This window comes from Methylophilus sp. DMC14 (assembly GCF_056314085.1).
This window is the reverse complement of the sequence record NZ_JBQUZA010000003.1, coordinates 229,222-286,339: the sequence shown is the minus strand read 5'-3', so window position 1 is coordinate 286,339 and position 57,118 is coordinate 229,222. Positions and strand designations below refer to the sequence as shown.

Annotated in this window: 56 protein-coding genes and 2 tRNA genes (2 of these 58 running past the window's edge); 20 read left to right on the top strand and 38 right to left on the bottom strand. The window is 51.6% G+C overall.

Going from position 1 to position 57,118, the window contains the following annotated elements:
• The 8 genes from ACT53C_RS08335 to ACT53C_RS08300 all read right to left on the bottom strand — a co-directional run.
• Positions 1-517, bottom strand: partial view of a Bax inhibitor-1/YccA family protein gene (locus ACT53C_RS08335; protein ID WP_476145534.1) — the 5' portion only. 170 nt of this gene lie to the left of the window's left edge; only the first 517 of its 687 coding nucleotides appear in the window; the start codon lies at positions 515-517; the stop codon falls past the left edge of the window.
• Between the two features lie 112 nt (positions 518-629).
• Positions 630-1,529, bottom strand: a complete 900-nt coding sequence (gene lpxO, locus ACT53C_RS08330; protein WP_476145533.1) for a lipid A hydroxylase LpxO — start codon at positions 1,527-1,529, stop codon at positions 630-632.
• A 72-nt stretch (positions 1,530-1,601) separates the two neighbouring features.
• The gene (nagZ, locus tag ACT53C_RS08325; RefSeq protein ID WP_476145532.1) at positions 1,602-2,648 is read right to left on the bottom strand and encodes a beta-N-acetylhexosaminidase; all 1,047 of its coding nucleotides are present in this window, start codon (positions 2,646-2,648) and stop codon (positions 1,602-1,604) included.
• A gap of 23 nt (positions 2,649-2,671) precedes the next feature.
• Positions 2,672-3,799 (bottom strand): methyltransferase, encoded by a 1,128-nt coding sequence (locus ACT53C_RS08320; RefSeq protein WP_476145531.1) that lies wholly within the window; start codon positions 3,797-3,799, stop codon positions 2,672-2,674.
• Between the two features lie 39 nt (positions 3,800-3,838).
• Positions 3,839-4,531, bottom strand: coding sequence for a queuosine precursor transporter (locus tag ACT53C_RS08315; RefSeq protein ID WP_194748192.1), 693 nt, complete (start codon positions 4,529-4,531; stop codon positions 3,839-3,841).
• Complete coding sequence (locus ACT53C_RS08310; protein WP_476145530.1) at positions 4,528-5,325, bottom strand: ABC transporter permease; 798 nt, start codon at positions 5,323-5,325, stop codon at positions 4,528-4,530. The genes ACT53C_RS08315 and ACT53C_RS08310 overlap by 4 nt, the downstream gene beginning before the upstream one ends.
• Complete coding sequence (nikB, locus tag ACT53C_RS08305; RefSeq protein ID WP_476145529.1) at positions 5,322-6,233, bottom strand: nickel ABC transporter permease; 912 nt, start codon at positions 6,231-6,233, stop codon at positions 5,322-5,324. The genes ACT53C_RS08310 and nikB overlap by 4 nt, the downstream gene beginning before the upstream one ends.
• Positions 6,226-6,714 (bottom strand): L,D-transpeptidase family protein, encoded by a 489-nt coding sequence (locus ACT53C_RS08300; protein WP_379075515.1) that lies wholly within the window; start codon positions 6,712-6,714, stop codon positions 6,226-6,228. Before ACT53C_RS08300 ends, nikB begins: the two co-directional genes overlap by 8 nt.
• Before the next feature lie 156 nt (positions 6,715-6,870).
• Between ACT53C_RS08300 and ACT53C_RS08295 the strand changes: the two genes are divergently transcribed.
• On the top strand, positions 6,871-7,566 hold the full coding sequence (locus tag ACT53C_RS08295) for a VIT1/CCC1 transporter family protein (RefSeq protein ID WP_476145528.1): 696 nt from the start codon (positions 6,871-6,873) through the stop codon (positions 7,564-7,566).
• Positions 7,567-7,572: 6 nt separating this feature from the next.
• On the opposite strand, the gene ACT53C_RS08290 is transcribed toward ACT53C_RS08295, so the two are convergent.
• Both ACT53C_RS08290 and rlmD read right to left on the bottom strand, forming a co-directional pair.
• Complete coding sequence (locus ACT53C_RS08290) at positions 7,573-8,973, bottom strand: ABC transporter substrate-binding protein (protein ID WP_476145626.1); 1,401 nt, start codon at positions 8,971-8,973, stop codon at positions 7,573-7,575.
• 70 nt (positions 8,974-9,043) lie between these two features.
• On the bottom strand, positions 9,044-10,417 hold the full coding sequence (rlmD, locus tag ACT53C_RS08285) for a 23S rRNA (uracil(1939)-C(5))-methyltransferase RlmD (protein ID WP_476145527.1): 1,374 nt from the start codon (positions 10,415-10,417) through the stop codon (positions 9,044-9,046).
• A 67-nt stretch (positions 10,418-10,484) separates the two neighbouring features.
• Here rlmD and ACT53C_RS08280 point away from each other — a divergent pair, with 67 nt between their 5' ends.
• Entirely contained in the window at positions 10,485-10,973 is a 489-nt protein-coding gene (locus tag ACT53C_RS08280) for a hypothetical protein (protein WP_476145526.1), read from the top strand.
• On the opposite strand, the gene ACT53C_RS08275 is transcribed toward ACT53C_RS08280, so the two are convergent.
• Entirely contained in the window at positions 10,970-11,758 is a 789-nt protein-coding gene (locus tag ACT53C_RS08275; RefSeq protein ID WP_476145525.1) for a 3'-5' exonuclease, read from the bottom strand. The genes ACT53C_RS08280 and ACT53C_RS08275 overlap by 4 nt on opposite strands.
• A 289-nt stretch (positions 11,759-12,047) precedes the next feature.
• Between ACT53C_RS08275 and ACT53C_RS08270 the strand changes: the two genes are divergently transcribed.
• On the top strand, positions 12,048-12,743 hold the full coding sequence (locus ACT53C_RS08270) for a hypothetical protein (protein ID WP_476145524.1): 696 nt from the start codon (positions 12,048-12,050) through the stop codon (positions 12,741-12,743).
• A 121-nt stretch (positions 12,744-12,864) separates the two neighbouring features.
• Here the strand turns inward: ACT53C_RS08270 and ACT53C_RS08265 are convergent, their stop codons facing one another.
• The gene (locus tag ACT53C_RS08265) at positions 12,865-13,344 is read right to left on the bottom strand and encodes a hypothetical protein (RefSeq protein ID WP_379075501.1); all 480 of its coding nucleotides are present in this window, start codon (positions 13,342-13,344) and stop codon (positions 12,865-12,867) included.
• Positions 13,345-13,836: 492 nt separating this feature from the next.
• On the opposite strand from ACT53C_RS08265, the gene ACT53C_RS08260 reads away from it, so the two are divergent.
• A complete protein-coding gene (locus ACT53C_RS08260) occupies positions 13,837-14,487 on the top strand; it encodes an outer membrane beta-barrel protein (protein ID WP_476145523.1) in 651 nt (216 codons plus the stop codon).
• 90 nt (positions 14,488-14,577) lie between these two features.
• Here ACT53C_RS08260 and ACT53C_RS08255 read toward each other — a convergent pair whose 3' ends face one another.
• The 4 genes from ACT53C_RS08255 to cysM are packed head-to-tail and all read right to left on the bottom strand — an operon-like array spanning position 14,578 to position 18,196.
• Positions 14,578-14,976, bottom strand: coding sequence for a YdbL family probable chaperone protein (locus tag ACT53C_RS08255; RefSeq protein WP_476145625.1), 399 nt, complete (start codon positions 14,974-14,976; stop codon positions 14,578-14,580).
• Positions 14,977-15,026: 50 nt separating this feature from the next.
• Positions 15,027-15,275, bottom strand: a complete 249-nt coding sequence (locus ACT53C_RS08250; RefSeq protein ID WP_476145630.1) for a hypothetical protein — start codon at positions 15,273-15,275, stop codon at positions 15,027-15,029.
• A 42-nt stretch (positions 15,276-15,317) separates the two neighbouring features.
• Entirely contained in the window at positions 15,318-17,252 is a 1,935-nt protein-coding gene (locus tag ACT53C_RS08245) for a hypothetical protein (RefSeq protein WP_476145522.1), read from the bottom strand.
• Between the two features lie 50 nt (positions 17,253-17,302).
• Entirely contained in the window at positions 17,303-18,196 is an 894-nt protein-coding gene (gene cysM / locus ACT53C_RS08240) for a cysteine synthase CysM (protein WP_476145521.1), read from the bottom strand.
• Between the two features lie 225 nt (positions 18,197-18,421).
• Here cysM and ACT53C_RS08235 point away from each other — a divergent pair, with 225 nt between their 5' ends.
• Both ACT53C_RS08235 and ACT53C_RS08230 read left to right on the top strand, forming a co-directional pair.
• Positions 18,422-19,549 carry a GGDEF domain-containing protein gene (locus ACT53C_RS08235; protein ID WP_476145520.1) on the top strand — a complete coding sequence of 376 codons (1,128 nt, stop codon included), beginning with the start codon at positions 18,422-18,424 and terminating at the stop codon, positions 19,547-19,549.
• 38 nt (positions 19,550-19,587) lie between these two features.
• Positions 19,588-20,682: a hypothetical protein gene (locus ACT53C_RS08230; protein WP_476145519.1), complete on the top strand. Its 1,095-nt coding sequence runs from the start codon at positions 19,588-19,590 to the stop codon at positions 20,680-20,682.
• Here ACT53C_RS08230 and ACT53C_RS08225 read toward each other — a convergent pair.
• Both ACT53C_RS08225 and ACT53C_RS08220 read right to left on the bottom strand, forming a co-directional pair.
• Positions 20,627-21,127, bottom strand: a complete 501-nt coding sequence (locus ACT53C_RS08225; protein WP_476145518.1) for a disulfide bond formation protein B — start codon at positions 21,125-21,127, stop codon at positions 20,627-20,629. The genes ACT53C_RS08230 and ACT53C_RS08225 overlap by 56 nt on opposite strands.
• Positions 21,128-21,266: 139 nt before the next feature.
• Positions 21,267-22,253, bottom strand: a complete 987-nt coding sequence (locus ACT53C_RS08220; RefSeq protein WP_476145517.1) for a lytic transglycosylase domain-containing protein — start codon at positions 22,251-22,253, stop codon at positions 21,267-21,269.
• 216 nt (positions 22,254-22,469) lie between these two features.
• Here ACT53C_RS08220 and xseA point away from each other — a divergent pair, with 216 nt between their 5' ends.
• The 9 genes from xseA (at position 22,470) to prmB (ending at position 32,879) form a co-directional block, all read left to right on the top strand.
• Positions 22,470-23,684 carry an exodeoxyribonuclease VII large subunit gene (xseA, locus tag ACT53C_RS08215; protein ID WP_476145516.1) on the top strand — a complete coding sequence of 405 codons (1,215 nt, stop codon included), beginning with the start codon at positions 22,470-22,472 and terminating at the stop codon, positions 23,682-23,684.
• Positions 23,685-23,806: 122 nt separating this feature from the next.
• Positions 23,807-25,690: a potassium transporter Kup gene (locus ACT53C_RS08210; protein ID WP_194748211.1), complete on the top strand. Its 1,884-nt coding sequence runs from the start codon at positions 23,807-23,809 to the stop codon at positions 25,688-25,690.
• 155 nt (positions 25,691-25,845) lie between these two features.
• Positions 25,846-26,658 carry a M48 family metallopeptidase gene (locus ACT53C_RS08205; protein ID WP_313988443.1) on the top strand — a complete coding sequence of 271 codons (813 nt, stop codon included), beginning with the start codon at positions 25,846-25,848 and terminating at the stop codon, positions 26,656-26,658.
• 100 nt (positions 26,659-26,758) lie between these two features.
• On the top strand, positions 26,759-27,586 hold the full coding sequence (gene dapD, locus ACT53C_RS08200; protein WP_194748213.1) for a 2,3,4,5-tetrahydropyridine-2,6-dicarboxylate N-succinyltransferase: 828 nt from the start codon (positions 26,759-26,761) through the stop codon (positions 27,584-27,586).
• 269 nt (positions 27,587-27,855) lie between these two features.
• Positions 27,856-29,928, top strand: a complete 2,073-nt coding sequence (locus ACT53C_RS08195; protein WP_476145515.1) for a bifunctional diguanylate cyclase/phosphodiesterase — start codon at positions 27,856-27,858, stop codon at positions 29,926-29,928.
• A 79-nt stretch (positions 29,929-30,007) separates the two neighbouring features.
• Positions 30,008-30,361, top strand: a complete 354-nt coding sequence (locus ACT53C_RS08190) for an ArsC family reductase (protein ID WP_476145514.1) — start codon at positions 30,008-30,010, stop codon at positions 30,359-30,361.
• A 5-nt stretch (positions 30,362-30,366) separates the two neighbouring features.
• Positions 30,367-31,509 carry a succinyl-diaminopimelate desuccinylase gene (gene dapE, locus ACT53C_RS08185; protein WP_476145513.1) on the top strand — a complete coding sequence of 381 codons (1,143 nt, stop codon included), beginning with the start codon at positions 30,367-30,369 and terminating at the stop codon, positions 31,507-31,509.
• 21 nt (positions 31,510-31,530) lie between these two features.
• Positions 31,531-31,920 carry a GxxExxY protein gene (locus ACT53C_RS08180; protein ID WP_275355863.1) on the top strand — a complete coding sequence of 130 codons (390 nt, stop codon included), beginning with the start codon at positions 31,531-31,533 and terminating at the stop codon, positions 31,918-31,920.
• Positions 31,921-31,976: 56 nt separating this feature from the next.
• A complete protein-coding gene (gene prmB, locus ACT53C_RS08175; RefSeq protein WP_476145512.1) occupies positions 31,977-32,879 on the top strand; it encodes a 50S ribosomal protein L3 N(5)-glutamine methyltransferase in 903 nt (300 codons plus the stop codon).
• 72 nt (positions 32,880-32,951) lie between these two features.
• On the opposite strand, the gene thiD is transcribed toward prmB, so the two are convergent.
• Both thiD and rluB read right to left on the bottom strand, forming a co-directional pair.
• Positions 32,952-33,824, bottom strand: coding sequence for a bifunctional hydroxymethylpyrimidine kinase/phosphomethylpyrimidine kinase (gene thiD / locus ACT53C_RS08170; protein ID WP_476145511.1), 873 nt, complete (start codon positions 33,822-33,824; stop codon positions 32,952-32,954).
• A gap of 35 nt (positions 33,825-33,859) precedes the next feature.
• Positions 33,860-34,966 (bottom strand): 23S rRNA pseudouridine(2605) synthase RluB, encoded by a 1,107-nt coding sequence (rluB, locus tag ACT53C_RS08165; protein ID WP_313988459.1) that lies wholly within the window; start codon positions 34,964-34,966, stop codon positions 33,860-33,862.
• 496 nt (positions 34,967-35,462) lie between these two features.
• Here rluB and ACT53C_RS08160 point away from each other — a divergent pair, with 496 nt between their 5' ends.
• Positions 35,463-35,780 carry an AraC family transcriptional regulator gene (locus tag ACT53C_RS08160; protein WP_476145510.1) on the top strand — a complete coding sequence of 106 codons (318 nt, stop codon included), beginning with the start codon at positions 35,463-35,465 and terminating at the stop codon, positions 35,778-35,780.
• Here ACT53C_RS08160 and ACT53C_RS08155 read toward each other — a convergent pair.
• The 4 genes from ACT53C_RS08155 to ACT53C_RS08140 form a co-directional block, all read right to left on the bottom strand.
• Entirely contained in the window at positions 35,754-36,479 is a 726-nt protein-coding gene (locus tag ACT53C_RS08155) for a transposase (RefSeq protein ID WP_194748219.1), read from the bottom strand. The genes ACT53C_RS08160 and ACT53C_RS08155 overlap by 27 nt on opposite strands.
• Positions 36,480-36,700: 221 nt before the next feature.
• Complete coding sequence (locus ACT53C_RS08150) at positions 36,701-37,387, bottom strand: hypothetical protein (RefSeq protein ID WP_194748220.1); 687 nt, start codon at positions 37,385-37,387, stop codon at positions 36,701-36,703.
• Positions 37,388-37,663: 276 nt separating this feature from the next.
• Positions 37,664-39,346 carry a single-stranded-DNA-specific exonuclease RecJ gene (recJ, locus tag ACT53C_RS08145; protein ID WP_476145509.1) on the bottom strand — a complete coding sequence of 561 codons (1,683 nt, stop codon included), beginning with the start codon at positions 39,344-39,346 and terminating at the stop codon, positions 37,664-37,666.
• Positions 39,343-40,338: a hypothetical protein gene (locus ACT53C_RS08140; protein ID WP_476145508.1), complete on the bottom strand. Its 996-nt coding sequence runs from the start codon at positions 40,336-40,338 to the stop codon at positions 39,343-39,345. The genes recJ and ACT53C_RS08140 overlap by 4 nt, the downstream gene beginning before the upstream one ends.
• Before the next feature lie 219 nt (positions 40,339-40,557).
• Between ACT53C_RS08140 and ACT53C_RS08135 the strand changes: the two genes are divergently transcribed.
• Positions 40,558-42,660, top strand: coding sequence for a bifunctional diguanylate cyclase/phosphodiesterase (locus tag ACT53C_RS08135; RefSeq protein ID WP_379075455.1), 2,103 nt, complete (start codon positions 40,558-40,560; stop codon positions 42,658-42,660).
• A 612-nt stretch (positions 42,661-43,272) separates the two neighbouring features.
• On the opposite strand, the gene ACT53C_RS08130 is transcribed toward ACT53C_RS08135, so the two are convergent.
• The 10 genes from ACT53C_RS08130 to ACT53C_RS08085 all read right to left on the bottom strand — a co-directional run bounded on the left by ACT53C_RS08130 (position 43,273) and on the right by ACT53C_RS08085 (position 51,188).
• Positions 43,273-43,349 (bottom strand) — tRNA-Pro (locus tag ACT53C_RS08130).
• Between the two features lie 109 nt (positions 43,350-43,458).
• A complete protein-coding gene (locus tag ACT53C_RS08125; RefSeq protein WP_194748228.1) occupies positions 43,459-43,887 on the bottom strand; it encodes a MerR family transcriptional regulator in 429 nt (142 codons plus the stop codon).
• Positions 43,888-43,901: 14 nt separating this feature from the next.
• Positions 43,902-44,216, bottom strand: coding sequence for an integration host factor subunit alpha (locus tag ACT53C_RS08120; RefSeq protein WP_194748229.1), 315 nt, complete (start codon positions 44,214-44,216; stop codon positions 43,902-43,904).
• 137 nt (positions 44,217-44,353) lie between these two features.
• Positions 44,354-46,720: a phenylalanine--tRNA ligase subunit beta gene (gene pheT, locus ACT53C_RS08115; RefSeq protein WP_476145507.1), complete on the bottom strand. Its 2,367-nt coding sequence runs from the start codon at positions 46,718-46,720 to the stop codon at positions 44,354-44,356.
• A 52-nt stretch (positions 46,721-46,772) separates the two neighbouring features.
• On the bottom strand, positions 46,773-47,774 hold the full coding sequence (gene pheS / locus ACT53C_RS08110; protein WP_476145506.1) for a phenylalanine--tRNA ligase subunit alpha: 1,002 nt from the start codon (positions 47,772-47,774) through the stop codon (positions 46,773-46,775).
• Positions 47,775-47,850: 76 nt separating this feature from the next.
• Entirely contained in the window at positions 47,851-48,210 is a 360-nt protein-coding gene (gene rplT, locus ACT53C_RS08105) for a 50S ribosomal protein L20 (RefSeq protein WP_194748232.1), read from the bottom strand.
• Positions 48,211-48,220: 10 nt separating this feature from the next.
• Positions 48,221-48,418, bottom strand: coding sequence for a 50S ribosomal protein L35 (gene rpmI, locus ACT53C_RS08100; protein ID WP_018985786.1), 198 nt, complete (start codon positions 48,416-48,418; stop codon positions 48,221-48,223).
• A gap of 68 nt (positions 48,419-48,486) precedes the next feature.
• Positions 48,487-49,041, bottom strand: coding sequence for a translation initiation factor IF-3 (infC, locus tag ACT53C_RS08095; RefSeq protein ID WP_476145624.1), 555 nt, complete (start codon positions 49,039-49,041; stop codon positions 48,487-48,489).
• A 44-nt stretch (positions 49,042-49,085) separates the two neighbouring features.
• Positions 49,086-51,008 (bottom strand): threonine--tRNA ligase, encoded by a 1,923-nt coding sequence (gene thrS, locus ACT53C_RS08090; protein ID WP_476145505.1) that lies wholly within the window; start codon positions 51,006-51,008, stop codon positions 49,086-49,088.
• A gap of 103 nt (positions 51,009-51,111) precedes the next feature.
• Positions 51,112-51,188: transfer RNA gene (locus ACT53C_RS08085), tRNA-Val, on the bottom strand.
• Positions 51,189-51,285: 97 nt separating this feature from the next.
• Between ACT53C_RS08085 and ACT53C_RS08080 the strand changes: the two genes are divergently transcribed.
• A complete protein-coding gene (locus ACT53C_RS08080; RefSeq protein ID WP_476145504.1) occupies positions 51,286-51,954 on the top strand; it encodes a 2OG-Fe(II) oxygenase in 669 nt (222 codons plus the stop codon).
• A gap of 1 nt (position 51,955) precedes the next feature.
• Here the strand turns inward: ACT53C_RS08080 and ACT53C_RS08075 are convergent, their stop codons facing one another.
• From ACT53C_RS08075 to ypfJ, 4 genes are read right to left on the bottom strand one after another with little or no spacing between them, the layout of a single operon-like run.
• Complete coding sequence (locus tag ACT53C_RS08075) at positions 51,956-53,179, bottom strand: lytic murein transglycosylase (RefSeq protein ID WP_476145503.1); 1,224 nt, start codon at positions 53,177-53,179, stop codon at positions 51,956-51,958.
• Positions 53,172-54,008: an NAD-dependent epimerase/dehydratase family protein gene (locus ACT53C_RS08070; RefSeq protein ID WP_476145502.1), complete on the bottom strand. Its 837-nt coding sequence runs from the start codon at positions 54,006-54,008 to the stop codon at positions 53,172-53,174. The genes ACT53C_RS08075 and ACT53C_RS08070 overlap by 8 nt, the downstream gene beginning before the upstream one ends.
• A gap of 9 nt (positions 54,009-54,017) precedes the next feature.
• Positions 54,018-54,608: an NUDIX domain-containing protein gene (locus ACT53C_RS08065; RefSeq protein WP_476145501.1), complete on the bottom strand. Its 591-nt coding sequence runs from the start codon at positions 54,606-54,608 to the stop codon at positions 54,018-54,020.
• A 51-nt stretch (positions 54,609-54,659) separates the two neighbouring features.
• Positions 54,660-55,496: a KPN_02809 family neutral zinc metallopeptidase gene (gene ypfJ, locus ACT53C_RS08060; protein WP_275355893.1), complete on the bottom strand. Its 837-nt coding sequence runs from the start codon at positions 55,494-55,496 to the stop codon at positions 54,660-54,662.
• A 79-nt stretch (positions 55,497-55,575) separates the two neighbouring features.
• Here ypfJ and ACT53C_RS08055 point away from each other — a divergent pair, with 79 nt between their 5' ends.
• Positions 55,576-56,169: a riboflavin synthase gene (locus ACT53C_RS08055; RefSeq protein WP_476145500.1), complete on the top strand. Its 594-nt coding sequence runs from the start codon at positions 55,576-55,578 to the stop codon at positions 56,167-56,169.
• Positions 56,169-57,118: the 5' portion of a bifunctional 3,4-dihydroxy-2-butanone-4-phosphate synthase/GTP cyclohydrolase II gene (gene ribBA, locus ACT53C_RS08050; RefSeq protein ID WP_476145499.1), read on the top strand. Its footprint extends 157 nt past the window's final position; the window shows 950 of its 1,107 coding nt (coding positions 1-950); it begins with the start codon at positions 56,169-56,171; the stop codon falls past the right edge of the window. Before ACT53C_RS08055 ends, ribBA begins: the two co-directional genes overlap by 1 nt.

The following is a 57,118-nucleotide window of genomic DNA, read 5'->3' as shown; positions in this document are numbered from 1 at the left end:
CAGAGATTGCTAATGACAAGGCTGGAAGCTGGAAGTACATATTCGCCAAACCAGCGACAATGGCCAGAATCAGACCTATCATCAGGAACTTGCCGATACCGCTGAAGTCACGGGCTGGGGAAGAACCAATGCCAGCCAAGCTTAAGAAAGTGATCCCAGTCCCGGCAGCAGCCAAGCCTACAATTTCAGCGCCGTTGCGCAGATGCAGGGCAAATTGCAGGATAGGGCCAAGCATCACACCAAAGACAAACGTCAGTGCCAACAACAACCACACGCCTACACCGCTGTTCTGGTTAACCGCAATCAGTTTAAACATACCAAACATGACAGCCATAAAACCGATAAAGAACATGAACGGGTGTGCCGCCATCCAGCCAAAATTCATCTGCAGGCCAACATAGGCACCGATCACGGTTGGCACCATGCTCAAACCCAGCAAGGCGTATGTATTGCGCAGTACGCGATTTTGCGTTTCGGATAATTGACCGTCACGACCTAAAACTTGCATATCTGACATAGTGTATTTCCTCTTTTCAATTAAAACTAAAAACAGCTTCTGTAGTTAAGATAATGGCAAACACCTAAAGTTTCAAGGCTTTGCGTGACATTTGTATGAACAATCGTTCAGTTTACAGCTTCCACAGCCCGTAAATGACTGACGCAATCAGCACGATGCGCGTGATTTGATAAACGGTTTTATTCCACTTTTTAAAACGGCGGCGGTACTGACCGATCACCCAGGCATAATGGAACAGACGGTTAATGACGCCGGTCTGGTCCCCGGCTTCATTTGGCGAGCTGGCCGCAGTAACGATGGTATTGGCCAGAAAGCGGTTGACTGTCTGCGCCCAGCGGTAGCGCATGGGGCGCTCGATATCGCAAAACAGAATCACACGCGTTTCATCGGTCTTGTTATAGGCTTCATGGATATAGGTTTCATCAAACATGACGGCCTGCCCATCGCGCCAGCTGTAGTCCTCGCCATCGACGCGGATAAAACACTGATCGTCATTAGGGGTGGCAAGCCCTAGATGAAAGCGCAAAGAGCCAGCATAGGGATCACGGTGCGGACGAAGATGCGCGCCAGGCGGCAGCTCGGCAAACATGGCGGCTTTGACGCTAGGGATGCTTTGCAGTAAGGCGACTGTTTTTGGGCAGTAAATGCTGGCAGAAGGATGATGTGCGTCATACCACTTGAGGTAAAAACGCTTCCAGCCAGTTTTAAAGAATGAGTTAAACCCGGCATCGTTATTGGTTTTGGCCGCAGCAATGCGCTCCTGTTCGCGTACATACAACGCTTCTTCACGGATCTCTTGCCAGTGGTCGGTGATCGCTTTCAGTTCCGGGAAGTCATGCACCGGCAAATACGGCGTGGTCGGCGCTTTGGAGAAAAGGTATAAAAATACATTGAATGGCGAAACAATGCCGGAATGGTCAAATATCTGGCGATAAAAGCGGTGCCTGACCTTGCCCCTGAAGTGCACATAACTGACCGAAGCCAAGAAAATGCCAAGAATGATCCATTTCATAATTGATACCGATGTTTACGCCTTGATTAGATTGTCATCAATAATTGTCTAGCTTACCGCAACCGTTCGGCTTCAAGCAAACAAATCCGCCTCTTTTTGACCGACCATGGCCACACGCTTGACCGCTTCTACATAGGCCGCAGACTCACGTAATGCCACCATATCCTGCGGATGATGACCGCCATGCATACGTGCCAGGCGTGCAATACTTTGTGCAGAAATCTTCCACGTTAACTTGTTCAACAACTCATCGGCCAAGTCCGGGCGGTTGCATAACAACACCATATCGCACCCGGCGTTCAAGGCAGCCATGGTCCGTGCAGTGACGTCACCTGCCACGGTGGCGCCCTCCATACTTAAGTCATCACTGAAAATCACACCATTAAAGCCCAAGCGCTCACGCAGCACCTTTTGCAGCCAGCGGGACGAGAAACCGGCCGGTTTATCATCGACCTTGGGATAAATCACATGTGCGGGCATCACCGCATGCAAGCCCTCGTCTATCATGCGTACAAACGGCTGCATGTCGTTTTGTGCAATCTGGTCAAACTCGCGGTCATCCACCGGAATGCTCACATGCGAATCAGCCACCACAAAACCATGCCCGGGGAAATGTTTGCCCACCGCAGCCATGCCGGCTTTTTTCAGGCCTTGCATCAGGCTAAACGCCAGCTCATTAATCGCCTGCGGATCACGGTGAAACGCGCGATCCCCAATCACCAGGCTGTCGCCATAGTCCATATCCAGCACTGGCGTAAAGCTGAAATCCACGCCATGCGCCCGTAACTCTGCGCCCAGCACATACCCTGCCTCTACCGCCAGCTCTTTCGCTTTGCGTGGGTGTTTGTCCCAAATATGGCCAAACTCGCGCATGGGCGGGATTTTGGTAAAGCCTTCTCGGAAGCGCTGCACCCGGCCGCCTTCATGATCCACGGCAATCAGCAGCGGCGGCTGACGCACCGCATGTATACTGGCTGTGAGCGCCTTGAGCTGCGCGCAACTCTCAAAGTTACGCGCAAACAGAATCACCCCGCCGACTAGCGGATGTTGCAAGCGGCGGATATCGTCGGCGGTGAGTTCCTTGCCGACCACATCCAGCATGACGGGACCTAAAGACATAACAAATTCCTATTATTCAAAATTCAAACGCATTTTAACCGATAAAGACTGGTTACTTCTTTGGCACGGGCAGCATATAACGGATCCGATTGATCGCTGGCCTTGGCATGTGTTGGCGCAATATCCAGCTTGTCGACCACCTGCAACCCTGCTTCATGGATCCATGTATTTAAGGCCTCAGGCTGGCGCAAGCCAATCTGCTCAGCCAAATTAGACATTATCAGCCACCCCTCGCCCTCAGGATTTAAATGCGCTTTCAAGCCACTTAAAAAGCCTTTCAGCATCTTGCTTTCGGGGTCATACACGGCATGCTCAATCGGCGCATTCGCTTTGGCAGGTAGCCAGGGAGGATTACAGACAATCAGGTCCGCACTACCCGCTGGAAACAAGTCTGCCTGCATGACTTGAATATGGCTTTGCATATTCAACCGCTGGATGTTTTCGGTGGCACACGTCAATGCTCGCGGCTGGTTGTCCGTTGCGACGACTTGCTTGACGCCCCGCGCTACTAAAATGGCGGCAATCACCCCCGTGCCGGTACCAATATCCCAGGCCACCTGCGGACTACTAAGCGGCGCCTGGTCAATGAGGTCGAGATACTCACCACGTACGGGCGAATACACCCCGTAATGCGCATGTATATTGGCATTCAGCGCATGAATCGGCACGCCTTTTTTACGCCATTCATGCGCGCCCACCATGCCTAGCAACTCACGCAATGAGAGCACAAGTCTTGCAGGCAGTTTGCCTGTGTTGTCATCCACAATCAAAGCCGCCTGCACAGCCGCTTTAACGTCTGGCGCACGCGGTAAATCGCAGGCACCATATTTAAGCTCGATTAATACTTTATTCGTAATATTGGCACGACCGATCTGGCGCGCGCGATGCTGGTGAAACGCTTCCAGCAGGCTAGCCGCCGGTTTGACTGGTTTTCGGTCTACACGCCGCGTAATCGCTTGCAGCAATTGCTTGGCATTTTGAAAGTCACCGCGATATAGCAAGGCGGTGCCCTCACACGCCAGACGGTAGGCTTCATCCGCTTTGGTGGTGTCGTCTGCAATCACCACGGCTTTGGGCGCAGGGTTACCCGCTTCTGACTGCCAGTCAGCGGCTTGTGTTTTGTTTTTTTCGTACCAGTTAATCAGGGTCAATGGGGTTCCGATAATCAGAAGTTGTCAAAGGTAGCCAGTTTAAAGCTTAAACGGGCTAAAGTCGGTATGGGTATCGTAATAGTCTTCTTTTTCTGCCCGTTTGAGAAAAGCGACGATTTTATAGGTGACTGGCGTAAAAGCGACTTCTACCAGCACTTTGGCCGTAAATTGCGCCAGCACAATTTGCGGCATCATGGCATCTGGGAATTCGCCTGAGCCATAAAAGGCCAGCGGAAAAAATAACATGGTATCAACCGCCTCGCCAAAAATGGTCGAGCCTATGGTGCGGCTCCATAACCAGCGGCCACTGGTCAACACTTTCATTTTGGCCAGGACAAAGGAATTCACAAACTCACCGGCCACAAAAGACACCAGCGAAGCCAGCGCTATGCGGGCGGTCGAGCCAAACACAGATTGATAGGCCGCCTGATCATGCCAGTCCGGTGCGGGCGGCAAGGCCACAATCACCCAGGCCATCAGGCTGGCAAAAGCCAGGCAGATAAAGCCGGTCCAAATGACGCGACGCGAGGCGGCATAGCCATACACCTCAGTGAGGATATCGCCAAAAATAAAACTGATGGGGAAAAACATGATGCCCGCGCCAAACGTGAGTGCACCCAGCACAGGGGCGTGGATTTCAGTGATTTTACCGGGGCCGATCAGGTTGGAACAAACCAGCACGACCGCAAATGCGGCCATGATCAGATCGTAATAACGGTATTGTTTTTTCATGCTTGCACTCCCTGACGCACATCCAGCTTGTCCCGCAAGACGTCCCCCCCCAAGTTAATTGCCAGGATCAGGCTCATCATGCACACGCCTACGGTCAACACATAATGGGGGGCGACCAGCATAAAGCGCACCGCATCACGCAACATGGCACCCCAGGAGGCTTCCGGGGCCTGAATCCCCAGGCCAAGAAAGGACAGCGAAGCTTCGGCAATCATGACACTGGCCATGCTGTAGGCAGCCTCAACCATTAAAATGGACAGCAATAGCGGCAAGATGTGGCGCAACATGATACGCCATGCGCCAGCGCCTAATGACTCGGCCGCCAGCACATGCAGGCGCTGGCGTAGTGCCAGAGCTTGCCCGCGCGATAGTCTGGCGTAGGTCACCCAGCCGGTCAGACACAAGGCCAGGATCAGGTTATTGAGACCCGCACCCAGCACGGCGGCAAACGCAATCGCCAGCAAGATCCCGGGAAACGCCAGAAAAATACTGGTGATTTGCATGAGTACATCATCCAGTCTGCCGCCATGATACCCGGCCAGCAAACCTATCGTCAGCCCTATCGCCATGGTCATGGTCGTCACGATCACCGTCACCATGAATGACACTTCTACGCCATGTAACACGCGCGCCAGAATGTCACGGCCCAGGTCATCAGTTCCCAGCCAGTGCTGTGCACTTGGCCATTGTAAAATCGCATCCAGATCAATCTGGTTGGGGCTCATCTCGACCAGGCGACCAAGTAGTACCGCCAGCAGCCAAAACGCCAGGGTCAACAGCGAAAAGGTTTTCATACCTGACCTCGCGTGCGTGGATCCAGCCAGCGATAGGCCAAATCTGTGCCCTGGTTAATCACCACATAGCTCAATGCAATCACCAGCACACAGGCTTGCGTCACCGGGTAGTCGCGTTTTTCTATGCTATCCACCAGCAGGCGGCCGACGCCATTCCAGCCAAAAATGGTTTCTGTGATCACCGCCCCGGCCAGCAAACTGCCCATTTGCAGACCGACAATAGTCACCAGCGGCAGCAAGGCCGCCCGCAGGGCATGTTTAAGGACCACTTGTTGCTCGCTTAAGCCTTTGGCGCGCGCCGTGCGGATATAGTCCTCATGCAGGACCTCGAGCAAGCTGGTGCGTGTCATGCGCGTGAGAATGGCACTTAAGCCCAAACCCAGGGTCAGCGCGGGCAACACCACACTTGCCGCGCTTTCCATCCCGCTCACGGGCAACCAGCCCAGCCAGACGGCAAATACCAGCATGAGTAACGGCCCTAGCCAAAATGCCGGCATTGCCGCCACACGGATACTGAACAAGGTGATCATCACGTCTTGCCAGTGTCCTGCCTTCAGTGCAGACCAGACGCCCATCGGAACACCAATGCTGATGCCTATGCACAAGGCCGACACCGCCAATAGCATGGTCGCTGGATAGGTTTGCAGCAACAAGGTTGAAATATCGGTATGCGTGTGTATGGAGACACCAAAGTCACCGTGCAAGAGATGGGCGGTATATTGCAAAAACTGCTGCCACATTGGCTGATTCAGGCCGAGTTCTGCTTTGAGCGCGTCGCGGTCGGCCACACTGGCAGACTCGCCCAGCATGACATCCACCGGATCGCCCGGCACCAGATGTAGTAGCAGGAATGTCAGGCAGAGCACCCCGAGCACCACAGGCAGCAATGTCAATAAACGCTTAATCATCCGCCTCGTGCAGATGGACTGGGGTACCCACAGGCACCAGATCAAATAACTCAATCAGGTCAGTATTGCGCATGCGTACACAACCGTGCGAACCGGGCTTGCCGAGCTCGGTGCTATCAGGCGTGCCATGAATGTAAATATACCGCTGCATGGTGTCTACTTCTCCGAGGCGGTTTTTACCTGGCTCGGTACCACTGAGCCATAAAATGCGGGTTAGAATCCAGTCACGTTCAGGAAACGCCTGTTTCAAGGCTGGTGTAAAAATCTCTCCCGTGGGCCGGCGGCCAACGAATACGGTGTTTTCCGGCGCACCCTCGCCAATTTTGGCGCGAACAATATGGGTGCCTAGCGGTGTACAACCGCTGTTTTTGACACAGCCTACCCCATTCGCCGCCGTTGACACTGCGTACTGTTTGCGCGGCTGGCCTTGGTCATCAAACAAGGTCAGTGTTTGCGCCGGAATTGAAATATCAATATACATAGTTATTATTCTAAGGCATTTAATCGCAATTGCATGGCCGTTGACCGCAGATTTGCAAGTCGAGCGTCTGCGGCAATATAAATTGCATTACAATCATTGCACCAATGCTTTTAAACTCGACCCTCTATCGCAACCCCTCAATCGTACAGGTGCGCCATGCAACATCATGAAAAACATTTTTTACAGCGCAGTGGCTGGTTGCGTGCAGCCGTATTAGGCGCCAATGATGGCATTATCTCTACCGCCAGTTTGCTGATGGGCGTGGCAGCGGCAGGGACTGCGCAACAGGCATTAATGATGACGGGCATCGCCGGGCTGGTCGCGGGGGCGCTATCCATGGCTGCCGGCGAATATGTCTCGGTGAGCTCGCAAACCGATATTGAACAGGCCGACCTGGCGCGTGAGGCGCAAGAGCTCACACAAAACCCTGAAAGCGAGTTGCGCGAACTCACTGGCATTTATATCCAGCGCGGTTTGTCGCCTGCGCTGGCAAAACAGGTCGCGCAGGAACTGTCACAACATAATTCTTTAGAGGCACATGCGCGTGACGAATTAGGCTTGCATGACATCAACCAAGCTAAACCACTGCAAGCCGCATTTGCCTCGGCATTAGCCTTTTCTAGCGGCGCGCTATTGCCATTGCTGACCACGCTACTCGCCCCGCATGCACAAGTGCAGTCGTGGCTGATGTTCAGCACCTTGCCATTTTTGGCCTTGCTAGGCATGGTGGCAGCACGTACTGGCGGTGCCAGTGTCAGCAAAAGCGTCATCCGCGTGGTGATCTGGGGCGCGCTGGCCATGGTCGCCACGGCGCTGATTGGCCACTGGTTTGGTGTTCAAGCCCCGGTTTAAGCAAGCTTAATGTGGCGCAGCGTGAAAAGCCACTTTGGTCAACCCATCCCAATTGCCATCCGGCGCCGGGGTATAGCGTTTAATTGATCCTCGATAGGCGGCAAACTGACCTTCATACCAGAGTGGAATCACGGGCAACTGCTGGTGGACACGTTGCGTGACGGCAGCCCAGTCTTCTTTCTCCAGCAAGGCATCCAGTTGGGCATCCTGATACCGCCCTCGGTTAAAACCTGTGGGCGGGATACTCTTGGAGCCAAAGACTTTGCCGTAGATTTCCGGGGTTTTAATGCCCACCCAGGTTAAGCCGTAAAGTTGAAAATTGCCTTTTTGCACATCGGCAAAAAAAGTGCCCCAATCCAGGCTCTTGATTTGCAAGTCTATGCCTGCGGCTTGCATCTGTGCCTGCAAAATCGTCGCCAGCCGCACCCGTTGCGGGTCTGTGCTGGTTTTATAGATCAGCGTCAATGGCAGCTTGACCCCGGCAGCTGCTAATAACTCCCTGGCGCGAGCAGGATCGTAATGATATGGCTGCAATTGCGCATTGCCCGCATAATGCTCGGGCGGCAGGATGGCACTGGCTTGCCGACTTTGACTGACCATGACTTTATCGATGATGGCCTGAGGATCAATCGCATACGCAATCGCTTGCCGCACGCGCGCATCCTTTAAAAAATCTGCCTGGGCATTAATGCCCAGATAAGAATAATTGGCGCCCACCCCGGTATTCACCGTGATATTCGCCTGTGTTTGCAGATACTTGACCAGCTCAGGCGGTAAATCGCCCTGAATCAAATCGGCCTCACCACGCTTGAGCTTGAGCACGCGCACATTCGGGTCTTTGACTTCTTCAAAGCGCACCTTGAGTCCATCTCCCAATCGCTCCAGCACCAGCGCAGATGACCAGCCATCGAACTTGAACGGCCCACTGCCCACTGGCGCATGGCTAAAGTCATGCGCAGCCGCAATTAATCGTGCGGGGAGGATGCCGACAATCATACGCGCCGCAAAATGGGGATCGGCATGCGCCAACGTAAAGTCTATGGTCTTTGCATCCGGGGTGCTAATGTGACGAATATGCCTGAATTCGGCAGTATGGGGCGAGTCTTTGAGTGTGAGCAGGCTATCGTACGTCGCCTTCACATCGTTAGCAGTCAAGGGCTGGCCATCATGAAATACTGGGGCCCGCAACAATTGAAAACGGTAATGCAGGGCATCCAGTTGCTGCCACGAAGCCAATCCGGCGACCTCGTGTGAAGCGGCATCAAACTCGACCAGACGCTGATAAACCAGGCGATTGACCCGCTCTGAAGCCGCATCGGTGGCATAGCGCGGATCCAGATTGAGTGGCGCCTGCGCCACTGCAAACACCAGTGTATTCGGTGCATTGGAGGAATGACAGCTGGCCACCCCTCCCCCTAAACAGATCAACGCCAAAAGGTGCGCCAGCTTGAGCCAGCGCAGAGGAACAGCTAGCACATCAATCCTTCTCAAACACAGCAATCGATTCAACGTGCGCCGTATGCGGAAACATATTCATCACCCCGGCCGCCTCTAAGCGGTAACCCTTGACCTGAGTCAGAATGGCAGCATCGCGTGCCAGCGTGGAAGGGTTACAAGAGACATAAACAATGCGCGAGGGCGCGTGACTGTCATTCGGATCTTCAGCCTCGGGCAATGCCTTGATCAGTTCAATCGCACCATCACGCGGGGGATCAATCAGCCATTTGTCAAACGCGCCCAAGGCCAATAATAACTCAGGCGTCATATCAAACAGATCAGACTCGGCAAACTCGACATTGGTCACGCCATTGAGGCCTGCGTTTTCAATCGCCCGCTTCACCAGCGCCTGCGCACCTTCCACCCCATATACCGTGGCGCCACTACGCGCAATCGGCAAGGTAAAATTACCGAGCCCACAGAAAAAATCGGCGATACGCTCACCCGCCTGCGGCTGCAACAACTGCATGGCACGACGGATCATGACACGGTTGATGGCAGGGTTGACCTGCGTAAACTCCGTCGGATTAAAGGGATACTCCAAACCAAACTCAGGCAGGCTGTAGTGCAATTTATCGCCATGATCAAACAAAGGCTTGACCGTGTCGGGACCTTTGGTTTGCGTCCACATTTGCACACCATGCGCCTCTTCAAAGGTTTTCAATAAGGCCACATCGTCCTCGGTCAGCGCTTCCAGAATGCGTAGCACCAGTACCGTAGCATCTTCACCTACCGCCAGTTCAATCTGTGGCAGCGACTGTTTAACTGAGAGCTGTCCAATCAACGCTTTCAACGGCAAGATCAAATCCGACACCGGTTGGGTCAGGACTTCACAGCTGTCCATAAAAGTGACATAGCTGCTGCCCTTTTCGTTAAAGCCCACCAGCACCCCACCCTTTTTCTCGACATAGCGCACGCGTAAACGGGCTTTGTGCCGGTAGTGCCAAGGCGTGCCCTGAATAGGCGGTAAAATCTTGGCTGGTTTGACGCGGCCAATATGCCACAAATCATTTTCCAGCATGCGTTGCTTGGCTGCGACCTGTGCCGAAAACTCCAGATGTTGCATGGCACAGCCACCGCAAATGCCAAAATAAGCACAGCCTGGGGTTACGCGCTGACTCGAAGCTTTCAGCACCTCAGTCGCGATCGCCAGCTCATAAGTCGATTTGACATGGTGCGAAACAAACAGGACTTCTTCAAATGGCAGGGCCCCTTCGATAAAAATCACCTTACCATCGACATGGGCAACGCCCCGTCCTTCCTGGTCGAGTGATTCAATGCTGGCATGGCGCGGGGTTTGCGCTGCCTTGGCAGCGGGGGATAAATTGGATGATCGTTGACGGCTATTTCTCATAACCTGTTATTTTACCTGATTTGGGCATACAATCGTTTCAAGGTCTAATCAAAATGAGGAGGTCACCATGTTAAAAAAATATTGCCTTTCACTCGCCATCTGCCTCTCGCTATTGGCGGCTGGGGTGTGCCATGCCGATGACATTTCCATCCAGCAGGATGTGCATGGGGTTCAATACGTCACTGGCGGCATAGGCTCAGAAGAAGTGGAGGCCATGGAAGCCTTTAAAAAACAATTCAATTTGTATTTCCTGTTTTCCGAGGGCAAGGCGGGTCGCGTCATTGATGATATCCAGCTGGCAATTCTGGACAGTAAAAATCAGGAAGTATTTGCGCTAGACCATGCCGCACCGAGACTGTTACTCAACTTGCCGAGTGGCAAATACCAGGCGGTTGCCAGTTATCTGGGTAGCGAGCAGCGCTACCGTTTTGTGCACGACGCAAAAAAATCTAAACGCATCATTCTTAATTGGAAAAACAAGATTGATGAGGATACTGTCGAACCGGTGACTGACGATCAAAGCGCTGAGGAACCCGCACCGACAGCGACGCCTTAAACAGTGGAATCCATTGCGCCCCAGGCTGCCATAAACTGCTGCCAGTGTTCGCCAGGATAGGCTGCCAGCGTATCCCGCACCAGCTGGATTTCTGACTGGTAACCGGCCTCATTCAAATGCCCACGCATTTTTAAAAAGCGCAGGTACACCAAATGCGTATTGGCAACATCCGTTTCGCAATAATCGCGGATCGCCTTGACTTCACCGTTAAGATAGGCCTGCCAGACCTTGCTGCCATCCATGCCAAGCTTGCCTGGAAAACCACACAGCTGGGCCATGTCATCCAGTGGGGCATTGGCACGTCCGCTATACATGGCCAGTACATCCATTAAATCCAGATGGCGCATGTGATAACGGCTGATGTAGTTATTCCATTTAAAATCCTTGTCGTCTTCGCCCAGATCCCAATAGCGTGGCGCAGCAATCCCATGCACCATGGCGCGGTAATGCAGCACCGGCAAATCAAAACCACTCCCATTCCAGCTCACCAGGTTAGGGGTATATTTTTCAATCCCGTCAAAAAAGCGCTGGATAATTTCTGCTTCACTGGCTTGCTCATCGCCCAGCGTCCAGACGCGAAATTGGTTCCCTTCACGTAAGGCGCAAGAAATCGCACACACGCGCTGCAAATGATGCGGCAGAAACTCCGTGCCATTTTGCTGGCGCCGCTGATGAAAAGCGATATTCGCGACCTCGTCGTCACTCAAACTGGCTGGCAGATCATGTAACTGGCGGATCCCGGCAACATCGGGAATCGTTTCAATATCAAACACCAAACTAAGCATCGGATTTCCTGTTAAAGAGTCGCTTTTAAAATAGCACAGCGCCAGTGCTGACAGCAATCTATGCAGTCAGCTTGTAGAAAAAAGACTGCGTTTGTATCAAAAGATACAATCAGTGCACTTTTGTATCAATTGATACATTTAAATGTATGATTTATAAAGGTTTTTTATGTTTTTTTAGTCTATCAAAACAAGAGGTGCCGTATTACTCTGTATCCGTTCAGTCAACAAGAGCATTGCCAGGGAGCAATGCTTGAGCCCTGAACCTTTAAAAACTTACGGAGTACTCATCATGGCATCTATCAGTTCAATCGGCAGTAACAATTACATTCAATCGCTTTCGCAAGTGGGGCAGCGCAATGGCATGCAACCGCCGCCTCCGCCCCCAGATGGCGACAAACAAGGCAAGGATGGCGGCGGATTTTTGGGGGCGATAGACGCAGCGCTGAAAAGTGCCGGCATTTCAGGCGGTCTGGAATCTCTCTTCGGCAGTCAGGGGACTAACAGTGCAAGTAGCAGCACAGAGAGCACAGATACAAGTAGCACAACAAGCACGAGTACAGATGCCAGTGATGCATTAAGCAGTTTTTTACAAAACCTGATGGGCGCCCTGCAATCACAGGGGACGGCTGGCACCAATACAGAAAATACGAGTGACAGTACAGACAAGACGAGTGTTGATGCCACCACAACAGCAGGCGTACACCGTCATTTCGGCGGCCATGGCAAACAAGATATGGAAGCAAAACTACAAAGCTTGATTAGCGCTTTAAATACAAGTAGTGATTCCAGCAACACAACGGCCAGTAACACGACCACCAATGAATCAACAAACCAGAACAGTGCGCTGGAGAGCAGTTTTCAGTCATTGGTTAGCGCACTCGGTGGCAGTAGCAGCAATGCCAGCTTGAGTGGCTTTTTGCAGGCCTTATCCTCCAACATGCAAAATCGTGGTCCAGCAGGGAACGTCGTCAGCACTGAGGCTTAGAGATAACAGCATCTGGCCCCAGATCCACCGCAACTACCACTGTCAGCGACTCTGTAATGGTGGTAGTTGTCGCTTGATTCCGATAATTTGGAATCAGGCTTGCTCCCTGATTAAAGCGCGGTCAGGCAAATTCCAGTTGCATAATATCTGTCTCAGAATCTTCCTCCAGCCATTCCGCAGGCGCTTTATGCAATCGGATAGGCGTTTGCATTTCTTCACCGTCAAACGTCAGAATCGCGTAACTGACTTCCTGGGGCGCGGCCATCGGCGTGAATTTACCAAAGCCAAAATGCGCATTGCGCATGACTTGCCATGCACCAGAGGGTTCAGTGTATTCAGGCTTGGAAAAGTAATGTGCAATTTGCTTGTCGGTGGCGGCCTTGAGCGCGCAGTCTTGCTCACGCGACAGCACCGACCAGCGATAATCCAGTCCATCCGCAATCGGTTGCAGCTGCATCAAATACCAGTGCACGTTTTCGCGCGCCAATTGGATCAATGATCGCACCCGACCGGTGTGATGATTCAGAATGTAGTAAATCCCCAGGTCTTGCTGATGAATGCTTTCACCCAGACGGGGTAGAACGAAAAGATTAGTTGGCACAACAAACTCCTTTCATTGGGACTCGCACTTTGATTGTATGCAATGAACATGCCTGAAACTGAAATCAATGACTTTTACCTGTTTGTTCTCAATCTAAATGAGAGAAGCAACCGGCCGGAATTGTGCAATGCGGCACACTTTGGGGTCGCTATTAGCAGTGGTGATTTTCTTTAAGCAATTGATTTGATTGATGACATACCTACTGTTTACCGAGAGGCAAGCCAAAAATAAGCATCGTGGTCATTTTGAGCAGGCCTGTGCAGCCACAGCACCACTGTGACCATCTATGGCAGTAGATAAGTTGCCTTTTTAGTCATTTAGCGCGGTTTTATGCACCATCCTGACACTTTATCTCTCTTTGGTCTTAGATGACCGATTTGTGACAACCCCCACTTAAAAACATAGTCACACCAAAAGTTACGTAATTTAACCTTTTCTGCTAAAGTAACAAAAAAACAAACCATTCCTCAATCAGACCGTAAAGGCACTTCTATGAAACTATTGCGTACAACTTCTCTTTTGGGATTATTGCTGATGTCATCCGCCAGCGCTGTGAGTGCCGCTGAGCCAGAAAGCCAGCATGGCTTGCAACAAACACCGTTTTATTTTGGTTTGGATGTCGCTTACCTTCGGCAAAAAAATCAAACACGTGACTTCAAGGAGGCGTGGTTTGATGAGTTTGGTACAACCCCCTCGGTAAAACAGGATAGAAATGCAGGCGCAGGACGGATATTTGCGGGCTACAGCGTCAATGAAAATCTTTCCCTGGAACTTGCGTACTTCAAGACCACTAAAGAAAAAATCGACGCCTCTGATAACAACATCTCAGCGAGCATCAAATATGATGTTAAAGGCGTTGAGTTATCAGGCTTATTCAGCCCTAGCCAATTCCCCAATTTTTTTGTTAAAGCGGGTGCCATTTACTCAGAGTTAGATGCACGTATTAGCGCATCGGCGGGTAACAATGTAGGAAGTAGCTCAGTAAACGATAAAGGCTGGGGCTATGTCGCCGGCTTTGGCTACAAGTATCCGATCAATCAAGTGGTCGATATTAAAGCGACCTATGCCTACTATGGCAGAGTGGCTGGCGACAGTGACTCACACCTGAACCTGTTGTCTCTGGGCTTCCAATATCACTTTTAAGCTTCTGCTGGCAGGCGGCTAACATCGTCTGCGTAAAACAATCAAGCCGAAATGGAGCTTTCCATTTCGGCTTTTGCATGTTCAGCCCACTTATTTCTTAAGCCACTGTCCATCCTTCTGCACAAACCAGCCCGCTTGCGCTTTATCCATCCAGCGTTGGGCAAAGGTGCGCTGAATCTCGCCTGTCCACTCTGGATGCCCATTGGCGGCAGCAATGCCCTGGTAGAGCTGGGTGCGATCGTTGTTCTCCTGATTGACCAAGCTGGTGACCATGTTACGTTGTGATAATGGCACTCCGCTGGCCTCTTTGATGGCAATATAGCCATCCGCGGTAAAGCCGATTGCGCCTGACTGGTAGTAAGGCAGTAATTGCGGATGGCGCGCTTGCATGCTGGCTTTAACTGCGGCCAGTGCAGGCGTGTTGATATCCAAATCTGCTGCCGCCAATGCGGCAGGCGGTGCGGCAACCAGCAAGATGACAGTTAGCATAGCGATTGCAGACTGACGATAGCGGCACAACAGGTTAGACAGTGCATGGATCATGGTTTGATCTCCTCAACTGAGGGTGACACAGGGTCTTGAGTCGTCGCCGGCGGGGTCGGTGCGGTCGAGCTGGCTGGCAGTTGCCAGACCTCATCAATCACCTTGTCAGCCGCTTTTTCAGCGGCAGCGGCGGGAAAGTAAATATTAATGGTGACACATGCACTGAGCAGCATGGCCAGGCTGAGTATCAAACGCTTGAAGACGACGCTGTGCCTTTGAACCGTGTGTTGTTGTTGCCTACTCATCACGCGAATTCCTTTCTTTAAAACTATCGCCATTGAGTGCGCTTATTTGACGATCATTTTGCTATTGCTATCAGTGATCCGCCGCATGCGGGCCAGCATATCTTTCCAGCTGACATATTCGGTATAGCCATTCACGTTGACTGAGGGAACCCCCTCACCTTTGACGATGACGAATCCGCCCGGAATCTGCTCAACGCCGCCCATTTTACAAACATCCCCACGCAGCTCGCAGCTTAAGCCCATTTTTTCATAGCCAAACTGTTTGAAAAAACGCAAAAACGTCCGTTGCAGGGCCGCCGCCGTGCCCTCACCACCCAATGCAGTGATGTTTTCAACCGCGCGTTGAGACACTTTTTTCTCAAAAGGGCCATCCGCAGTCTGTATCACAGCATTCATAGAGACAGGCTTCCAGTTTTGTAAGCGCAAATGCTGGACATCACCTTCCAGTTTGCCGGTAATCGAACCAAAATTAAACGTCTGCGTGATCTCACCCATATCAATCTCTCGCATGCGCAGATTGGCATGCAGCTTGGGGACAGGCCCCAGCGGATCATCGACTTCCAGATCAGAGAGCGCGACTTGCCCTTTAAACAAGCTCAGCTGCATCTCCCCATCCATGCGCAAGGCATGGTTGGCATAAGTCACGAGTGGAATCTGGCCTTTGATCTCACCACGCATGACAGGCCAGCCGAGCGCCTGGCTAAAGGTGCGCATGCTGATAGGCTGCATGTCCATCTTCAGGTGCCAGACCATGCTCTGATGTATCCAGGCGGCAGACACGTCTTCAAAGATCAAGGCGCCATCCAGCACAGGCAAGCTCAAAGTTGGACTGGTAATCGAAAACCGATTCACGTTTGCCTGCCATTGCGTTTTTCCGAGCGGAATCTTAAGCACATGGCCAGAGGCATAGCCCATGCTGATCTGCTGCGGCTGATCGTAATCCCAGGGAATATGCGCATTCAGATGGGCAAAGCCAAACTTGCCACGTTGATCTTCAACCGTGGCATCCGCAACATCCAGCTGAAACCTCACCGGCTGCAGGCCTTTGGCCTCAAAAGACCAGTCGGCTTTGCCATTCACCTTGAGCTGTCCGAACACGGAATCAGACAGCAAAGGCTGGATAAACGACTGGTAAAGGCCGTTAAAATCGACGTCTTTGGCATCCAGCTTTAAAAACTCAAATCGCTGGCTATCCAGATTAAACCGGCTCTGACTGTGTAAAGTGCCTACGCCTTGCAATGACAAGGTTGCTGCTTCAATCTCCAGGATGGGCGATGCATACAGGCCACGGATTTCAAAGCGTTTGTTGCCCTCGGCAAAATAAAATGGTTGCCAGAACAACTCGCCTTGTTGCCATTCAAATACGCCTTGCCAGCGCCAGCCATTCGCCACCTCATGCGCAGCAATATGCATCACCCCGGTCAGTCTCTCCGCCGCATGCAAGCCTGCGGCATCACTGAATTTGGCGTCTTTCACCGCCAGTTGCAGCTCAAGCCCTCTGCTGGACTTGGTGTTCGATGCAGTGTGCCAGGTCGGCATCACCGTCAGATTAAACGGGATATGTGAACGGACATCATGATACAAGCCATCATTACACTGCCAAGTCTCCTGACTGGCTTGTGTCGGCAACTGGCAATACACGTGGAATTTGCCCCAGACCTCATCTTGCATCGCTTTGACTTCAGCATCAACCGTCACCACTGGTTGCCGAGTTTGCGGACGGTAATCCAGATAGATGCGCGGTCGGCGTACCTGGTAATCAGGCATTTTTAACTGCTCAGAGGTAATCAGCAGGCTGGGGCGCGTACTGATCTCCAGTGTCATATCCGGGTGATCAATGCTGGCATTGCCCAACTGCAAGCGCTCGGCATGAATTTGTACATGCTGTTTGCGCTGCAAGTTGACCACCGCATGCGGGTGGTCGAGTTGAAAGAAATCGCCTTGGATGCTCTCGGCACTGAGGCTAAGCTCGGTCATGGCCCAAAGCGGCATAGACCAACAGCACAGCAGCAGTGCCCACAGGCGCATCAATCGGGAAACACACCTGTAGACAAGTAGCGGTCGCCACGATCGCACACAATGGTGACAATCACCGCATTGTTCACTTCTTTGGAGAGTTGCATTGCCGTATACAAGGCACCGCCGCTGGAAATCCCGGCAAAAACGCCTTCTTTGGTTGCCAGTTTGCGCGTGGTCTCTTCCGCATGCTTCTGGCTCACATACCGCAACCCGTCTATGCGTTTGGGGTCATAAATTTTAGGCAGATAGGCTTCTGGCCATTTGCGGATCCCCGGGATTTGCGCCCCCTCCTCCGGCTGCACGCCGATGATCTGAATGGCAGAATTTTGCTCCTTGAGAAAGCGCGAAGTGCCCATAATCGTGCCAGTGGTGCCCATGCTGGATACAAAGTGTGTCACCGCTCCGGCGGTATCACGCCAGATTTCCGGCCCGGTCCCTTCATAATGCGCTTGCGGATTATCCAGATTGCCAAACTGATCCAGCACAATGCCCTCGCCCTCTGCTTGCAACTTCAGTGCCACATCGCGTGCCAACTCCATACTGCCGTCTTTGGGTGTCAAGATCAGTTCAGCGCCATATGCCTTCATGCTTTGACGGCGTTCGACGGACTGGTTTTCCGGCATCACCAACACCATTTTGTAACCGCGCATGGCCGCCACCATGGCCAGTGCAATGCCGGTATTGCCACTGGTCGCTTCAATCAGCGTATCGCCTGGCTTGATTTGCCCGCGTTGCTCTGCCCGCACAATCATGCTGTAGGCAGGCCGGTCTTTAACTGACCCGGCCGGATTATTGCCTTCCAGCTTGAGCAAGATCGTATTGCTCGGATTCGGGTTCATACGCTGCAAAGCCACCAGCGGAGTGTTTCCAACAAAATTGTCCAGGGTCAGGTAAGGTTTCATAGGGACCGATAATCTGTTTTCGGGGTTGAAGTAGGACCACTCCGAAACATAAAGATTTGTGAATGCGCGCGTACGATGACACGCAACAGCTTAATATATGTAAAATTCAGCGCTAGTGTACAGCTACCGACAAAGTCTCAATTTTACATAATCTGATCGCATCACAAAAACAAATCTTATTTAGGATACCGGATGTTGAAGAAGTGGTTTAGCCAAGCGCTTGTCATGATGTTGCATCCCATCAAGCTTTTTCCAGAGTCTGGCGATGCGGACAACATGCGTTACAAGGTGGTTTTCCTGAACAACGTGTTCACCTTCTTTGGCATCGTGTCTTTTAGCATGGGCATCATCCGCTGGCGTGTGCATCCGTTCATCGGCATCGTGGATATTGTGTTTGGTCTGCTTGCGTTTGCCTTGCTATGGGCCTTGCGCCGCAACAAACAGCGCGTCGAGCTGATCTCCAGCATTGCCCTCTGGTTATGCTTGCTCCAGTTTTTGACGGTCTATTTTCTGGCGACGGGCAACAGTACCCGGAGTGGATTACTCCTCCTTATTCTTGCTGCAGCGTTTTACCTCAAAGGCAGGCAGATGGGCTACCAGATGCTGGCGATTTTACTGTTGCTGGTGGTGGGCAATCACTTAACGCATCTCTTCCCCTCAGAATATGGTCATCTGGATATTCTGAGCTTGTGCCTCTACCTGCTTGGACAGTTTTTCATCATCCGCAACTATGAATGCCTGCGTGAAAGCCAGACCAATCATTTAAAAGCCCTGAATACTGATCTCGAAGCACTGGTCAAACAGCGGACCGAACAACTGGCTGCGGCCAATACCGCCCTGCAAGTTGAAAAAGAAAACTTAAAAACGCTATCCAGCACCGACTTTTTAACTGGTTTGAGCAATCGTCAGCACTTTGAAACAGTGTTTGCTGAGCATACCCACATGGTCGGCAGGAAAATCTCTGATGCGCTGATTCTGATAGACATAGACCGTTTTAAATCCATCAATGACACGCACGGCCATGTCATCGGTGACCAGGTCATTAAAACCGTCGCCGAATGCATCAAGAAAAATACGCGCCTGTCTGACATTGCCGTGCGCTGGGGAGGCGATGAAATGATGATTTATGCGCCCCGCATCACCCTTGCTCAGGCGGCAAAGCTGGCCGAAAAAATCCGGCAGCAGGTGCATGCCAGATCTTTACCCGACATTGGCCAGATCAGCATCAGTTGCGGCGTGGCAATGTTGCGGATGGGGGACAGCTTGACACAATTGCTGCATCGAGCAGACCAGGCACTGTATGAGGCCAAGCAGGCCGGACGCAATCAGGTCGCTATCTCCGCCGCAGAATAATCATTACAATGGCGGCCACTTGCCGCTGCTTTCTATCTATGACCATTGATTTTATGCTATTTAAAAACGCACTTCCCGCCTGTCTGACGCTGTTTACAAGCTGCCTGTTTACCAGCCCACCACTGCATGCCGAACAATGGCATACGGTGCAAGGACGGGAAAAGTTTCTGACGGTGTCGGTTGATTTAGACTCCATGCAAGTCGGCCAGCACGAAGACATTATCCTTTTCAAGCTGCGTACAGACGATCATGACGATACGATTGCGACCAAATTGGTACAAGCCTCCTGCAGCGAGTTTTCGATGGAAGTTGAACGCGAAGTGGTATTTCACAAGTCCGAGCTTGCCTCAGAGACGCTGGACTGGAAAAACGATCAGACGCTCAAGCAAAGGCCAGATTATGCCTCTGCCAGACTGTCGTTCTGGGGGGTGACGCAAGCCTACGGCCAGGCCATTTCGCTGGCATGCCGCATGACGGGCAATCGCGCACCGGAACGCCTGCAAAGCATGCAGCAAGACCAGTGCAGCGTCTCTAACCCGCTGTATAAAGTCGCCTGTGCCAGCCATCCCAATTGGCGGGCCAATTACAAATTGTATCTATCCCGCTCGCACGACGTCATCCATAACTGTGGCATTTCTGACGAACGCATGACCAAGCAAGCAGCCTGGTTGTTAAAAAGCGTGATGCGCTGTCAGGATGAACGCTGTGGCAACGAAATTCTGGAATACTGGATTAACCAGCGTGGCCGCGATATTGCCAGTGTGATCCATATGCAAAAGACCTCGGGCAAGCCCTGGACCATCCCCAGCGAACCCGTTCCCTTGTGCCAATCGCTGAATCAGGCTGATCAGGCAATCGCCAGCCTGCAAACCGAAGAGGTGTATGCCAAAGCCAAATATCTGGGTTGCCTCAAGCGCGAGACTGCCAAGCTTAAGGCCGCCAGCGTGCCGGCAGAGAGCATCTCGCAACAAGCCGAGCAGTCATGCGAAGCGCATTTTAAAGCCTGGCATGACGCGATTGAAAAACAAGCGGCCATGCTGGATGAAAGCACACCCGAAGTTGAGATCGAGACTTTTGCTATCCAGCGCGACGGCTACGAAATAACCAGCCAGCATACACCGCAAACAGAATAAAACTGATCAGACCCAATTGGGGCAAGGTTAACCCCAGAAACGTCCAGTCTATGGCGGCACAATCGCCCGTACCACGAAATACCAGGGTAAGTGCTTTTTTCAGCGGGAAGTTTTCAAACATGTAATCAAAGCCGACACCACAATCGGCAAAGATTTCTTCTTTGTGTGCCTGTAGCCACCAGTGGCGTATCGCCACCCCCGCGCCGCCAAGCGCCGTCAACACCTCAATCAGGGCCAATCCGGCATGTAGCCAAGATCTGGGTGAGGCAAAGGCGTGCAGCAAAAACAACAAGCCCAGACTCATGAAAATGATGCGTTGCGAGATACACAAGGGGCAGGGTTCAAGCTGATTTTGTACTTGAATATACAAAGCGAGTGCCACAATGCCAAATCCGGCAAAAAATCCCAATACATAGCCGCCACGCCCTTTAAACCATGCTGCCATTGCCCGCTCCTACCCGATGATCAAATGCAAATTGTAATGGATAACGCAGCTAAGAGGCAGTCTGGGTGTGGGTGGTTCCCGGTTTTTTAAGTTGGCCGGGATCTCCCGGTCAAACAGCACAAACAGTCAGCAGAAAGATTCAGGAGTTGGCCGCCGGGCTCTGCCCGTCACGCATGGCCGCAGTTTGCCTGATTTCGTGATGTTTTTTCTTGTAGTAACGCGCCACGCGCTTCACATAGTCGCGTGTCTCCGGGTAAGGCGGGATGCCCTGATGCCTGGACACCGCATGTTCCCCGGCATTGTAAGCCGCTACGACGCGCTCGACATCGCCATCAAAGTAATTGATCAACCAGCGCAGGTAGGACAAGCCCCCTTTAATATTTTGCTCGGGATCATAAGCATCCTTCACGTGAAACCTGGCTTGCGTCTCGGGTAGCAATTGCATCAGGCCCTGGGCCTTTTTGCGTGAAGTTGCTTTGGGATTAAAGCCGGACTCCACCGCAATCACAGCCATCGCCAAATCAATATCTACTCCATAAGCAGGCGCATGTTTTTTGACCAGCGTGTAAATGGGGCCGCGTTTACGGAACAGCACCTCAGCCGCTGACTGACCCTGGTTTTGCATGCAGGCGGGCAGCTTGGCCACAGAGGCATCACCAGCGCCCTGATCCAACCAGATCCGGGCATCGCGATGGCCTTGAATCGCCGCCAGGCTGAAAAAACGCGCGGCAATATCATGATTGACCTCCACGCCTTTGCCCATGCTGTAAAACCAGCCCATGGCAAATTGCGCATCAGGATCACGGGTTTCTGCGGCAAGCGCACAATAATGGGCGTGCGCCTCTGCGTAACTGCTGATCCCTAGCGCATTTTTTGTGCCCGTTGCCAAACTCACCTGTAATTTAATGAATTGCTTGTAGGCGTCATTCTGCATCACCGCCTGCTCACGCTTGTAGCTGGCCACGACAGGACTCGTGGTCTCGACCGCGGCGACTTCCGTCGCGGGCGGCGATTTGTCAGACGTTTCATCCGCCTGCGCCAGCGCAATCAGTCCCAAGCCATGCACAGCACTTGTGTACAGACAACACATAAAAAATGATCGCGCAAAAAATAAATATTTTTTCATTCGCATACAATCCTGAGGGAAATAACCTTGCTTCAAGGTCAGGCAGTCATCAACTATTCCCGTGCTGCTCATATCAAGACGCCGCTTTTACCCAAAAGTGCCCCTCTATCTTGAATCAGTGTTGAGCATCCCTTCACAGAGCGCCTCTGCTCAGACGCCGGCCATTCGATGAAAGACATAGCCAAATCCAGCGGGGCTGAGGGATAATGTGCAGCTATGGCTAGCTTGTTATCGACATCATTCAAACAAATCTTGAGTGTCAGCGACCTCACCCGACTCACAAAAGAGTTGCTGGAAACCAGTTTTCCCCTCTTTTGGATCTCGGGCGAGCTCTCAAACTTCACCCGTGCCGCCAGTGGCCACTGGTATTTTTCGCTCAAGGATGAACGTGCACAAATCCGTTGTGTGATGTTTAAAGGGCGCAATAGCGTATTAGGCATGGTGCCGCGCGAAGGGGACCTGATTGAGGCGCGTGCCACGATCACGTTGTATGAAGCCAGAGGCGATGTGCAACTGACAGTGGAATTTATCCAGCCCGCTGGCCTGGGCAAATTGTATGAAGCTTATGAACAACTCAAGCAACGCTTACAAAACGAAGGGCTGTTTGCTGCCGAGCGTAAACAAGCCATTCCAGCCAATCCGCAACGCATAGGCGTGGTGACCTCAGCGGATGCCGCCGCCTTACGCGATGTGTTAACCGCCATCCGCCGCCGTGCGCCGGCCATGTCTGTCATCATCTACCCGACGCCGGTGCAAGGCAAAGGCGCTGCCGAACTGATTGCGCAAGCCATTCATCTGGCTGATCAGCGGCAAGAGGTGGATACGCTGCTGATTTGCCGCGGTGGTGGCAGCATAGAAGACTTATGGTCATTTAATGAAGAGGTGGTTGCACGCGCAATCGCCGCTTGTCGCCTGCCGACCATTAGCGGGGTGGGCCATGAAACAGATTTCACCATTGCCGATTTTGTCGCTGACTTGCGCGCGGCCACACCGACAGCGGCAGCCGAACTGGCCTGCCCGGATCAGGCGCAACTTCGCGATCAACTCAGGCAATTACAATCAAGGCTGGGCCGGGCCATGCAATCTTGCTTGCGCCAGCAAAGCCAGACCCTGGACTATTTGTCCAGACGCCTGATCTCCCCCACCCAGCATCTGCAACAACAGCGCCGCGGTCTGCAGCAATGGCAACACAGACTGCAACTGGCCATGCAGCAAGGGTTACAAACGCAACAACGCAAACTGCAATACCTGTCCGCCAGCCTGCAACAACTCAACCCGCATCAGGTGTTGGCCAGGGGCTATGCCATTGTGCAAAAAGCCGATGGCCGCGCAGTGACCACTGCCAGTGAACTGAGTCTGCAGACGCCCTTGAAACTGACCTTGCATCAAGGTCAGGCAGAGGTAGTGGTGACGCAAATCAGCCCCGACTAAGCGCTCCACTTTTCGTGTAATCGTCCACATGCATTTAGGTCTTCAAGATAATTTGCGTCAAAATCTTTGGTGAAGCTCTAAAATTACCCGATAATAATCGTTTGTCTTTAGCTGTTCACACAATGGACCATACAAAAAATCAGCAAACGGCGCTCCATACCATGGCTCTCGCCGCGCTAGGTGTCGTTTTCGGTGACATTGGCACCAGCCCGCTTTACACCATGAAAGAAGTCTTTGCAGTCGGGCACCACCCGCTGTTACTGACACAAGCCAATGTCTACGGCATCTTGTCGCTGATCACCTGGGCGCTATTGCTGATTGTGTCGTTCAAATATGTGGCCTTTATCATGCGGGCAGATAACCGTGGCGAAGGCGGCATCATGGCGATGCTATCTTTGGCCAGCCGTTATGCGGGCGGCGAACCCGACCAGCGCAAACGCATCATGCTGCTAGGTATTATCGGGGCCTGCATGTTTTATGCTGACGGCATGATCACCCCCGCCATTTCCGTGCTCTCAGCGGTTGAGGGCCTAGAGGTGGCAGCACCGCAACTGGATAGCTGGATCGTCCCCATTACTTTGTGCGTCCTGTTTGTACTGTTCTGGGCACAAAGCAAAGGCACCGCTGTCGTCGGTGCTTTTTTTGGTCCTATCATGCTGACCTGGTTCTCGGTATTAGGCATTTTGGGCATACTCAACATCAGTCATCACCCCGAAATTCTTAAGGCTTTAAGCCCCTTCTACGCTTATCAGTTTTTTGCCACCCAGCCCAAAATTGCGTTTATTGCGCTCGGTGCGGTGGTCCTGGCCGTGACCGGTGCCGAAGCCTTGTATGCCGACATGGGTCACTTTGGCCGTAAACCGATTCGCTTGGCCTGGTTTTTGTTCGTGTTGCCTGCACTGATTTGCAACTACTTTGGGCAAGGCGCACTTATCCTAGCCGAGCCAGAGTCCATTCAAAACCCGTTTTACCACCTGGCCCCAGACTGGGCCTTGTTCCCGCTGATTATCCTGGCAACCCTGGCGACCGTGATTGCCTCCCAGGCCGTGATTACCGGCGCGTTCTCTGTTTCGCGCCAGGCGTTGCAACTTGGCTTTATTCCGCGCATGCATGTTTCGCACACCTCAGAGCAAACAGAGGGCCAGGTCTACATGCCGCGCGTCAACTGGGGCCTGATGGTCGCAGTCATGGGCCTGGTGCTGATTTTTGGCAGCTCTGGTGACCTGGCGGCAGCCTACGGTATTGCCGTCACCGGCGATATGGTCATCACAACCTTGCTGGCGGCCGTGGTGTTCCACCACCTGTGGGGCTGGAGCAAACTCAAAACGGCCTGCCTGATTTCTCTATTTCTTGTCATTGACCTCTCGTTTTTTGCGGCCAACATTCTCAAAATCCCGGATGGTGGCTGGGTGCCTTTATTGATCGGCATCATCATCTTCACGCTGATGCGTACCTGGAAAACCGGGCGCAGACTGCTTTACCAAATTCTCAAGTCCGAATCCATGGAGCTGATCCCGTTTGTGCAAGCGATTGGGGCGCACCCGCCCGCCCGCGTCAATGGTGCAGGCGTGTTTATGACGCCCAACCCGGATGGTGTGCCGCATGCGCTACTGCATAATCTCAAACACAACAAGGTACTGCATGACAAAGTGGTGATCCTGACGGTGCGTTTTGTTGATTACCCCTACACCACGCTGGAAGAGCGCGCCTCGATGGAGGTGCTGCCTTACGGTTTTTACCGCGTGACCTTGCGTTACGGTTATATGGACGAACCAGACTTGCCACGTGACCTGCCATTGACCGAGCCCTTTGGCCTCACGCTGGACACCATGGATACCTCGTTCTTTATCGGCAAGGAAATCCTGCTGGCCTCGGATAAACCTGGCATGGCGTTCTGGCGTAAAAAAATCTTTATTGGCTTGTTTAGAACGGCAGAGTCGATTACCAACCAGTTCAAATTACCACCTAACCGGGTGGTAGAGCTAGGCTCGCAAGTCAAAATTTGACCGGAATGACTGATACTTAAGAACCAGGATTCAGCGATCAGCAACGACATGCATTCCGCACTGAATGGGTAGACTGATCGCAGCACCTGAATGGAATGATCATAAAAATGAATGGTCACTGCCAATAAGTGACCTAGATACAAGAGGAGAAACACATGCCGACCATCAAAACCCTGGGGATTGCCTGCCTGTGCGCCTTGTTGTCTGCCTGCGCCAGCACCACCAACAATAGTGTCTCGGGTGTACAGCGTAGCCAGCTCTTGCTGTTACCCTCAGCGACCGTGGATAAAATGTCTGCGCAATCGTATACGCAAACCCTGCAAGATGCGCAAAAGAACCATACCCTTAACGCGGATAAGGCCTTGCTGAATCGCGTGACTACCATTTCTCACCGCCTGATCGCCCAGGTCGGCGTGTTCCGGCCAGATGCCACCAAATGGAAATGGGAAATCAATGTTGAAAAAAATGACCAACTCAACGCCTATTGCATGCCTGGCGGCAAGATCATGGTGTTTTCCGGTCTAGCCGAAAAACTGAATGCCACCGATGATGAGTTAGCCGCGGTGATTGGTCACGAAATCTCGCATGCCTTGCGTGAGCATGGCCGTGAGCGTATGTCACAAGCCTATGTACAGCAGTTCGGTTTACAGGCACTCGCGGCCTACATAGGCGGCACCGCTGGCAATATGGCGGCACAAGGCGCCAGCATGGGCAGCCAGCTGTTCTTCTCCTTGCCCAATGGCCGTGAACAGGAGCGTGAAGCGGATCGCATAGGGCTGGAGCTGGCGGCGCGCGCCGGGTACAACCCGGAAGCCGCAGTCAGCTTATGGAAGAAAATGATGGCGGCCAACAAGGAAGCGCCCCCCGAATTCTTAAGTACGCACCCTTCCAGTGAAAACCGTATTAAAGACCTGCAGGCACTGGTGCCCAAGGTCATGCCGCTCTACTTAGCTGCCAAAGGCAAGTAAGTGCTGGCGTAAAGGGCCGTCTTTCATCGACGGCCCCTGCCCTTTCAAAATTAGGTTAAAATTTCGGGTTTACTGTTTTTCAATCGAACAAGAGAAGATTATGGATCCACGTCAAAGCATTATTGAAGCGGCCTTTGAAGACCGCGCCAACATCAACCCTGCCAATGCTCCGGCAGACGTCAAAGCCACCGTGGCTTCTATTCTGGATGATCTGGATGCGGGCAAACTGCGTGTGGCTACCCGGATTGGCGATAGCCAGCAATGGGAAACGCATCAGTGGATCAAAAAAGCGGTCTTGCTGTCCTTCCGCCTTAAAGACAACTATTTGATGGATGATGGCGTCACCCGCTACTTCGACAAAGTGGATCCAAAATTTGCCAACTACACCGAAGAAGATTTCAAGGCAGGTGGCTTCCGCGTGGTGCCTAACGCCATTGTGCGCAAAGGCTCTTTCATTGCAAAAAATGCTGTCTTGATGCCGTCTTACGTCAACATTGGCGCCTACGTTGGTGAAGGCACCATGGTAGACACCTGGGCAACCGTAGGTTCCTGCGCACAAATCGGTAAAAATGTGCACTTGTCCGGCGGTGTTGGCATTGGTGGCGTGCTGGAACCTGTACAAGCCGGTCCAACCATCATTGGCGATAACTGCTTCGTCGGCGCGCGCTCAGAAGTGGTTGAAGGCGTGGTGGTTGAAGACAACTGCGTGATTTCCATGGGCGTCTACATCGGCCAATCCACTAAAATCTATGACCGCGAAACCGGCGAAGTGCATTATGGTCGCGTGCCTGCAGGCTCTGTGGTCGTTTCAGGCAACCTGCCTTCCAGCGATGGCAAGTACAGCCTGTATTGCGCCGTCATCGTGAAAAAAGTGGATGCCAAAACCTTGGGTAAAGTTGGCATCAACGAGTTGTTGCGCGGCATTTAATACGCCTGCCGAAATAAAATAAAGAGTCACTTCAACCGGCCTGCTCAAGTTATTGCGCGCCAGTTCCGATAAAGAAGTGACTCTAAATACCGTAAAGATGTCCCGCAAGCAAGACAGCGTGAGCATTCTTGAATAGTTGAGTGTTAACCCGTTGGAGAGTCAGTAGTCCGAGCAATCCCAGCAGTAAAGCAATGAGCAATACAGAGCAAGCACAAAGAACAAGTAGTCGTGCCACACATTAAACAATCAAAATAAACGTGCAATTACTTATGATAACAACGCAAATGCTATTGGTCGCACTCTTTACATCCAGCGTCGTTGGATGCTTTTTTGCGTTCAAACTGGTTGATCGTTTGCGTGTTGCCACTCCCAAAGAGCATGACTTCATGCTCAAAAAATATGCCGTCGTCATGGCAGCTGGTATCTTCAGCCTGCATGCTGGCTACCAGTTTCTCGCAGATAATATCCCTAAGGTTAGCCAACATCCCATCGACCTGATTGGCTGCATGCTGTGCAGCTATCTGTTGGCCGCCGCTATCCTCAAAACGGTCCATAAAAAAAGACTGCCCTTACGTGATCTGCTCTCCGCTTCTACGGCCACCGGCATTAGTGGCTACCTGCTGTCTTATTTTTATCAGATCAGTGCCGGGGCCATCAATATCCGCATAGACAGCTGGACCGCCCTGTTTTCCCTGTTCCTGGCTTGCCTGACCGCAGCCCTGGCAATTGTCACCATCCTCTGGCTCAAAGGCTATAGCGGCAAACTCGAAAAACGTTTGAAGTGGATGTTTTCGATAGAAATTGCATTGGGTTTTTTAGCCTCGCACACGGCCATCAACCTCAGTATTGTGCATAACAATATGCTGATTGGGCAGCCCAGCGATCAAGCCGATAATTATTTAATGCTGCTGCTGGTTCTGGTCCCGGTCTTTTTATTTATCACCTCGTTTATTCTGGTGATTTTTTATGAGCGCAATATCGATCTAGCGCAAAGCAAACTGACCTTCCGCAATACGCAAACCGTCAATAAAAAATTCCTGGCCTATGATCCGCTCACACACCTGCCCAACCGGGATGCCTTGAACCAGCACCTGATCCTGAGTGCCAAGCGCTGTGACCGTAACGGGGAATCGCTGGCCCTGGCTTATATCGACCTGGATCACTTCAAACCGGTCAATGACCAGTTTGGTCACCATATTGGCGATTTGCTGCTGATTGAAGTCTCCAAGCGTATCAGCAATGCCATCCGCAATTGTGATTATGTGGCACGTGCCGGTGGCGACGAGTTTATTGCCGTATTGAGTGAGATTGAAAATCACCAGAGCGTGGTCACCGTGATTCAGCGTGTGGTGGATGCGTTACGCGAAACGTTTGTGATTGAAGATCACGTGATTGAGATTTCGTGCTCGGTGGGCGTATCGATGTATCCACAAGACGGCAACCTGCAAAAACTCAAACTGAATGCAGACGCCGCCATGTACAAGGCTAAGGAAAACGGCAAAAACCAGTATCGATTCTTTGATGCCGAGATCGAGCAAGCCTCTGACGAGATGCAACAAACCCGTATTGAGCTCAAGCAAGCCATTAGCGAGCAAGAGTTCAGGCTACTGTTTCAGCCCAAAGTGGATGCCATCACGCGCATGGTCCATGGTGCCGAAGCGCTGTTACGCTGGCAGCATCCGGCCCGCGGACTGCTCTCCCCCAACAGTTTTATTGAGGCGGCGGAGCGCTTTGGCATGATTGAAGAAATCAACGCCTGGGTCATCTCCCAGGCCTGCCGCACGATTAGCCAGGCACGCGATCGCGGCATAGACCTAAGCATTTCAGTCAATATGTCCAACCAGCAGTTCCGCAACAAACAGTTGGGCGCGCTGATTCAATCGATTCTTGAAGCGCATGCCGTAGAATCCCGCAACCTCATTCTGGAAGTGTCTGAAACCAACGCCATTCATCATCAGGGCCAGTTCAAGGACACCTTGCGCCAATTTAAACAGCAGGGCCTTAAAATCTCGCTGGATGATTTTGGCTTGCATCCGTTCAGCCTCACACATTTAGAGGACCTGGAAGTCAGCGAAGTCAAACTGGACCGCTCCCTGACCAAAAACGTGGCGGTTTCGCACACCTCGCTCTCGATTGTTGAGGCTATCGTCAAACTGGCGCATGCACTCAATCTGAACGTCGTCGCCGAAGGCGTGGAAGACGAGGAACAGCGCAAAGCGCTGGTCAACATCGGCTGTGACCAAATGCAGGGTTTCCTGTTCTCAAAACCGGTAGAGCAACAATACCTGTTTGATGTATTCAGCAAACTGCAATCGCAGTCAGCAACCCAAAACCTGTTCTGAGGTTATGTGAACACCGCAATAAATGGCGACGCCATCTGCCGTGGCTGGTAAAATAAGTTTTTTAGCTTGATGATCAGCCATGAAACTATACGGCATCCCCAATTGCAATACCGTCAAAAAAGCGCGTGACTGGCTGGACCAACACGCCATTGCATACGAATTTCACGACTTCAAGAAACAGGGCCTGGATAGCGTCACCGGCCAAGCCTGGCTGCAACAATATCCTTGGGAAAAACTGGTGAACCGCAGCGGGATGACCTGGCGTAATTTGGCAGAACCGGAAAAAAATAGCGTGGTAGATGCTGCCTCTGCACTTGCCCTGATGCAGTCCAAAACCTCGGTGATTAAACGCCCGGTATTGGTCAACGCCGATAAAATCATCGCCCTCGGTTTTAATGAAGCCGATTACCGCCAACTGTTTGCTCAAGAATAACCACTATGTCAAAAACACTGGATCTTGCCATTGATTTGCTTAAACGCCGCTCGCTGACGCCAGAAGATGCTGGCTGTCAGGAGGCCATGATTGCCCGCCTGGCGCCACTGGGGTTCAAGATTGAGCGCATGCGTTTTGGCGAGGTCGATAACTTTTATGCCAGACGCGGCACCACCGGCCCACTGATCGTGTTTGCCGGCCATACCGATGTCGTCCCCACTGGCCCGTTGGACCAATGGCATACGCTACCGTTTGAGCCTACAATTAAAGACGGCATGCTGTATGCACGCGGCGCGGCAGACATGAAAACCTCGCTCGCTGCGTTTATCACCAGCATCGAAGAATTTATCGCCGAACATCCTGACCATCCTGGTTCGATTGGCCTGCTGATCACCTCAGATGAAGAAGGCATTGCGATTGAGGGCACTGTCAAAGTGGTGGAGGCGTTGCAAGCCCGCGGCGAAAGCTTTGATTACTGCATTGTGGGTGAGCCCACCAGCAACAAAGTGGTCGGTGACATGATTAAAAATGGCAGACGCGGCTCCCTGTCCGGCAAACTCATCGTCAAAGGCATTCAGGGCCATATTGCCTATCCGCATCTGGTGAAAAACCCGATTCATCTGGCGGCACCGGCCATTAAAGACATGGTTGAAACCTTATGGGACAACGGCAACGAATATTTTCCGCCGACTTCCTGGCAGATTTCTAACATCAACGGCGGCACCGGCGCGACCAATGTGGTGCCTGGGCATGTCGAGATATTGTTTAACTTCCGCTACTGCCCTGAAGTGGATGGGCAAGGCAGCTCTGAACAAAGTTTGCGTACGCGCGTCCACGCGATTCTGGACAGCCACGGCTTTGAATACAGCCTGGACTGGGAACATAACCAGTCCTATATCACGCCACGCGGCAAGCTGGTAGAAGCTATCAGCAACGCGATTGTGCAGAGTTACGGGGTCACGCCCGAGCTGTCTACCACTGGCGGTACCTCCGATGGGCGCTTTATTGCCGATATCTGCAAAGAAGTGATTGAATTCGGGCCGTTGAATGCCACCATCCATAAATTGAACGAATGCGTCGCCGTGGCCGATATCGAGCCTCTCAAGGAAACCTACAAGCGCACCATGGAATTATTGTTGCTGGGTTGATTTAACCGCCGATAAACGCTAATGAACGCCGATCAAGAAAGACTGGCACTTGACGCACTCACCGGTAGAGTTATCGGTTGTGTATATGCAGTCAGTAACTATCTTGGGTGTGGTTTTTTAGAAAAAGTATATGAAAATGCTCTGCTATTGGAATTGAGGAGTGCAGGCCTGACTGCAAAAGCTCAATATCCGGTCGCGGTTTATTACAAAAATACTATGGTTGGTGAGTATTTTGTCGACATCTTGGTGAATGAATGCATCATTTTAGAATTGAAAGCATGCAATGCACTCTCACCAGAACACCAGTCACAATGCATGAATTACCTTAAAGCGACCCATTTGAAAGTATGCCTACTTATTAATTTTGGCAGAGCAAAAGTGGATATCAAGAGAATCGTCAATCAGTTCTGAATCGACACCTCTTCGTATCGGCGTTTATCTGCGTTTATCGGCGGTAAATTAAAACCATGACAACTAACCTACATACCATCCGCGACTGGCTGCGCTATGCCGTCAGCCGTTTTGAAAACTCTGACATTTTTTATGGTCATGGCACCGATAACAGCTATGACGAAGCTGTCTGGCTGATCATGAGCGCACTGCATTTGCCGCATGACACCCTGAATAACTTTCTGGATGCGCGTTTAACTACAGAGGAAAGCCAGCACCTGGCAACCTTGATCGACAAGCGGGTCACAGAACATACGCCAACCGCCTACCTGGTGAATGAAGCCTGGCTGCGCGGGTTCAAGTTTTACGTCGATGAACGCGTCATCGTGCCACGCTCATTTATTGCCGAATTGCTGGAAGATGGCTTGCAGCCTTGGGTTGAGTTTCCGGAAATGGTGGAATCCGCAGCGGATATTTGTACCGGCTCGGGCTGCCTGGGCGTGTTACTGGCCGAGGCCTTTCCCAATGCGCATATTGATGTGGTGGATATCTCCCCGGATGCCATTGAGGTCTGTAATATCAACATCCAGCGCTACGGCCTTGAACATCAGGTGCAAGCGGTGCAATCCGATATGTTTACCGCACTCAAAGGCCGTAAATATGACGTGATTATCAGCAATCCGCCTTATGTAGATGCCCCTAGCATGGCTGAGTTACCAGAAGAGTACCGCAAAGAGCCGCAACTGGCTTTGGGCAGCGGCGTTGCCGGGCTGGACCATACCCACGTACTGCTGACGCAGGCAGCTGAATACTTGAATGATGGCGGCGTGCTAGTGGTAGAAATCGGCCACAACCGTGACGCCTTGCATGAAGCCTATCCAGACTTACCCCTTACCTGGCTGGATACCAGCGGCGGCGACCAGTTTGTGTTTATGCTCACTAAAGAAGACTTGCTGGAAGCCGGGCTGCACACTGAATAACGTGTTATCAGCGCAGGCACACAGCAATACTGAGGTCTACGCTGTTCTTCTTGGCTTGGTAGCGATTAAACGCTATTCGCCGTAAACCTTCATTGCTTCGGGTGCAAAGCCATGATTGAGTGGTCCGACGCCCTCGCCTGTGCGCACATGCGAGCCCGCATATAAGGCACCGCGCACATAGGTTCTGGCCGCCAACACAGCCTCTGACAGGTTACAGCCCAAGGCAAGATAGGCAGCGATCGCGGATGAAAGCGTACATCCGGTGCCATGCAAGTTATGGGTAGAAATACGCACTGAATGCAAGCGCTGGATTACATTGTCCTGCCCATTGGCATGGGCTTGCACCAGAATATCCAGCACTTCATGGCCAGGCAGATGCCCCCCTTTGAGCAAGATGGCATGCGCGCCTTGTGCAAGTAAGGCTTGCGCGGCCTCGGCAAGTGCATCGCTTTGCGTCAGCGGACGGCCCAGCAACAACGACGCCTCATCCAGATTCGGGGTCACCACCAAAGCCCGTGGAAACAACTCGGATACCAGCACGGCAATCGCCTCATCAGAAATCAGTTTGGCACCATTGGCTGCCACCATCACCGGATCCAGCACCACTTGCTTGAGACCATGGGCATCCAGCGCTTGTGCCACCGCCTCCACCACTTCAGGAGAATGCAGCATACCGATCTTGACGGCATCGACACCGATATCTTCGACCACCGCATCAATCTGGTCACGCAACATGCTGACCGGCACGCTATGAATGGCGCGCACCCCTTGCTTATTTTGCGCCGTCAGCGCGGTAATGGCCGTCATGCCATAGCAACCAAGGGCAGAGAATGTTTTGAGGTCGGCCTGAATTCCGGCACCACCACTACTATCAGAGCCAGCGATGGACAGCACACGCGGATATCGGTGAGTGACCAGAGTTTCTTGCATACGACTGTCAGTCATGCGATCGGCTTTTCCGTCAACACACGACGCGCAGATTAACCACGCCCCCGATTACGGTCAGTGCGTTTTTTAGCACCGCTATTGATACGCGCATTTTGCATGGAGGCCTGCTTCAAATCTGAATCCTGACGAATACGACGGTTGCCAGTTGGCGCGCGTGCAGGACGCTCTTGCTGCGTATCAACGGGATTATTCACAGTATCCAGCAAGCTACGGCGCTGCTTGCGTACTTTAGGCGTAAACACGCGCGTCGCACGGTCACGGTCATGCGGGCTCATTTGCTTGAGCGGTTTGCGCGGCACAGGCAAGCCTGCCCACTCCAGCAAAGCCACCACCTGTTTTTGTTCCAGCTTGAGCATGGTGCCGCGCTTGAGGCGGGGCGGCAACGCAACTGGGCCGAAACGCACACGCATCAGGCGGCTCACAGGCAGGTGAAATGCCTCAAACAGGCGACGGACTTCACGGTTACGGCCCTCTTTAATCACCACTTGGTACCACTTGTTGGCGCCTTCGCCCCCGTTAGGGAAAATACTTTCAAAGTTGGCTGGGCCGTCTTCGAGCTCAATGCCGTGTTTGAGTTGCGCCATCTGTTCTTCAGTCAGCTCCCCCAGAATACGCACCGCATATTCGCGCTCCACCTCATAGCGTGGATGCATAAACCGGTTAGCCAACTCGCCGGAGTTAGTAAACATCAGCAAACCGCTGGTATTCATATCCAGACGCCCAACGGCAATCCACTTACCCTGTTTGATGCGTGGCAGCTTGTCAAATACCGTGGCACGCCCTTCCGGGTCATCCTGACTCACAATCTCGCCTTCCGGCTTGTGGTACAGCAATACTTGCGGTAACTCCGCCTCAAACGGCAAATGCAGAATCCGGCTATCCATGCGCACCACATCATGCTCATCAACCACCGCACCCACCTGCGCCACCTGGCCATTAATGGTAATGCGGCCGGTTTCGATCAAAGCCTCCATGTCGCGACGTGAGCCAAACCCGGCCATCGCCAGCAGTTTATGCAAGCGCTGCCCTTCACGCGGCGCTGGCACTCCTTCTTCGCCATCCTCTACTGCGGGCGGAGTAACTTTGGGTGCACGTGGCGGACGAATCGGACTTTTGGGAGCTTTAAACGGACGGGCCATACTTCAACCTCTTGAATGAAGGCTCTATTTTAACTGATTTAGGGTAAAGGGCCTAAAGCTGGTTTAACGTAGCCACAGCCCCCCTACCCAGAAATGATACCAGCGGCTTTAGCAAGATAATTAGAGGCTTTACACCATATGCATTTCGCACTTAGTGCGTAAACTAAGACGCAACACGGCTTGTATCGCATTATGCTGAGGACAGACAGTTGGGCAAATGCTTTGGTCATTGAACTGACGTTGAGTAATGATAGATAAAACTTCATTTTACTTCGAGTCCAATGACTGTTGACTAAAGCAAAGTAACATTCAGCGCCCTGCGCCTTGTGCAAGTGTCGCCATACTCAGTACAGGCTACGCTTGCTGGGTTATTGACATGTACAAGCCAGCGTCAAGAATTGGAATCAGCTTATAAAAATATTGTGAAGTTAGCAATTTTCGTCAGGCTTTACTTCATATAAATAAGCATACTCCTGTTCGTGGATAAGGAAAAAACATGAACAAGCAAAAAGAAAAGTTGTACGCTGCACGATTTCAAGAGGTGCTCAATTACATTGAGCATAATCTTGATAAGCCGTTAAATGTGGATCAACTTTGCGCTATTGCTCACTTCTCTAAATTCCATTTCCATCGGCAATTTGACGATTATGTTGGTATTAATGTCGCTCGGTATGTATTACTGCTTCGATTAAAACAAGCTTCGTTTAAGGTCGCTTTTCAAGATTCTGTAACAATTATTGATGTCGCACTGAATGCCGGTTTTGAATCCCCAGCAAAATCAATGGGGTCAGACTCGATTGATTCCACTCTTTAACTTTTGAAACTCACTAGATTTCCTGTCCCCGCCTTTAGCCATCTTATACGACCGTCGATTTAATTGGCTAGCGATACTTTGTTTGAAATAGTCACTGCCCAACACCCACGCCTTATTGGTCGCTTCACGTATTTGCTCCAGACTGATCTCGTCTACCTGCCCATCAAACAGGCTTCGATAGTGTGATTGCCTTTGTCCATCATCATTGCCCAAGGCCCAATACATCGCATGCGGCGTCACGATTGGGTCATGCTGCCCCAAGGCATTTACACAATAACTGCTCCAGGGATATTCAGCAGGATGGCCGACCATATTGGCTCTTACTGGATTCAGCTCTATATAGCGATAACAAAGCAGCGCATATTGTTCGCTGTCGATCAGGCTGGCTTTGTAACGACCTTCCCATAAAGTGCCACTGCGCTTGTAGGTGTAGTTATAGTACTGCACATAGTAACGCCCCAACATTTGCATCATTTTGGAAAGCCCATCTTCTTTGTGGGGTGTGGCTAACAGATGTATGTGATTGGTCATTAATACATAGGCGTGAATATCGCATTGATGCTTTTTGGCCGCGTCTGCCAATTTATCTAAGAAGAATTGATAATCCTCTTCCGCAGCAAAGACTGCGGCGCGGTTATTGCCTCGGATAATAACGTGTTGTGGGTGACCAAGCAAAACAAAACGAGGGAGTCGGGCCATGGCAGATACCGCTCTTAAAAAACACAGATAGATGCACGATAGTAAATTAATCCGACTAAATCAATCGAGTCTGACCCCATTGATTCAGACAAGCAAATTTGAAATTGCGTACTGGGCGTAGCTAGCCATTTATACGGCGAACCGCAGGCGGGTACGCCCTACGGGGCCTGACTTTTTTATTTTTACTCTGACCCCAATTATTCCCCTTCACCAATAGGTTTTCAAACCTTCTCACCAAATGAGAGATTTATTGCATCTATTTTGTACAGCATGGCTATCCATCTTTCTGAATATGCATCTGGCACAGTATCATTTTCGATATATTTATCGGTGAACACTTCTTTTATCAAATCATAACGATTCGGATTCACTGCTTTTGCACAGAGCAAACTAATGATGACCTGAATGGTAGGGTCTACTCCACCGGCTGTGTAGGGCCAAAGGTTAGCCATTGGTGAGTCATTTATTTTTGCTTCAACTGCCCTCAAATCAGCATATTTTGCATAAAAGGGCAAAGCGTGCTGCTTAAAAGCATTTGTGATTATCTGCGCGACTTTCTGTATATCTTCAGCGCGGGTTTCTGGATAAATTTTCAACTCTGACTCTCTGCTTTGCCAAGGTATAAAGGGAAAAGAAAGAGCAAGTGTGACATTCTGTTTTTGTGCCTCTTCACCATAGATAAGACCCATTGAGTTAAACAAATTTTGGATGACGTCATGACGCACACCAAATGCACAACCTATAGTTTTATAACCAGACCCCAAGTGTCCTTGATCAACTATCATAAAATCATCAAATCCATAATCCGTGTATCTGACGAAACTATTCCAGTCTTTCTTAAGCGCGAATCCCTCAGCCTCTAAAGTTGGCTTTATAAGCTTACTTATCTCAAGTTCTGTTTTATTCATTTTTAACCTTTACTGTGGGCCTGCCTTTTTATAGTTGATATTTGTGGGTGGGTACACCCAACCTTTTGGCATAGTCTTACCAGCCAAAACACCTTCAACAATAAATCCGTTACGCATTATATAAGGGTCATGCAAAAGCTGCATTGGTTGATGGGGTGAGCCCGCGTAGGGCGGACTCGTTTACAGCCCGCCGTATGAAAACTAACAGCCAAGGGGATGCAACAAGTTGATCACATAACGCTTTGTAATTTTTAAAGTCATCAATCAGCAAGCTTTTCAAACAACTGCATGCACCACTTGTAATTGCAAGCTACGGTTACCGTTGTACTCATTCACTTGTAACGAGTAGGCAAGTTCGACTTGTTCTGGCAACGGTTCAGCGTGCTGAAAATAAATGGCATCAAATTGCTGGTTGTGTTTTTGCAGGCGCAGTTTTAAGTGCTTTTCGGCCAATAATTTTTGTGACAAGACGTCAAACTGATCATAAAACACCGGTTGTGGAAAGCCTTGGCCCCAGACATGCTGGGTCAGTAATTCTGCGGTCTGCAAAGACATCTCAGTGAGCGCAAGCCCGCCATCGGTTTCCAGCATCTCTTGCAAGACTTCTGCGCTGATCAGGCTTTGCACGACCTGCTCAAACGCCTGCTGAAAGCGCGCAAAATCTTCAGCGCGGACACTCAAGCCGGCCGCCATGGCATGGCCGCCAAACTTGACGATGAGGTCGGGCTGCTGCTTGGTCACCAAGTCGAGTGCATCGCGCAAATGCAAGCCGGCTATCGAGCGGCCGGACCCTTTAATCAGGCCGTCTCCGGCATCGGCAAAGACAATGACGGGGCGGTGAAAGCGCTCTTTGATGCGTGATGCCAGAATACCAATCACCCCCTGATGCCAGTCTGGCTGGAATACGCTAATCGTGTATTGCTCTGGCCTGAAATCCTGCGTTAAATCGGCCATGGCGTCGAATTGCATCTCAGCTTCAATCTGCTTGCGCTCGGCATTGAGGCGATGCAACTGCTGCGCATATTGCATGGCTTCTTGCGGCGTCTCGGCCAGCAAACAACGAATACCTATTGTCATATCATCAAGGCGACCAGCAGCATTCAGACGTGGGCCGACATAAAAGCCCAAATCTTGCGCACTCACTTGTTGCGGATCACGCCCGGCGAGCTTAAGAATGGCCTGAATGCCAGGGCAGGCTTGGCCCTGACGGATACGCTTGAGGCCTTGCCTGACCAGAATACGGTTATTGGCATCCAGCCGCACGAGGTCTGCGACGGTGCCCAGCGCGACCAGATCGAGCAAGCGCCCCAAGTGGACTTGGTCTTCAGCCAACTGGCCGCGCTGCTTGAGCTCGGCACGCAAGGCAATCAGCACATAAAACATCACGCCGACGCCAGCCAGATGCTTGCTAGGAAAACCGCAGCCACGCTGGTTGGGATTCACGATGCAATCTGCAGCAGGCGTTTGCTCGGCGGGCAAATGATGATCGGTAATCAGAACGCGTAGGCCCAGTGCCTTGGCCGCGGCCACGCCATCTATACTGGCGATGCCGTTATCCACGGTCAGCAGCACCTGCGGCTGCCGCGTGGCTGCCAGTGCGACAATTTCCGGCGTGAGTCCGTAGCCATATTCAAACCGGTTGGGCACCAGAAAATCGACCTCGGCGCCCATCATGCGCAAGCCGCGCATAGCAACACTGGTCGCTGTTGCGCCATCCGCGTCATAATCGCCGATGATTAAAATGCGCTGTTGTTGCGCAATCGCATCAGCCAATTGCCTTGCCATTTCCGCTGCGCCGGTCAAGGCCTCCGGTTTAAGCAGATGCGGCATGTCTTGCAGGCTCCAGTCAGCACTTGTCACGCCTCTCGCTGCGAGCAATCTCGCCATTAATGGCGGCAAGCCCTGCGCTTGCAAGCCCTCCAGCGCAGCGATGTCATAAGCTCTCTGTTGAATCTTCATGGGTTGAATCCCGCTTGCTCAGTGGCGGAAGATAGCGATTGCTCGAGTTGCTGCAATAGCTTGTTTAACGTGGTGGGCTTGCGCCAGAAATGCCAGCGCGGACGTTTCTGGTAATGAATCTGTACACTACGTTCAGCAAACGGGAGCACGATGTGAAGTGCTTGAAGCGTGCCAGCTTGCAAGGCCTGATTGAGCGCAGGCCAATCCAGCGTTTCAAGTTCATCGGTGATCCACAGCGCCTGTTGCGTACGCGGCATTTGCATCACCTCAGCCAGCGTGGTCGCCTTGCATCTGGGTAATTGCAAGGCACTCAACCCAGCAAAGACCTCGCCTTGCCCGGCAACCAAATCAAACCCATGCTGCCAATCTGGCACAGGGCCCACGCTGGCAAACCAAAGGCTGTTGAGCGCTCCTGGCCAGTCAGCCATGGATGGCTCGGTGGCCAGTTGATGCAGCAGCATTTGCATCTCGTTGGCCCATTGCCGGATCAGGCCGGCATCAGGCCCTTGCGGCTGCCAGTGCATGGCTTGCTGAAACAAACAATCCTGTGGCCAGCGGCACTGCACCTGAACCTGTCGCAAAGGTTGTACCCACCAGTACCGCTGACCTGAATCAATATGCAGCTCAAAATCTGCTGCAAAATGGGCTTGTAGCCGCGTTGTGAGCGTTTGATAAATCGCTGACGACAAGGGCACGACAGACTGCAAACTAAACGTATCACGTCGCATTGCCAAATGGACAGGCAGCAGACAAAAAGCCGGCAGGACAGTCTCCTCCATTCTTGACGACAATACGCGACTGACTGGAGCGTGTGGTGCACGGGAATCAGACGCGACCAACTGCGCAAATAAGGTATTTAAGGGTGGTTGTGCAACTGTTTGCCAGCTTGCATATTGCAACGACGGACACTGATTCAAGAGTGATTCAACTTGCGCAACAGGCTGCGCAGCCGCTCCAGACAAGTAATCTGTGATATAAATTTGCTGAATCATGAGAAAACCAATACACTAGAACGAATCGAAAACTTGAATGCTTGCGGATGTCACCGGAACGAGTCAAACCTAGGCTGAACACGCGTGAGTAAGCAATTTTTGCAGTGACAAACATTAAACTTATACACGAAATTGGGGGGGATGTCATGAATCACCGGCGACGGCAGTGTAACCCATTTGTATTTGTGCTGATGTTATTTAGTATTTGACCTGGAATCCATGCAATTCTTCCAAAACCTGAGTATACAGTCCAGACTACTGCTTCTAGTCATCGGCCCCGTCTTCGCGCTTTCCTGCATTTTTCTGTTGTTTGACTTTAAAGAGCAACTGCAACATGAAGAAGAAAAACTCAGTCAGCATGCCTTGACCACTGCAAAATTCTTGTCTGCGGTCATCCATAATCAAGATCAATTACATGGCAAGCCTTATATTGATCGCTTGCTCAAAGCAAGCCAGCTTAACCGCGAGCCCTATCTTTCCCTGATCATTGCAGACGCCAATAAACAACCGATCGCCAATGTAGGTGCAGTCTTCACTATGCAAGACGGCCTGCTCCAGCAAGACACGATGGTGATGCAGCAAGCCACGCACGACATCACCATGGTGAAAGTGTTTTCCACCACGCCCGCACATCAGCTTTTGGGATATGTATTTGTATCCGTAGACAAAGCCGCCCTGATCGAAGACCATAGGCAGGCATTTATTAAAAATGTCGGCTATATCACGCTGACCCTGATCTTGTGTTCCATCCTTGTCAGCTGGGTCAGCCGCTCCATCAGTCAGCCAATTCGCGATATGACCGCGGCACTCAAGCGCTTTGTGATCGGTAGCCAGCAGGTCAGCCAGGTTAAAAATACCCTGCCAGAGATCAAATCCTTACAAAGTACGATCAACCAGATCTCGCGTGAGATGCAGCACGTCGAGGCAGACATGCGTCACCGCATTCAAGATGCACAGGCGCAATTGCGTTATCAGGCGCGGCACGACGCCCTAACCGGACTGGTCAATCGACAGGAACTCGAAAGAAGGTTGCAGCAAGCCTTGCAAGACGTCAAACAGCATCGTGCCAATCATGTCTTCTGCTACATGGACCTCGACCAGTTCCGCGTCATTAACGACACCTGCGGTCACCTGGCGGGCGACGAAATGCTACGGCAGATCAGCATGATCCTGAGCCAACGCATTCGTGCCGAAGACACCTTTGCCCGCCTGGGTGGCGATGAATTTGGCTTGTTACTGAGTTATTGCCAGGTTGAAAAAGCCATTGAAATCGCCGCACAACTGCGGCAAATGGTCGAGGCCTTTCGTTTCATGCACGAAGGTCGGCTATTTCAAACAGGCATTAGCATAGGCATCGTTGAAATCACCGCAGACCTCAAGGATGTTGGCCAGATTACGCGCCATGCGGATGCCGCCTGCTACGTTGCCAAAGACAACGGCCGCAACCAGATTCACCTGTTCCATAATGAAGATGACGTGATGCTCAAGCGCCATGCAGAAATGGAGTGGGTACTGCGCATCAACGAAGCCATCGAACACAACGAATTTGTATTGTATTGCCAAGGTATTTTTCCGCTACAGCAAAAAGAACTGCCCCCCTTCTATGAAATCCTGATCCGCAAGCGTGACGAAAACGGCGGCATTATCCCGCCTGCCGAGTTTCTGCCATCGGCAGAGCGTTACAATCTCATGACCAAAATTGATCGCTGGGTCATTCAACATGCCTTTATGGCATTACAACCCCTGTTCAAACTGCAATCCAGCATCAAACCGTTTATTGTCAGCATTAACCTCTCGGGCATGTCTCTTGGAGATCCACAGCTACTGCCCTACATCAAAAACTGCTTTGAAACCTACGAGATTTCGCCCGGCCATGTCTGCTTTGAAATTACTGAAACCTCGGCAATTATCAATATCGACAACACGATCAAACTGATCAAAGAACTACAAAAAATGGGCACACGTTTTATGCTGGATGACTTTGGCAGCGGCATGTCCTCGTTCAGCTACCTCAAGCACCTGCCCGTCAACTTCCTCAAAATGGATGGTGCCTATGTCAAAGACATCACCAGCAACAAGGTAGACTTAGCCATGGCCAAAGCCATTCAAAGCGTTGCCCAATCCATGGAAATCAAGACCATTGCAGAATATGTTGAAGACCAAGCCACCTTGGACTGCCTCAAAGAAATGGGCGTCGCCTATGCACAAGGCTTCTACTTAAACCGCCCGATGCCACTCAACGAAGCCCTGGCCCGCCATATTGGGACCATCAGCCAACAACTTCAAGTACCCGTAACCATTACCCCCGATCTCGCAGTTTAATTGCACAACCAAGACGATCTGGATCAGACTTAAAGCCGCAATCTTCGCAGCCTCAGAGAGTTTGATCTCCTCACATGATCAACCTTGTTGACAGCTTGAAATGACGTAAATCTTCAGTATTAGGTGCTGCAGTACTCTTAAGACTTGAGGCATGCAGAAACAAGCCAGGATGAACTGCAAATGATGATTGGATGCAATCAGAATCACTATTTAAAAAGTACTCCCCCACCAACACTGTCGAATTAAACTGACCCTTGGATTGAACCCAATAAAAAGCCTCAGCTCCGCTGCTGCTCCAAGCTGGGATCCATGCCCTCAGCCACTAGCTTTATGGCTTCTTCACGCTCTTGATTGGCTTGCTATAGGGAGATATCTGGATAAGTACCTAGGGAAAGCAGCTTTTCTTTTGCTGCAAAGCGATACTAGAGCCGCCACCACTTGCTAATGTTGAGGTAACTCACACTGGGGCCAAGTGTTGTTACCCCGTCACTTACCCCACTTTACTCGTGGATATCAATGAACTACTTTGGATGGCTGATACGTAAAAATAGCCTTGAAAGGTCGTTTCAAGGCTATTCTTTGGATGGTATTGAACCACCTTGGATATGTGTTTGGTCGGGACGGCGGGATTCGAACTCGCGACCCCTTGCACCCCATGCAAGTGCGCTACCAGGCTGCGCTACGCCCCGAAGATTCAAAATCAAACGATAAAACCGTTTGAAAAAGAAGGTGGCATTATAAAGCAAAACCGCATATTCGCTAAGCAGAATATGCGGTTTTTATGGCTACGTTGTGCGCTTATGCAGGCACTTTGAGCAATTGCAGCACTTGTTGAATTTGTTCTCTAAGCGCCGCCACATCAATAGCGGATTGCGATATTTCTTCTGCCATCAAGCCCTGAGATTGTGGACTGCTTGAAACCGCTGATTCGGTGTTGCTGCGCGGTTTATCTGCTTTTTCTTCCACACCATCCAGGCGATTGCGGGCGCCACTGATGGTAAAGCCTTGCTCGTATAGGAGTTCGCGAATTTTACGGATCAGCAGGACTTCGTGATGCTGGTAATAGCGACGATTGCCGCGGCGTTTGACAGGCTTGAGCTGAGTGAACTCTTGTTCCCAGTAACGCAAGACGTGTGGCTTCACCCCGCATAGTTCGCTCACTTCACCAATCGTGAAGTAGCGCTTGGCGGGAATGGGGGGCAACGACACTTTTTGCGTTTCTAGCATAGGGTGTAATCAGATCAGGCTTGTGCTTGTAATGGATGTTCTGCGTAGTGTTCTTCTACGCGTAATTTCAATTTTTGGCTGGCATGAAAGGTCACCACACGGCGTGCAGAAATCGGGATTTCTTCACCGGTTTTTGGGTTACGACCTGGGCGCTCGGATTTGGTACGCAGTTCAAAATTACCGAAACCGGATAGTTTGACGCTGTCCCCTTCTTCTAGCGCATTCCGGACTTCTTCAAAAAACGCTTCGACCATATCCTTGGCTTCGCGCTTGTTCAGCCCTACTTGTTCGAACAACAAATCGGCTAAATCAGCTTTTGTGAGTGTCATTAACGATCCCCTGAACCTTCTTATTATGCGAGATGACGCTTGAGTTGTATCAACTGTTAATCCTTGGAGTAATGCAATGATGATTTAAATGGCATTATCCTGATGAATTACCTAAATGATGTTGCCCCTAAGTGATACTATCTTAGTGATGCAGCAAAATTGGATGACCAGTTATTGAGGATTCGCGCCACGATTGTATCGACTTCCTCATCGACCATTGTCTTGCAAGTATCTTGCATAAGTACAAGAAATGCAAGGCTTTTTTTGTTTTCTGGCACCCCTTTGCCTTGATAAACATCAAACAATTTTAGGGTTTGTAATTGCGGAATTTGCTCGGCAATAATGGCATCAATCATGGTTTGTGCTGACACATTTTGATCAACAATCACGGCAAGGTCACGGCGCACAGGTAAGAACTTGCTTACCTCGCTATACGCCGGCACTTGCGTCGCCAGCGCAGCGGCCGCATCAAGCTCAAACAGATAACAGGCGCTGGTCAGGCCATACTGTTGTTGCCATTGCGGATGCAATTTACCTAGCCAGCCTACAGCTTGATCGCCCAGATAAATGCGTGCTGACTGGCCTGGATGTAAGGCGGGATGCTGCTCAACCACAAAACGCACGGTTTGCGCGAACAGCGACTCGACGTGGGCCTTAGCATCATAAAAATCAAAAGCACGGGCTTCTGTCGCCCATTGTTCTGGCTGGACGCTGCCATAGATCAGGCCAGACAATGTCAATGTTTCGATAAAGCCCTGGTTACCTTGTTCATAGCGCGCACCGAGCTCAAACAGCATGGCACGGGTTTGCTGACGCTTGAGGTTGTAGTCCAGGGCATCGAGTAGACCGCCCCACAAACCGGAGCGCATCACGCTCAGATTGCTGGCAATCGGGTTTTTAAGTGTAATCGGTGCTTCATTCCCGTACAAATCACGCTCCCAGCTTGCATCCACAAAGCTGTAGGTGACCACTTCTTGATAGCCTTGATTAACCATGACATCGCGCAACCAATGCTTGCTGCGCTGCGCTTCTGGCGAGGCCAGCATGCCTTGCGGTGCCACAGGGGTCAGTGCCGGGATATGCTCGTAGCCATGCAAACGGGCAACTTCTTCAATCAGGTCTTCTTCACGTGCGATATCAAATCGGAAGCTAGGCGCATTGACCTGGAACACACCATTGCTTTCGGTATAGCTGAAACCCAATTGTGTGAGCAACTGCCCTACACGCGCCAGGCTGATTTCTATGCCTAACACTGACAGCAGGTAGGCATAGCGCAAGGTGACTTGATTGCGTACCGGCAAGTCGGCAGTCACTGCGGTGACAGCGGCGGCCTGGCCACCACAAATTTCGAGCACCAATGCCGTCGCACGTTCAAGGGCATTCAGTGTGTTACCAAAATCCACGCCGCGCTCAAAACGGTAAGAGGAGTCGGTGCTCAACCCCAAACGACGGGCTTTGCCAGCCATCACATCTGGCGTAAAGAATGCGCTTTCTAAAAAGATCGCTTGCGTAGTATCGCTGACTGCGCTGGGTTTACCCCCCATGATGCCTGCCAACGCCACGGGGCCGTTACTGTCGGCAATGACCAGATCATCGCCCTTGAGGGTGGCTTCAGTGTCATTAAGCAATACCAGTTTTTCACCTGTCTGGGCAAAACGTACCTGAATATCGCCTTGCAGCAGGTTCAGGTCAAAGGCATGCAACGGTTGCCCTTGCTCCAGCAAAATATAATTGGTGATATCCACCAGCGCACTGATGCTACGAATACCACTACGCTCAAGGCGGCGGACCATCCAGTCTGGCGTTTTAGCTTGTGCATTCACGCCTTCGATCACCCGGCCATAATAGGCCAGGCAAGCCGTACTGGCTTGCAGCGTCACGTTTTTGGTCAGGGTCCCTGTCACCGCAGCAGGGGCAACAGCTGGTGCAGTCATTGGCGCGCCGGTCATGGCAACCACATCGCGTGCAATACCGACGATGCTCAGACAGTCGGCACGGTTAGGCGTGAGCTTTAACGTGTAGGCATGGTCGTTCAAATCCAGATACTCACGAATATCCTGACCAACCGGCGCGTCTGCTGGTAGCTCCAGAATGCCGTTGGCTTCTGTGGCAATGCCCAGCTCTTTGGCAGAACACATCATGCCAAAAGACTCAACCCCACGTACTTTGGCTTGCTTGATTTGAATGCCTGGTTGCCCATTGCTTTCTGGCAACTGTGCGCCAACCAGCGCACATGGGGCTTTCAAACCGGCACGCGCATTAGGCGCACCGCAGACAATTTGCAAAGTCTCCTCGCCGACTTTCACCTTGCACACTTGCAGGCGATCAGCGTCTGGATGTTTGGCCGCCTCCAGAATCTCGGCCACAACGACGCGGCTAAAGGCTGGCGCAACAGGCGTGAGCGCTTCAACCTCCAGGCCTGCCATCGTCAGCGCATGACCAAGCTGCTCGGTATCCATCGCTGGATTCACCATGGATCGTAACCATTGTTCGGAGAACTGCATATCTGTCTTACCTTGTCTTAATTCTGCTGTTTAAAGTGCGCGGGTGCTGAAATTACTTGATGAACTGCTGCAAAAAACGCAGATCATTATTAAAGAAATGGCGTAAATCATTGACGCCATAACGCAACATGGCCAGGCGCTCGACACCCAAACCAAAAGCAAAACCACGGTATTTGCTGCTATCGATATTGACGTGCTTGAGTACTTCGGGATGCACCATACCGCAACCACCGATTTCCAGCCAACCGCCATTCCAGCTCATGTCCATCTCGGCTGACGGCTCGGTAAACGGAAAGAAAGATGGACGGAAACGGACGGTTAAATCGTCACGCTCAAAGAATTTTTGCAGGAAATCCTGCACAACGCCTTTTAGGTTAGCAAAACTGATCTGCTCATCTACCCACAAGCCTTCCACCTGATGAAACATCGGTGAGTGTGTCGCATCCGAGTCCACGCGATACACACGCCCTGGCGCAATAATTTTTAAAGGCGGCGTATTGTCTTGCATGTAATGGACCTGCACTGGCGAGGTATGTGTGCGCAGCACGTATTCCATGTAATCCCCACCGGTTTCCACATAAAACGTATCGTGCATGGCACGCGCCGGGTGGTTGTCAGGGATATTCAAAGCGGTGAAATTATAAAAATCGGTTTCAATTTCAGGGCCATCGGCCACACTAAAACCGATAGAGTGAAACAGCTCTTCCACACGACGCAAAGTCAGCGTCACAGGATGCAGGCCCCCTTTGGACTGCGCACGCGCAGGCAAAGTCACATCAATGGTTTCGCTCGCCAGTTGCTTGGCCTGGGCTGCGGCCAAAATACTGTCACGCCTGTCATTCAAGGCTTGCTCGACCGCCTGCTTGACCACATTAATCGCTGCCCCGGCTGCAGGACGTTCTTCGGCACTCAACTTGCCCAAGCCCTTCAATGCCTCCGTAATAGCGCCTGACTTGCCCAAAAATTTGGCCTTGGCGTTTTCCAGTGCAGGGATATCATGACAAGCGGCAAAGTCCTGTGCTGCTTCTGCGATTAAGTGATTAAGATCAGCCATCGTCGGTATTCTTTTAGGGTTTAAGTAACATTAAAATAAAAAAAGAGGCCGCAGCCTCTTTTTTTGGTAGGTCTGATTAGGCGCTTAAACCTGTTTTAGCCAATTCTACAAATTTGGCAAAAGCAGCTTTATCGAACACGGCCAGATCAGCCAGCACTTTACGGTCAACTTCAACCGCAGCTTTTTTCAAGCCATTCATGAAACGGCTGTAGGTCAAACCAGCTTCACGGGCTGCCGCGTTAATACGAGCAATCCACAATGCGCGGAATTGACGTTTTTTCTGACGACGGTCACGATATGCATATTGACCGGCTTTCATGACCGCCTGTTTGGCAACACGGTAGACGTTCTTACGACGACCACGGTAACCTTTAGCAGCATTTAATACTTTTTTGTGTTTTGCGCGTGCGATGACACCACGTTTTACTCTAGGCATGTCGGTCTCCTTATTGTGTTGGCATCATTGCGCGAACGCGTTTCACGTCGGTCGCAGAAATAATTGCGGTACCGCGCAGTTTACGTTTTTGCTTGGTTGTTTTCTTGGTCAGGATGTGGCGCAAGTGAGAGTGTGTACGCTTCACTTTGCCGTTACCCAAGAACTTGAAGCGCTTTTTGGCGCTGCTCTTTGTTTTCATCTTTGGCATTTTGGTCTCCTTAGAGGTTGAGTAAAGAGTGAGTAGGCAGCCAATTTAGCCATATCACTCCAAAAAACTTATTCTTCTGCGGACTTGTCCGCTTTTTTCGGTAGCACCTTTTTAGCGGGCGCCAGCACCATCACCATTTGGCGGCCTTCCATTTTCGGATACTGCTCGACCGCAGCATGCTCAGCAAGATCTGCTTCCAGACGCTTCAACAGCGCCAAACCGAACTCCTGATGCGTAATTTCACGGCCACGGAAGCGCAAAGTAATCTTGGCTTTGTCACCGTCGCCCAAAAAGCGAATAATGTTACGCAACTTGATGTTGTAATCGCCATCATCGGTGCCAGGTCTAAATTTGACCTCTTTAATCTGCACCTGTTTTTGTTTGAGTTTTTGCTCGTGTAGACGCTTACTCTCGGCGTATTTGAATTTGCCATAATCCATCAAACGGCACACGGGTGGTGCAGCATTTGGTGCAATTTCAACAATATCAATATCAGCTTCTTCCGCTTTGGCAAAGGCCTCTTTGAGACTCATCACACCTAACGGTTCGCCATCTACACCAATCAGACGCACTTGTGGCGCGGTAATATCGCCATTAATGCGTGTATCTTTATCCTGAGCTATAACAATCCCCTAACAATAAACAAAGCCGCACGGCACCTAAAAAATTAGACCCGGTTTTGGATGTCTTGCTGTACACGCGCAACAAACGCATCTACCGACATTGCACCCAGATCTTCACCTTTTCTGGTACGTACGGCCACATGACCATTTTGCATTTCCTTATCGCCAACAACAATCAGATAAGGCATTTTTTGCAAACTATGTTCGCGTATTTTATAGGTAATCTTCTCGTTTCTCAAGTCAAAATCGCATCGAATGCCATTTTTCTTCAATTTTTCAACTACTTGGCGCACGTAATCGGCCTGATTGTCCGAAATATTAAGCACCATGACCTGCACAGGCGACAGCCAGACCGGCATGGCACCCGCAAAGTTTTCGATCAAGATGCCTAAAAAACGCTCCATGGAACCCACAATCGCACGGTGCAGCATGATAGGCCGCTGGCGCGTATTATCTTCAGCCACATACTCGGCGCCCAGGCGCTCTGGCAGGTTTGGGTCGAGCTGGATGGTGCCACATTGCCACATACGACCGAGCGAGTCTTTGAGGGTGAATTCAATTTTCGGGCCGTAAAAAGCGCCTTCGCCCGGCTGATACTCGAACTCAAGGCCATTCGCTTTAATCGCGTTAGCCAAGGCATTTTCTGCCATGTCCCATGCTTCTTCAGTACCCACACGCTTTTCTGGGCGGGTAGACAATTTAACGATCACATCGTCAAACCCAAAGTCTTTATAGACTTCGTACAACATTTTGATAAAGTCCGCCACTTCGGCTTCGACTTGCGATTCCATACAGAAAATATGGGCATCATCTTGGGTGAAGCCACGCACGCGCATCAAGCCATGCAAAGAACCAGACGGCTCGTTACGGTGGCAAGAACCAAACTCTGCCAGCCGCAACGGTAAATCGCGGTAGCTATGCAAACTGCTGTTGAAAATCTGGATATGACCAGGGCAGTTCATCGGCTTCACGGCATAATCACGGTTTTCCGACTGGGTGACAAACATATTGTCACGGTAGTTTTGCCAGTGGCCGGATTTTTCCCAAAGAGTTTTGTCCAGTACTGTTGGCGTGCGTACTTCCTGGTAATCGTACTCCCTGAATTTGGCGCGCATGTACTGCTCTACCTCTTGCCAGATGACCCAGCCTCGCGGATGCCAGAACACCATCCCCGGCGCATCCTCCTGCATATGGTAAAAATCGAGCTGCTTGCCGAGCTTGCGGTGGTCGCGCTTCTCAGCTTCTTCCAGCATATGCAGATACGCTTCCAACTCTTCTTTATTGCGCCAGGCAGTGCCATACACACGTTGCAGCATTTCGTTATTGCTGTCACCGCGCCAGTAGGCGCCGGCCAGCTTCATCAATTTAAATGCCTTGAGCTTGCCGGTATTAGGCACGTGCGGGCCACGACACAAGTCGGTAAACGCGCCTTCTGAATACAGCGAAACATCCTCATTGCTGGGAATGCTGGCAATGATCTCGGCTTTGTAGTGCTCGTTAATGCTTTTGAAGTAAGCCACCGCTTCATCACGTAGCAGCACTTTGCGCTCGACCTTTTCGTCTTTCTTTGCCAACTCAGCCATTTTTTTCTCAATGGCCACCAGGTCATCCGGCGTAAATGGGCGCTTATAGCTAAAGTCGTAATAGAAGCCATTTTCAATGACAGGACCTATCGTCACCTGTGCATCCGGGAACAGCTCTTTTACCGCATAGGCCAACAAGTGTGCCGTTGAGTGGCGGATAATTTCCAGCCCCTCTTCGTTCTTGTCCGTGATAATCGCCAGCTCAACATCTTGCGTAATCTCATGAATGGTATCTACCAGCTTTGCTTCCTGACCGGGATAAGTCACCTTGCCAGCCAGCGCGGCTTTTGCCAAACCGGTGCCGATATTGGCAGCCACCTCCGCCACCGTTACAGCGTGTTCAAACTGTCTTACAGAACCATCGGGTAATCGAATATTTGGCATGCCAGATCCGTCAAAATTTTAGCGAACAACCTTGAAACAAGGCCTATACAAAGCATTTGATAAAAACAACAAAAGCCGTTAATTATAACGGCTTTTTGAATTTTGGTAGTCGCGAATGGACTCGAACCATCGACCCCCACCATGTCAAGGTGGTGCTCTAACCAGCTGAGCTACGCGACTATTTTAAGATTGATCACATGGACTGCAATCAATTAAGGTTGCGCATTCTATCCGAAAGCCAGTCGTTAGGCAATGGGATCACGCTTATAATATTGCCATGCAGATTTTTCAGTTGCCCATGGGCGCACCGATCACCACATTGACCGACACGCTCGTAGAGTCCCTCAGTGAACACCAATATTGCCTGATTGATCAATGCTTGCCGTCCGACACCATCGCCGCATTGCGCACGCTGGCATTGGCGCGCGACCAGCAGGGGCAGATGCATCAGGCGGGCACGAGTAAAGCCGCTATTACCAATCCCAATCTTCGTGCTGACCGCATTGCCTGGCTGGAAGCCGACGACCCCAACCCTGCCTTGCAAGCCTACTTTAGCCTGATGGCTGAGGTGCAACAGATGGCGAATCGTCACCTGATGATGGGACTGGCCACTTACGAAACCCATTTTGCCCTCTACCCCGCCGGTTCCAACGGCTACGCCACGCACATCGACCAGTTCCGCCAACACGCCCCCCAAATACCAAGCGGCGTCCGCAGCTTGACCGCAATTATCTATCTCAATGAGGATTGGCCAGAACAAGCAGGGGGGGCCTTGCGCCTGTATCTGGATGAACATCACAAGACCCCGGAGCAGGACGCCAGACATCTGGATATCTTGCCGCTAGGCGGCCGACTCGTGCTGTTTTTATCCGCCAGATTCTGGCACCAGGTATTGCCGGCCATCCAGCCAAGAGTGAGCGTGACGGGCTGGTTTAAAACACGCTAAATTACTGTGCCGTTTGCACGGGTGTCGTTAAACGGCTAAACAATTCGGCGCCTGCATAGCCATCTTGTGGCAACCCTTTGCTCGCTTGATATCGACGGATCGCGGCCTGGGTTTTGGCCCCTGGAAAGCCATCAGGGACCCCACAATCAAACCCTTGCGCGTTTAATGACTCCTGCAACAGCCACATTTGCTGATAGCTGAGCGCAGGTGGCTCAGGCGGCAGCTGTAAGGTATAACTGTCCTGACGCAACTGCTGGCTGAGCAAACTCACAGCTAGCGCATAATTAATGGAGCGGTTCCATTGCATAATGACGTCAAAATTGGGGAATACCATATATGCCGGACCATCAAAGCCCTGAGGCAATACAATCGACGCTTTTGGCAACGCCAGCGCGCTGGCTGGAACGCCCGCCACTCCGGCTTTCACCCACTCACTGACAGCTTTGGTCTGTTGCCATTGCGCCTGGCTGTAATCAAAGCCCGCAGGCAAGGCGACCTGAAAGCTCACCGGCTGGCCAGGCTGCCAGCCCGCCTGCGATAAATAATTTGCGGCAGAACTGAAGATATCTGGATAAGAGTCCCAGATATCAATCTTGCCATCCGCATCGGCATCCACCCCATATTTGAGCAAAGTGGATGGCATAAATTGCATATGCCCGGTCGCGCCCGCCCATGACCCCACCACCGGGCTATCATAGCGTTGATCACGCTCCACCACACGCATCAGGTTCAACAGCTCTTTTTTAAAGAACGCTGCGCGCCGGCCTTCAAATGACAGGGTCGCCAAGGCAGACGCTAACGGGATATCCCCGGTAAATCCGCCAAAATTGGTTTCCAGCCCCCAGAAGGCCACCAGCACCTCCTTCGGCACCTGATACAACTCTTCTACCACATAGAGAACGCCACCATAGTCCTGCATCATGAGTTTGCCCTTGCTCACCACACGCGGATTAATGCGGCGGTTCACATAGGCAGAAAAGCTGGTGACGAATTCCGGTTGCTTGCGGTCAAGCTCAATCACCCTTGGCAAATAGACGACGCCCGTTAGCGTCGCGTCAACCGCGGCCGGCGCAATCTGCATCGTTAATGCTTCCTGACGTAATGCCGTTAACCAGGGCTGAAAGCCTTCCGGCGAGGCCTCTTGCGCCGTACCCGCCTTTGCAGACAGGCCAAGCGCTGTCAGCAGCAAGCCAAGAAACAGTGTGAGAATATTTTTTTTATACATGATCCATTTTAGAGAGTATGGCTGCATAGCCTGCCTGATAATCGGCAAATAAAAACGGGTAACCGGATTGCTGCAAAAACGGGTTGCGGATCCGTTTACCGCTCTGCAAGTCACCGGTCGGGGTCACAGGCCCTGGCCGCTGCAGTTGCTGCGCCAGCCATTGCAACACCTCATGTTGTGGCACTGGCGCACCATCCGTCAAAATAATATGCGCTGGCAAGGGCAGTGCGTGTTCAATCTGGCGGTAAAAATGCACCACCGCACCTGCAACGTCCAGCTCATGAATGCGATTGGTCCATTGGATATGTTGTGGCCAGCGCTCAGGGGTTTGCAGCAACTTGAGCAGATAGAGCCGTTGCGGACCGTAAATTCCGGACACGCGTAACGCGGTATGCGAGCAAGGCAAGCCGTCCAGCAATTGCTCGGCTGCCAGGATCGTCTGGCCATTTTCTTCAGCCGGCATGGCAGGCGTATCATCATCAACCCACTGCCCTTGCTGCTCGCCATACACACTGGTACTCGAAATAAAAAACACATGCTTTAACGCGCGCTGATCCACATTGGCCAGCACATGCCGCAAGCCATCGACATAAGTTTGCTGGTAGCTCTGCCCTGCCACGGGCGCCAGGCAATACAGCAGGATTTCCGGGGCCTGGTCTGCCAGGGCAGACAGGCCATTTGCAGAGACGACATCCAGGTAGAGGGCGGCTGCGCCGTCAGGCACAGACTGCTGAGAGCGCCTGACGATTGTCAATGCATACCCTTGGGCCAGGGTCGCCTGGGCAATCAGCTTGCCCAATGCACCACAGCCTATCTGCAAAACACGCATCGTGGCCCTTTACCGCGCCTGGCCAGGCAGAGGATGCTTGCGCAAGTAACGCTCGGCCATCAGCATGGCGGACATCGTCTTGCTATCAGTAATTTCACCGTCTTCAATCGCTTGCATAATGCGTTCAAACGGCCAGACCATCACATCCATCGCTTCGTCGATATCTCTGGCATGATCACCCAGTGAGAGGTCTGTCGCCAGATAAATATGAATCACCTCATTGGAATAGCCGATGCAAGGATGCTGTATCCCCAGCTTGGTCCAGTTCTTGGCCGCATAGCCGGTTTCTTCAAGCAACTCACGCTGGCCTGTGGTCAATACCGGCTCACCTGCATCGATCTTGCCAGCCGGTAACTCTATAAACACCTGCTTGAGGGGATAGCGGAATTGGCGCTCTAGTACAACCTCACCGGCATCGGTGAGAGCGACTACGACGACAGCACCAGGGTGCACAACATACTCGCGACCGCTGATCACGCCGTTTGGCAAGCGTGCTTCGTCGTAGCGGACAGTGAGCATTTTTCCCTGCGCCATCACCGCACTGGAAACCGTTGTTTCAATTAAATGTGCATCCTCATTGAGTACTGTTGCTTCTGTCATATTTCTCTTTACTGATTAACACTATTTTTATATTCAAGGTTGATTGACTACTTAACTGTTGAAGGTATTGCACTGATTAAGGTCGCCAGACTGCAAGCCTTGCTTGAACCAATATACCCGCTGTGCAGAACTGCCATGGGTGAAACTATCTGGCACCACATAGCCTTGGGCCTGCTTTTGCAAGGCATCATCGCCAATAGCCGTTGCCGCCTGCAGCGCTTCTTCCACATCGCCGGCTTCCAGCACATGATACTGTTGATCAGCATAATAGGCCCAGACACCCGCATAGCAATCGGCCTGTAGCTCTAGTTTGACCGAATAGGCGTTGGATGCAGCCTCAGACCCGGCCTGTTGCCTGGCTTGTTGTACCTTGGCTGAAGTCCCCAGCAGATTTTGCACGTGGTGCCCCACCTCATGCGCAATCACATACGCCTGTGCGAAATCTCCAGGCGCTTTAAAGCGGTCTTGCAACTCCTGATAAAAACTCAAATCAATATAGACTTTTTGGTCTGCCGGGCAATAAAACGGCCCCATGGCCGACTGCCCCTGACCACACGCAGTGCTGGTCATGCCACTAAACAGTTGCAGATTGGGCGCCGTATATTGCCGTCTACTGGCGGAGAACTGTTGCTGCCAGATTTTCTCGGTACTCCACAGCACCTGAGAAACAAACTTCACCTTGGGGTCCTGGCTTTGCTCAGGACGCTGCGGCGACTCGGCCACAGGTTGGGCTTGCTGCGCCAGATTTAACACCAGCTGGGGATCGACGCCAAAATACATGGCGACCAGCACCAGTGCAATGGTGCCTATGCCGATACTGCGCCCACCAAAACCGCCACCGCGGCGGTCTTCAACATGCTGACTTTCTTCCAAATCGTCCAGGCGCACAGAAACCCTCTATCCGTATGAATGAAAAATGTTGCGGGAATGTGATTACTTTAGCATGCAGCACTGATAAAATCACACCATGTTTACTGGGATTATTCAAACCGTCGGCAGGATTGCCGAAGTCGTTCCACATGGCGAAGATTGTGCATTACGCATAGAAGCGCCGTCTTTGGGCATGGAAGATGTGCAGTTGGGAGACAGCATCGCCGTCAACGGTGTCTGCCTCACCGTCACTGACTTTAATTCACACAGCTTTCAGGTCATGGTATCCAAAGTCACGCTAGAGGTCACCACCGGCCTAAGCCAACCTGGGCCTGTCAACCTGGAAAAAGCCATGCGACTGGCTGATCGTATGGGCGGCCATCTGGTGACCGGGCATGTGGATGGTATAGGCAGCATCACGGCACTGGAGTCCGTCGGCGAATGCTGGCTACTCAAAGTGCGCGCGCCTCATGCCATCAGCAAATACATTGCAAAAAAAGGCTCACTCTGCGTGAATGGCATCAGCCTCACCGTCAATGAGATTCAGCAGGATGAGGTCAGTATCAATTTGATCCCGCATACCATGCAGCACACCATGATGCAGCATGCCAAAGCGGGCGACCCGGTGAATCTTGAAATTGACGTGATTGCGCGCTATGTCGAGCGGATGCAAGCTTGGGAGCAGGAATAATGTCGGCGCAAATCAGTCCTATCGAGGCCATTATTGCCGATATCCGTGCTGGCAAAATGGTGATTCTGGTCGATGATGAACACCGTGAAAACGAAGGTGACTTTGTCATCGCCGCGGAATTTGTCACCGCTGAGCATATCAATTTTATGGCCAAATATGGCCGTGGCCTGATCTGCCTGACGTTGACCGAACAGCGTTGCCGTCAATTAAACCTGCCACCTATGGTGCAAAAAAATGGCACGCGCCTGGGCACCAACTTTACCGTCTCGATTGAGGCTGCTGAGGGCGTCACCACGGGTATTTCGGCCGCAGACCGCGCCACCACCATCCGTGCCGCCATTGCCAAGCAGGCCAATGCAAGCAGCATTGTTAGCCCCGGGCATATTTTCCCGTTATCGGCGATGAATGGTGGTGTACTGGTGCGCGCAGGCCATACCGAGGCAGGCTGCGACCTGGCGCAACTGGCAGGCTGTGAGCCCGCCAGCGTCATCTGCGAAATCCTCAAAGACGATGGCGAGATGGCAAGGTTACCAGACCTGATGCAGGTCGCCACCGAGCACAACATCAAAATCGGCACCATTGCCGACTTGATCCACTATCGTGCGGCACACGAAAGACTGATAGAACGTAGTGCAGAACGCGAAATAGAAACCGTGTTTGGCACTATGCGACTCATCGCCTATCGCGATCATATTGCCCAGGAAACCCATCTGGTGCTGATCAAGGGCCAGCCCGAGCAAAGCGATGAAGTGCTGGTGCGGGTCCATGAGCCGCTGTCGATGATAGACCTGCTAGATAGCAGCCACCAATCACATAGCTGGAATCTGCTCCAGGCCATGCGTACCATCAGCACGGCCGCGTGCGGCGTCATCGTACTCATCAACCATGATGAAGATGGCCTCGGCCTGACTGACCGTATTTTGCGGGCAGACCAAAAACTGGTCCTCAA

Excerpts from the sequence above, each read along its gene's own strand:
- lpxO (WP_476145533.1), bottom strand. The coding sequence starts at position 1,529 with ATGAAATGGATCATTCTTGGCATTTTCTTGGCTTCGGTCAGTTATGTG.
- nagZ (WP_476145532.1), bottom strand. The coding sequence starts at position 2,648 with ATGTCTTTAGGTCCCGTCATGCTGGATGTGGTCGGCAAGGAACTCACC.
- ACT53C_RS08315 (WP_194748192.1), bottom strand. The coding sequence starts at position 4,531 with ATGAAAAAACAATACCGTTATTACGATCTGATCATGGCCGCATTTGCG.
- ACT53C_RS08310 (WP_476145530.1), bottom strand. The coding sequence starts at position 5,325 with ATGAAAACCTTTTCGCTGTTGACCCTGGCGTTTTGGCTGCTGGCGGTA.
- nikB (WP_476145529.1), bottom strand. The coding sequence starts at position 6,233 with ATGATTAAGCGTTTATTGACATTGCTGCCTGTGGTGCTCGGGGTGCTC.
- ACT53C_RS08300 (WP_379075515.1), bottom strand. The coding sequence starts at position 6,714 with ATGTATATTGATATTTCAATTCCGGCGCAAACACTGACCTTGTTTGAT.
- ACT53C_RS08295 (WP_476145528.1), top strand. The coding sequence starts at position 6,871 with ATGCAACATCATGAAAAACATTTTTTACAGCGCAGTGGCTGGTTGCGT.
- rlmD (WP_476145527.1), bottom strand. The coding sequence starts at position 10,417 with ATGAGAAATAGCCGTCAACGATCATCCAATTTATCCCCCGCTGCCAAG.
- ACT53C_RS08280 (WP_476145526.1), top strand. The coding sequence starts at position 10,485 with ATGTTAAAAAAATATTGCCTTTCACTCGCCATCTGCCTCTCGCTATTG.
- ACT53C_RS08275 (WP_476145525.1), bottom strand. The coding sequence starts at position 11,758 with ATGCTTAGTTTGGTGTTTGATATTGAAACGATTCCCGATGTTGCCGGG.
- ACT53C_RS08270 (WP_476145524.1), top strand. The coding sequence starts at position 12,048 with ATGGCATCTATCAGTTCAATCGGCAGTAACAATTACATTCAATCGCTT.
- ACT53C_RS08260 (WP_476145523.1), top strand. The coding sequence starts at position 13,837 with ATGAAACTATTGCGTACAACTTCTCTTTTGGGATTATTGCTGATGTCA.
- ACT53C_RS08255 (WP_476145625.1), bottom strand. The coding sequence starts at position 14,976 with ATGCTAACTGTCATCTTGCTGGTTGCCGCACCGCCTGCCGCATTGGCG.
- ACT53C_RS08250 (WP_476145630.1), bottom strand. The coding sequence starts at position 15,275 with ATGAGTAGGCAACAACAACACACGGTTCAAAGGCACAGCGTCGTCTTC.
- ACT53C_RS08245 (WP_476145522.1), bottom strand. The coding sequence starts at position 17,252 with ATGACCGAGCTTAGCCTCAGTGCCGAGAGCATCCAAGGCGATTTCTTT.
- cysM (WP_476145521.1), bottom strand. The coding sequence starts at position 18,196 with ATGAAACCTTACCTGACCCTGGACAATTTTGTTGGAAACACTCCGCTG.
- ACT53C_RS08235 (WP_476145520.1), top strand. The coding sequence starts at position 18,422 with ATGATGTTGCATCCCATCAAGCTTTTTCCAGAGTCTGGCGATGCGGAC.
- ACT53C_RS08230 (WP_476145519.1), top strand. The coding sequence starts at position 19,588 with ATGACCATTGATTTTATGCTATTTAAAAACGCACTTCCCGCCTGTCTG.
- ACT53C_RS08225 (WP_476145518.1), bottom strand. The coding sequence starts at position 21,127 with ATGGCAGCATGGTTTAAAGGGCGTGGCGGCTATGTATTGGGATTTTTT.
- ACT53C_RS08220 (WP_476145517.1), bottom strand. The coding sequence starts at position 22,253 with ATGAAAAAATATTTATTTTTTGCGCGATCATTTTTTATGTGTTGTCTG.
- xseA (WP_476145516.1), top strand. The coding sequence starts at position 22,470 with ATGGCTAGCTTGTTATCGACATCATTCAAACAAATCTTGAGTGTCAGC.
- ACT53C_RS08210 (WP_194748211.1), top strand. The coding sequence starts at position 23,807 with ATGGACCATACAAAAAATCAGCAAACGGCGCTCCATACCATGGCTCTC.
- ACT53C_RS08205 (WP_313988443.1), top strand. The coding sequence starts at position 25,846 with ATGCCGACCATCAAAACCCTGGGGATTGCCTGCCTGTGCGCCTTGTTG.
- dapD (WP_194748213.1), top strand. The coding sequence starts at position 26,759 with ATGGATCCACGTCAAAGCATTATTGAAGCGGCCTTTGAAGACCGCGCC.
- ACT53C_RS08195 (WP_476145515.1), top strand. The coding sequence starts at position 27,856 with ATGATAACAACGCAAATGCTATTGGTCGCACTCTTTACATCCAGCGTC.
- ACT53C_RS08190 (WP_476145514.1), top strand. The coding sequence starts at position 30,008 with ATGAAACTATACGGCATCCCCAATTGCAATACCGTCAAAAAAGCGCGT.
- dapE (WP_476145513.1), top strand. The coding sequence starts at position 30,367 with ATGTCAAAAACACTGGATCTTGCCATTGATTTGCTTAAACGCCGCTCG.
- ACT53C_RS08180 (WP_275355863.1), top strand. The coding sequence starts at position 31,531 with ATGAACGCCGATCAAGAAAGACTGGCACTTGACGCACTCACCGGTAGA.
- prmB (WP_476145512.1), top strand. The coding sequence starts at position 31,977 with ATGACAACTAACCTACATACCATCCGCGACTGGCTGCGCTATGCCGTC.
- thiD (WP_476145511.1), bottom strand. The coding sequence starts at position 33,824 with ATGACTGACAGTCGTATGCAAGAAACTCTGGTCACTCACCGATATCCG.
- rluB (WP_313988459.1), bottom strand. The coding sequence starts at position 34,966 with ATGGCCCGTCCGTTTAAAGCTCCCAAAAGTCCGATTCGTCCGCCACGT.
- ACT53C_RS08160 (WP_476145510.1), top strand. The coding sequence starts at position 35,463 with ATGAACAAGCAAAAAGAAAAGTTGTACGCTGCACGATTTCAAGAGGTG.
- ACT53C_RS08155 (WP_194748219.1), bottom strand. The coding sequence starts at position 36,479 with ATGGCCCGACTCCCTCGTTTTGTTTTGCTTGGTCACCCACAACACGTT.
- ACT53C_RS08150 (WP_194748220.1), bottom strand. The coding sequence starts at position 37,387 with ATGAATAAAACAGAACTTGAGATAAGTAAGCTTATAAAGCCAACTTTA.
- recJ (WP_476145509.1), bottom strand. The coding sequence starts at position 39,346 with ATGAAGATTCAACAGAGAGCTTATGACATCGCTGCGCTGGAGGGCTTG.
- ACT53C_RS08140 (WP_476145508.1), bottom strand. The coding sequence starts at position 40,338 with ATGATTCAGCAAATTTATATCACAGATTACTTGTCTGGAGCGGCTGCG.
- ACT53C_RS08135 (WP_379075455.1), top strand. The coding sequence starts at position 40,558 with ATGCAATTCTTCCAAAACCTGAGTATACAGTCCAGACTACTGCTTCTA.
- ACT53C_RS08125 (WP_194748228.1), bottom strand. The coding sequence starts at position 43,887 with ATGCTAGAAACGCAAAAAGTGTCGTTGCCCCCCATTCCCGCCAAGCGC.
- ACT53C_RS08120 (WP_194748229.1), bottom strand. The coding sequence starts at position 44,216 with ATGACACTCACAAAAGCTGATTTAGCCGATTTGTTGTTCGAACAAGTA.
- pheT (WP_476145507.1), bottom strand. The coding sequence starts at position 46,720 with ATGCAGTTCTCCGAACAATGGTTACGATCCATGGTGAATCCAGCGATG.
- pheS (WP_476145506.1), bottom strand. The coding sequence starts at position 47,774 with ATGGCTGATCTTAATCACTTAATCGCAGAAGCAGCACAGGACTTTGCC.
- rplT (WP_194748232.1), bottom strand. The coding sequence starts at position 48,210 with ATGCCTAGAGTAAAACGTGGTGTCATCGCACGCGCAAAACACAAAAAA.
- rpmI (WP_018985786.1), bottom strand. The coding sequence starts at position 48,418 with ATGCCAAAGATGAAAACAAAGAGCAGCGCCAAAAAGCGCTTCAAGTTC.
- thrS (WP_476145505.1), bottom strand. The coding sequence starts at position 51,008 with ATGCCAAATATTCGATTACCCGATGGTTCTGTAAGACAGTTTGAACAC.
- ACT53C_RS08080 (WP_476145504.1), top strand. The coding sequence starts at position 51,286 with ATGCAGATTTTTCAGTTGCCCATGGGCGCACCGATCACCACATTGACC.
- ACT53C_RS08075 (WP_476145503.1), bottom strand. The coding sequence starts at position 53,179 with ATGTATAAAAAAAATATTCTCACACTGTTTCTTGGCTTGCTGCTGACA.
- ACT53C_RS08070 (WP_476145502.1), bottom strand. The coding sequence starts at position 54,008 with ATGCGTGTTTTGCAGATAGGCTGTGGTGCATTGGGCAAGCTGATTGCC.
- ACT53C_RS08065 (WP_476145501.1), bottom strand. The coding sequence starts at position 54,608 with ATGACAGAAGCAACAGTACTCAATGAGGATGCACATTTAATTGAAACA.
- ACT53C_RS08055 (WP_476145500.1), top strand. The coding sequence starts at position 55,576 with ATGTTTACTGGGATTATTCAAACCGTCGGCAGGATTGCCGAAGTCGTT.